Annotated in this window: 62 protein-coding genes and 2 pseudogenes (1 of these 64 running past the window's edge); 23 read left to right on the top strand and 41 right to left on the bottom strand. The window is 67.2% G+C overall.

What is annotated here, in order from left to right; all coding sequences use genetic code 11:
• Positions 1-138, top strand: a 138-nt coding sequence (locus AB0E63_RS34325; protein WP_360375564.1) for a peptide-methionine (S)-S-oxide reductase, incomplete at its 5' end; no start/stop codon positions are given.
• Between the two features lie 183 nt (positions 139-321).
• Here the strand turns inward: AB0E63_RS34325 and AB0E63_RS34330 are convergent.
• Entirely contained in the window at positions 322-708 is a 387-nt protein-coding gene (locus AB0E63_RS34330; RefSeq protein WP_360375430.1) for a uracil-DNA glycosylase family protein, read from the bottom strand.
• Between the two features lie 320 nt (positions 709-1,028).
• Between AB0E63_RS34330 and AB0E63_RS34335 the strand changes: the two genes are divergently transcribed.
• Together AB0E63_RS34335 and AB0E63_RS34340 are read left to right on the top strand one after the other, a co-directional pair.
• The gene (locus tag AB0E63_RS34335; protein ID WP_360375432.1) at positions 1,029-1,697 is read left to right on the top strand and encodes a sigma-70 family RNA polymerase sigma factor; all 669 of its coding nucleotides are present in this window, start codon (positions 1,029-1,031) and stop codon (positions 1,695-1,697) included.
• 140 nt (positions 1,698-1,837) lie between these two features.
• Positions 1,838-1,993 carry a molybdopterin-dependent oxidoreductase gene (locus tag AB0E63_RS34340; protein ID WP_360375434.1) on the top strand — a complete coding sequence of 52 codons (156 nt, stop codon included), beginning with the start codon at positions 1,838-1,840 and terminating at the stop codon, positions 1,991-1,993.
• A 32-nt stretch (positions 1,994-2,025) separates the two neighbouring features.
• On the opposite strand, the gene AB0E63_RS34345 is transcribed toward AB0E63_RS34340, so the two are convergent.
• The 5 genes from AB0E63_RS34345 to AB0E63_RS34365 form a co-directional block, all read right to left on the bottom strand.
• A complete protein-coding gene (locus AB0E63_RS34345; RefSeq protein ID WP_360375436.1) occupies positions 2,026-2,328 on the bottom strand; it encodes a DUF427 domain-containing protein in 303 nt (100 codons plus the stop codon).
• A gap of 222 nt (positions 2,329-2,550) precedes the next feature.
• Positions 2,551-3,414 carry an alpha/beta hydrolase gene (locus AB0E63_RS34350; RefSeq protein WP_360375438.1) on the bottom strand — a complete coding sequence of 288 codons (864 nt, stop codon included), beginning with the start codon at positions 3,412-3,414 and terminating at the stop codon, positions 2,551-2,553.
• A gap of 260 nt (positions 3,415-3,674) precedes the next feature.
• Complete coding sequence (locus AB0E63_RS34355; protein WP_360375440.1) at positions 3,675-4,448, bottom strand: SDR family oxidoreductase; 774 nt, start codon at positions 4,446-4,448, stop codon at positions 3,675-3,677.
• Between the two features lie 74 nt (positions 4,449-4,522).
• Positions 4,523-5,572 (bottom strand): GNAT family N-acetyltransferase, encoded by a 1,050-nt coding sequence (locus AB0E63_RS34360; protein WP_360375442.1) that lies wholly within the window; start codon positions 5,570-5,572, stop codon positions 4,523-4,525.
• Complete coding sequence (locus AB0E63_RS34365) at positions 5,572-6,012, bottom strand: DUF5709 domain-containing protein (RefSeq protein WP_360375444.1); 441 nt, start codon at positions 6,010-6,012, stop codon at positions 5,572-5,574. Before AB0E63_RS34365 ends, AB0E63_RS34360 begins: the two co-directional genes overlap by 1 nt.
• A 182-nt stretch (positions 6,013-6,194) precedes the next feature.
• Here AB0E63_RS34365 and AB0E63_RS34370 point away from each other — a divergent pair, with 182 nt between their 5' ends.
• Complete coding sequence (locus tag AB0E63_RS34370) at positions 6,195-6,833, top strand: TetR/AcrR family transcriptional regulator (RefSeq protein ID WP_360375446.1); 639 nt, start codon at positions 6,195-6,197, stop codon at positions 6,831-6,833.
• A gap of 142 nt (positions 6,834-6,975) precedes the next feature.
• On the opposite strand, the gene AB0E63_RS34375 is transcribed toward AB0E63_RS34370, so the two are convergent.
• Positions 6,976-7,773, bottom strand: coding sequence for a GNAT family N-acetyltransferase (locus AB0E63_RS34375; RefSeq protein ID WP_360375448.1), 798 nt, complete (start codon positions 7,771-7,773; stop codon positions 6,976-6,978).
• 218 nt (positions 7,774-7,991) lie between these two features.
• Here AB0E63_RS34375 and AB0E63_RS34380 point away from each other — a divergent pair, with 218 nt between their 5' ends.
• Positions 7,992-8,525, top strand: coding sequence for a GNAT family N-acetyltransferase (locus AB0E63_RS34380; RefSeq protein ID WP_360375450.1), 534 nt, complete (start codon positions 7,992-7,994; stop codon positions 8,523-8,525).
• Positions 8,526-8,813: 288 nt separating this feature from the next.
• Here the strand turns inward: AB0E63_RS34380 and AB0E63_RS34385 are convergent, their stop codons facing one another.
• Both AB0E63_RS34385 and AB0E63_RS34390 read right to left on the bottom strand, forming a co-directional pair.
• Positions 8,814-9,188: a GNAT family N-acetyltransferase gene (locus AB0E63_RS34385; protein ID WP_360375452.1), complete on the bottom strand. Its 375-nt coding sequence runs from the start codon at positions 9,186-9,188 to the stop codon at positions 8,814-8,816.
• Between the two features lie 4 nt (positions 9,189-9,192).
• On the bottom strand, positions 9,193-10,416 hold the full coding sequence (locus AB0E63_RS34390; RefSeq protein ID WP_360375454.1) for an MFS transporter: 1,224 nt from the start codon (positions 10,414-10,416) through the stop codon (positions 9,193-9,195).
• A 219-nt stretch (positions 10,417-10,635) separates the two neighbouring features.
• Here AB0E63_RS34390 and AB0E63_RS34395 point away from each other — a divergent pair, with 219 nt between their 5' ends.
• On the top strand, positions 10,636-11,016 hold the full coding sequence (locus AB0E63_RS34395) for a nuclear transport factor 2 family protein (protein WP_360375456.1): 381 nt from the start codon (positions 10,636-10,638) through the stop codon (positions 11,014-11,016).
• 125 nt (positions 11,017-11,141) lie between these two features.
• On the opposite strand, the gene AB0E63_RS34400 is transcribed toward AB0E63_RS34395, so the two are convergent.
• The 4 genes from AB0E63_RS34400 to AB0E63_RS34415 form a co-directional block, all read right to left on the bottom strand.
• The gene (locus tag AB0E63_RS34400) at positions 11,142-11,927 is read right to left on the bottom strand and encodes a phytanoyl-CoA dioxygenase family protein (RefSeq protein WP_360375458.1); all 786 of its coding nucleotides are present in this window, start codon (positions 11,925-11,927) and stop codon (positions 11,142-11,144) included.
• A gap of 127 nt (positions 11,928-12,054) precedes the next feature.
• Complete coding sequence (locus AB0E63_RS34405) at positions 12,055-12,720, bottom strand: GNAT family N-acetyltransferase (protein ID WP_360375460.1); 666 nt, start codon at positions 12,718-12,720, stop codon at positions 12,055-12,057.
• 16 nt (positions 12,721-12,736) lie between these two features.
• A complete protein-coding gene (locus tag AB0E63_RS34410) occupies positions 12,737-13,072 on the bottom strand; it encodes a VOC family protein (protein WP_360375462.1) in 336 nt (111 codons plus the stop codon).
• 79 nt (positions 13,073-13,151) lie between these two features.
• Entirely contained in the window at positions 13,152-13,328 is a 177-nt protein-coding gene (locus AB0E63_RS34415) for a hypothetical protein (RefSeq protein ID WP_360375464.1), read from the bottom strand.
• Positions 13,329-13,517: 189 nt separating this feature from the next.
• Here AB0E63_RS34415 and AB0E63_RS34420 point away from each other — a divergent pair, with 189 nt between their 5' ends.
• Positions 13,518-14,159 carry a class I SAM-dependent methyltransferase gene (locus tag AB0E63_RS34420; RefSeq protein WP_360375466.1) on the top strand — a complete coding sequence of 214 codons (642 nt, stop codon included), beginning with the start codon at positions 13,518-13,520 and terminating at the stop codon, positions 14,157-14,159.
• Between the two features lie 507 nt (positions 14,160-14,666).
• Here the strand turns inward: AB0E63_RS34420 and AB0E63_RS34425 are convergent.
• Positions 14,667-14,939, bottom strand: coding sequence for a hypothetical protein (locus AB0E63_RS34425; RefSeq protein ID WP_360375468.1), 273 nt, complete (start codon positions 14,937-14,939; stop codon positions 14,667-14,669).
• A 376-nt stretch (positions 14,940-15,315) separates the two neighbouring features.
• Here AB0E63_RS34425 and AB0E63_RS34430 point away from each other — a divergent pair, with 376 nt between their 5' ends.
• Positions 15,316-15,747 (top strand): hypothetical protein, encoded by a 432-nt coding sequence (locus tag AB0E63_RS34430; protein WP_360375470.1) that lies wholly within the window; start codon positions 15,316-15,318, stop codon positions 15,745-15,747.
• Positions 15,748-16,118: 371 nt separating this feature from the next.
• Here AB0E63_RS34430 and AB0E63_RS34435 read toward each other — a convergent pair whose 3' ends face one another.
• The 5 genes from AB0E63_RS34435 to AB0E63_RS34455 all read right to left on the bottom strand — a co-directional run bounded on the left by AB0E63_RS34435 (position 16,119) and on the right by AB0E63_RS34455 (position 21,184).
• Positions 16,119-16,760: an antibiotic biosynthesis monooxygenase gene (locus AB0E63_RS34435; protein WP_360375472.1), complete on the bottom strand. Its 642-nt coding sequence runs from the start codon at positions 16,758-16,760 to the stop codon at positions 16,119-16,121.
• Positions 16,757-17,149, bottom strand: a complete 393-nt coding sequence (locus AB0E63_RS34440; protein WP_360375474.1) for a VOC family protein — start codon at positions 17,147-17,149, stop codon at positions 16,757-16,759. Before AB0E63_RS34440 ends, AB0E63_RS34435 begins: the two co-directional genes overlap by 4 nt.
• A 352-nt stretch (positions 17,150-17,501) precedes the next feature.
• Complete coding sequence (locus AB0E63_RS34445) at positions 17,502-18,404, bottom strand: AraC family transcriptional regulator (protein ID WP_360375476.1); 903 nt, start codon at positions 18,402-18,404, stop codon at positions 17,502-17,504.
• A gap of 241 nt (positions 18,405-18,645) precedes the next feature.
• Entirely contained in the window at positions 18,646-20,778 is a 2,133-nt protein-coding gene (locus AB0E63_RS34450) for a Xaa-Pro dipeptidyl-peptidase (RefSeq protein WP_360375478.1), read from the bottom strand.
• A 193-nt stretch (positions 20,779-20,971) separates the two neighbouring features.
• Positions 20,972-21,184, bottom strand: coding sequence for a hypothetical protein (locus tag AB0E63_RS34455; protein ID WP_360375480.1), 213 nt, complete (start codon positions 21,182-21,184; stop codon positions 20,972-20,974).
• A 176-nt stretch (positions 21,185-21,360) separates the two neighbouring features.
• Between AB0E63_RS34455 and AB0E63_RS34460 the strand changes: the two genes are divergently transcribed.
• Positions 21,361-21,489 (top strand): hypothetical protein, encoded by a 129-nt coding sequence (locus AB0E63_RS34460; protein ID WP_360375482.1) that lies wholly within the window; start codon positions 21,361-21,363, stop codon positions 21,487-21,489.
• A 202-nt stretch (positions 21,490-21,691) separates the two neighbouring features.
• On the opposite strand, the gene AB0E63_RS34465 is transcribed toward AB0E63_RS34460, so the two are convergent.
• The gene (locus tag AB0E63_RS34465) at positions 21,692-22,534 is read right to left on the bottom strand and encodes a LysR family transcriptional regulator (RefSeq protein ID WP_360375484.1); all 843 of its coding nucleotides are present in this window, start codon (positions 22,532-22,534) and stop codon (positions 21,692-21,694) included.
• Between the two features lie 108 nt (positions 22,535-22,642).
• On the opposite strand from AB0E63_RS34465, the gene AB0E63_RS34470 reads away from it, so the two are divergent.
• Positions 22,643-23,845 carry an MFS transporter gene (locus AB0E63_RS34470; protein ID WP_360375486.1) on the top strand — a complete coding sequence of 401 codons (1,203 nt, stop codon included), beginning with the start codon at positions 22,643-22,645 and terminating at the stop codon, positions 23,843-23,845.
• Positions 23,846-23,964: 119 nt separating this feature from the next.
• Here the strand turns inward: AB0E63_RS34470 and AB0E63_RS34475 are convergent, their stop codons facing one another.
• Entirely contained in the window at positions 23,965-24,615 is a 651-nt protein-coding gene (locus AB0E63_RS34475) for a hypothetical protein (RefSeq protein ID WP_360375488.1), read from the bottom strand.
• Positions 24,616-24,875: 260 nt separating this feature from the next.
• On the opposite strand from AB0E63_RS34475, the gene AB0E63_RS34480 reads away from it, so the two are divergent.
• The 9 genes and pseudogenes from AB0E63_RS34480 (at position 24,876) to AB0E63_RS34520 (ending at position 31,507) form a co-directional block, all read left to right on the top strand.
• Positions 24,876-25,268 carry a glyoxalase superfamily protein gene (locus AB0E63_RS34480; RefSeq protein ID WP_360375490.1) on the top strand — a complete coding sequence of 131 codons (393 nt, stop codon included), beginning with the start codon at positions 24,876-24,878 and terminating at the stop codon, positions 25,266-25,268.
• A gap of 209 nt (positions 25,269-25,477) precedes the next feature.
• Entirely contained in the window at positions 25,478-26,329 is an 852-nt protein-coding gene (locus AB0E63_RS34485) for a histidine kinase dimerization/phosphoacceptor domain-containing protein (RefSeq protein WP_360375492.1), read from the top strand.
• A 41-nt stretch (positions 26,330-26,370) separates the two neighbouring features.
• Positions 26,371-26,577 (top strand): hypothetical protein, encoded by a 207-nt coding sequence (locus AB0E63_RS34490; RefSeq protein WP_360375493.1) that lies wholly within the window; start codon positions 26,371-26,373, stop codon positions 26,575-26,577.
• Positions 26,574-26,906, top strand: a complete 333-nt coding sequence (locus tag AB0E63_RS34495; RefSeq protein WP_360375494.1) for a response regulator transcription factor — start codon at positions 26,574-26,576, stop codon at positions 26,904-26,906. Before AB0E63_RS34490 ends, AB0E63_RS34495 begins: the two co-directional genes overlap by 4 nt.
• A complete protein-coding gene (locus tag AB0E63_RS34500) occupies positions 26,810-27,235 on the top strand; it encodes a response regulator transcription factor (protein ID WP_360375496.1) in 426 nt (141 codons plus the stop codon). Before AB0E63_RS34495 ends, AB0E63_RS34500 begins: the two co-directional genes overlap by 97 nt.
• An 81-nt stretch (positions 27,236-27,316) precedes the next feature.
• Positions 27,317-27,544, top strand: coding sequence for a hypothetical protein (locus tag AB0E63_RS34505; protein WP_360375498.1), 228 nt, complete (start codon positions 27,317-27,319; stop codon positions 27,542-27,544).
• Positions 27,545-27,553: 9 nt separating this feature from the next.
• Positions 27,554-28,266 (top strand): annotated as a pseudogene (locus AB0E63_RS34510) (MMPL family transporter).
• Positions 28,263-29,513 (top strand): MMPL family transporter, encoded by a 1,251-nt coding sequence (locus tag AB0E63_RS34515; RefSeq protein ID WP_360375500.1) that lies wholly within the window; start codon positions 28,263-28,265, stop codon positions 29,511-29,513. The pseudogene AB0E63_RS34510 and the gene AB0E63_RS34515 overlap by 4 nt, the downstream one beginning before the upstream one ends.
• A gap of 1,784 nt (positions 29,514-31,297) precedes the next feature.
• A complete protein-coding gene (locus AB0E63_RS34520; protein ID WP_360375502.1) occupies positions 31,298-31,507 on the top strand; it encodes a hypothetical protein in 210 nt (69 codons plus the stop codon).
• 86 nt (positions 31,508-31,593) lie between these two features.
• Here AB0E63_RS34520 and AB0E63_RS34525 read toward each other — a convergent pair whose 3' ends face one another.
• Positions 31,594-31,833, bottom strand: coding sequence for a hypothetical protein (locus tag AB0E63_RS34525; protein ID WP_360375504.1), 240 nt, complete (start codon positions 31,831-31,833; stop codon positions 31,594-31,596).
• 69 nt (positions 31,834-31,902) lie between these two features.
• On the opposite strand from AB0E63_RS34525, the gene AB0E63_RS34530 reads away from it, so the two are divergent.
• The gene (locus tag AB0E63_RS34530; RefSeq protein ID WP_360375506.1) at positions 31,903-32,127 is read left to right on the top strand and encodes a hypothetical protein; all 225 of its coding nucleotides are present in this window, start codon (positions 31,903-31,905) and stop codon (positions 32,125-32,127) included.
• Positions 32,128-32,163: 36 nt separating this feature from the next.
• Here the strand turns inward: AB0E63_RS34530 and AB0E63_RS34535 are convergent, their stop codons facing one another.
• From AB0E63_RS34535 to AB0E63_RS34615, 17 genes are all read right to left on the bottom strand, one after another.
• Entirely contained in the window at positions 32,164-32,529 is a 366-nt protein-coding gene (locus AB0E63_RS34535) for a DUF488 family protein (RefSeq protein ID WP_360375508.1), read from the bottom strand.
• 159 nt (positions 32,530-32,688) lie between these two features.
• On the bottom strand, positions 32,689-33,333 hold the full coding sequence (locus AB0E63_RS34540) for a hypothetical protein (protein WP_360375510.1): 645 nt from the start codon (positions 33,331-33,333) through the stop codon (positions 32,689-32,691).
• Positions 33,334-33,366: 33 nt separating this feature from the next.
• A complete protein-coding gene (locus AB0E63_RS34545) occupies positions 33,367-34,770 on the bottom strand; it encodes a V-type ATP synthase subunit B (RefSeq protein ID WP_360375512.1) in 1,404 nt (467 codons plus the stop codon).
• Complete coding sequence (locus AB0E63_RS34550) at positions 34,767-36,566, bottom strand: V-type ATP synthase subunit A (RefSeq protein ID WP_360375514.1); 1,800 nt, start codon at positions 36,564-36,566, stop codon at positions 34,767-34,769. Before AB0E63_RS34550 ends, AB0E63_RS34545 begins: the two co-directional genes overlap by 4 nt.
• Positions 36,563-36,904, bottom strand: a complete 342-nt coding sequence (locus AB0E63_RS34555; protein ID WP_360375516.1) for a V-type ATP synthase subunit F — start codon at positions 36,902-36,904, stop codon at positions 36,563-36,565. The genes AB0E63_RS34550 and AB0E63_RS34555 overlap by 4 nt, the downstream gene beginning before the upstream one ends.
• Positions 36,905-36,933: 29 nt before the next feature.
• Positions 36,934-37,941, bottom strand: coding sequence for a V-type ATPase subunit (locus tag AB0E63_RS34560; RefSeq protein ID WP_360375518.1), 1,008 nt, complete (start codon positions 37,939-37,941; stop codon positions 36,934-36,936).
• Positions 37,938-38,501 carry a hypothetical protein gene (locus AB0E63_RS34565; RefSeq protein ID WP_360375520.1) on the bottom strand — a complete coding sequence of 188 codons (564 nt, stop codon included), beginning with the start codon at positions 38,499-38,501 and terminating at the stop codon, positions 37,938-37,940. Before AB0E63_RS34565 ends, AB0E63_RS34560 begins: the two co-directional genes overlap by 4 nt.
• Positions 38,501-38,728 carry a hypothetical protein gene (locus tag AB0E63_RS34570; protein WP_360375522.1) on the bottom strand — a complete coding sequence of 76 codons (228 nt, stop codon included), beginning with the start codon at positions 38,726-38,728 and terminating at the stop codon, positions 38,501-38,503. The genes AB0E63_RS34565 and AB0E63_RS34570 overlap by 1 nt, the downstream gene beginning before the upstream one ends.
• 13 nt (positions 38,729-38,741) lie before the next feature.
• Positions 38,742-40,682: a hypothetical protein gene (locus AB0E63_RS34575; RefSeq protein ID WP_360375524.1), complete on the bottom strand. Its 1,941-nt coding sequence runs from the start codon at positions 40,680-40,682 to the stop codon at positions 38,742-38,744.
• 2 nt (positions 40,683-40,684) lie between these two features.
• Positions 40,685-41,059, bottom strand: coding sequence for a hypothetical protein (locus AB0E63_RS34580; RefSeq protein WP_360375526.1), 375 nt, complete (start codon positions 41,057-41,059; stop codon positions 40,685-40,687).
• Entirely contained in the window at positions 41,056-41,724 is a 669-nt protein-coding gene (locus AB0E63_RS34585) for a V-type ATP synthase subunit D (protein ID WP_360375528.1), read from the bottom strand. The genes AB0E63_RS34580 and AB0E63_RS34585 overlap by 4 nt, the downstream gene beginning before the upstream one ends.
• A gap of 203 nt (positions 41,725-41,927) precedes the next feature.
• Positions 41,928-43,712, bottom strand: a complete 1,785-nt coding sequence (locus AB0E63_RS34590; RefSeq protein ID WP_360375530.1) for a glycoside hydrolase family 15 protein — start codon at positions 43,710-43,712, stop codon at positions 41,928-41,930.
• A 1-nt stretch (position 43,713) separates the two neighbouring features.
• Positions 43,714-44,130, bottom strand: a complete 417-nt coding sequence (locus AB0E63_RS34595; RefSeq protein ID WP_360375532.1) for a hypothetical protein — start codon at positions 44,128-44,130, stop codon at positions 43,714-43,716.
• 342 nt (positions 44,131-44,472) lie between these two features.
• Positions 44,473-44,904, bottom strand: a complete 432-nt coding sequence (locus AB0E63_RS34600) for a hypothetical protein (protein WP_360375534.1) — start codon at positions 44,902-44,904, stop codon at positions 44,473-44,475.
• Positions 44,905-45,067: 163 nt separating this feature from the next.
• Entirely contained in the window at positions 45,068-46,012 is a 945-nt protein-coding gene (locus AB0E63_RS34605) for an NAD(P)-dependent oxidoreductase (RefSeq protein WP_360375536.1), read from the bottom strand.
• Between the two features lie 45 nt (positions 46,013-46,057).
• Entirely contained in the window at positions 46,058-48,814 is a 2,757-nt protein-coding gene (gene aceE, locus AB0E63_RS34610) for a pyruvate dehydrogenase (acetyl-transferring), homodimeric type (RefSeq protein WP_360375538.1), read from the bottom strand.
• A complete protein-coding gene (locus AB0E63_RS34615; RefSeq protein WP_360375540.1) occupies positions 48,811-49,803 on the bottom strand; it encodes a universal stress protein in 993 nt (330 codons plus the stop codon). The genes aceE and AB0E63_RS34615 overlap by 4 nt, the downstream gene beginning before the upstream one ends.
• A gap of 139 nt (positions 49,804-49,942) precedes the next feature.
• Here AB0E63_RS34615 and AB0E63_RS34620 point away from each other — a divergent pair, with 139 nt between their 5' ends.
• On the top strand, positions 49,943-51,136 hold the full coding sequence (locus tag AB0E63_RS34620; protein WP_360375566.1) for a slipin family protein: 1,194 nt from the start codon (positions 49,943-49,945) through the stop codon (positions 51,134-51,136).
• A gap of 145 nt (positions 51,137-51,281) precedes the next feature.
• Positions 51,282-52,361 (top strand): sn-glycerol-3-phosphate ABC transporter ATP-binding protein UgpC, encoded by a 1,080-nt coding sequence (gene ugpC, locus AB0E63_RS34625; RefSeq protein ID WP_360375542.1) that lies wholly within the window; start codon positions 51,282-51,284, stop codon positions 52,359-52,361.
• Positions 52,362-52,485: 124 nt separating this feature from the next.
• Here ugpC and AB0E63_RS34630 read toward each other — a convergent pair whose 3' ends face one another.
• The gene (locus tag AB0E63_RS34630) at positions 52,486-52,977 is read right to left on the bottom strand and encodes a universal stress protein (RefSeq protein WP_360375544.1); all 492 of its coding nucleotides are present in this window, start codon (positions 52,975-52,977) and stop codon (positions 52,486-52,488) included.
• Positions 52,978-53,009: 32 nt separating this feature from the next.
• Positions 53,010-53,285, bottom strand: a pseudogene (locus tag AB0E63_RS34635) (universal stress protein); the annotation flags it as partial.
• Between the two features lie 55 nt (positions 53,286-53,340).
• Here AB0E63_RS34635 and AB0E63_RS34640 point away from each other — a divergent pair.
• Positions 53,341-54,050: the 5' portion of a helix-turn-helix domain-containing protein gene (locus AB0E63_RS34640; RefSeq protein WP_360375546.1), read on the top strand. 532 nt of this gene lie beyond the right edge of the window; the window shows 710 of its 1,242 coding nt (coding positions 1-710); it begins with the start codon at positions 53,341-53,343; its stop codon lies off the right edge, out of view.

Here is a 54,050-nt window from a genome sequence, read left to right on the forward strand (position 1 = left end):
ACGACGATCGAGCCTGCGGGTCCGTTCTGGGAGGCCGAGCCGGAGCACCAGGACTACCTGATCAAGTACCCGGCCGGTTACACGTGCCACTTCGTCCGCCCGGACTGGGCGCTGCCGCGGCGCGCCACCACCGCCTGATCCGACCCCGAGGGTGTGCCCATCGCCGACGCGACGGGCACACCCTCGCTTGTTCCGAGGTGTCTGCCGACATCCCGAAGGCGGTGACGGCGGGGGCTGTTGGGGTACGCCGACGGTGCGACTCAGGTCTTCGCGATCGACGGGCGGAGGACAGGCGGATCGTCGGACTCGGATTCACCGGGCTCAGCGATGGCGTGAGGTTCGGAGGCCGCTACGAATAGCGTCCGCGACCAGGGTCTGCAGAGCGGGAATCACGTCCGTTTCGAACCAGGGGTTCTTCGCCTGCCACCGGAAGTTCAGGGGTGAGGGGTGCACCAACGGGAGCAGCGCGATCGTGTCCGGGGCGTAGAACTGGGCGTCGGTGACGCCCAGCCATTGCCGAAGTTTGATGCCGCTGGCGTCGTTCCACGGGATCTGGCTGTCCTGAGCCTGCTTGCCGGGCGCCTGGCCGATGACAACGATCCTCGAGCCCGGCGATGCGGAGTAGACCGGCTCGTAGCCGCGTTCCCTGGCCCACGCGTTCGAGGCGTGGTTCCTGATCTCCTGGCGTATCGCAGTGAGTTCGTCCATCCGGATCTCCCGTCCGGTCGGGTCTCGCGCCCGACGCGTATTCGTGTCAGCTGACCTGACCCCTTGGCACGGCCGGATCCTGGTTCCCGGCCGAGCCCGTCGTCGGCTGTGGCAACAAACAGGACTGGATCGACCAGTTGTTGACTAATCACCAGGGCTGATCTGTGAGTGATTGGGCTTGTTTCGGCGTGAGTTGCGTCGCTCGACACTGAGTGGACGGAGCTGTGAATGGACTGTATCGTCCATGTTGTTGTTCCACCGTTCGACACACCGAGGTGCCGGACCTTTGATCACTACGTTCCGCTGATCGCCGGAGATCCATGAAGAGCGAAGGTTCCGAGTCGTTGTCGCAGGTACGGGTCGTTTCCGCAGAGGTGGCCCGGGAGAACCGTGCCTGGGTTCGCGACCTGAGCAGCTGTGGGGATCGGCGTGAGCTTGCGAGCCGGCGCTTGTACGAGGTTCTCCTGCGAGCCGCGAGAGCGGAGGCCGGCCGACGGGCGGCCAGGCTGCGACTCGTCGGCCCGGAGCTGGACGACATTGCCCACCAGGCTGCCGCCGATGCACTACTGGCGATCTGCGGCAAGGTCGAGACGTTCCGCGGTGATTGCAAGTTCACCACCTGGGCGTACAAGTTCGTGGTCTTCGACGTGGCGGCCAAGGTCAACCGGCACTTCTGGCAACGTGGCGGTGTCGCGTTCGACGAGGAGGACTGGGACCGCCTTCCCGCACGGCTGGGGATCGAACCGGAGTCGCATGCCGAGAGCCGGGACCTGATGACCGCCGTACATCGCGCCGTCGACGAGAATCTGACGGCGAAGCAACGGATGGTTTTCGTCGCGCTGGCGCTGAACGGTATGCCCACTGATGTGCTCGCCGATCAGCTCGGCGCGACACACAATGCGATCTACAAGATGATGTTCGACGCCCGCCGGAAGCTGCGCGCCGCGTTGGTCGACGCCGGCTACCTGCCGGAGCAGCAGATCGCGTGAGCAGTGTCGGCGGACGAATGGGAGTTCACGGTCAGCTCCGAGACCGGCGCACAGCGAACCTGGCGGTGGCAGGACCTGCTCGCTCTTCCGTCCGAGTCGGTGGTCACCGACATCCACTCGGGGCGTTGCACGGAGGTCCTGTGCGTCTGCTCGTCCCGCATCTGTACCTCTGGAAGTCGGCCAAGTGGCTCAACGGACTGCACCTGCTGTTGCGGGACGAGCCAGGATTCTGGGAACGGGCCGGATACCACAATCATGGTGACCCCTGGCGCGAGCAACGCTACGAGTTCGACTGACATTACGGCGAGTACGTGCGGGCGGCCGCCGTCTACCCGACGATCACTCGCGTGGTATCGAACGCGACGTACCCGGTGAAGTCGTGTCCGACCGTTTCGATCGCCGACCGCTTGGGATGCGGGTAGCACCATGCAGCGTCGAGGTACTGATGGTGCGGCGTCTCCACACTGTAGTAGCGAGCCTGCCCCTTCCAAGGGCAGACATAGGGAGTTGCGCTCTCCTTCAAGGTACCGATCGTCAGCGAGTCCGGAGGAAAATACCGACTCCCTTCGATCGAGATGATGTGTTCACCGTCTGCGTCGGCGAGTAGAACGCCGTCGATCGTCGCACGCACTGTCGTCCTTCCGGTAAAGGTGTTCGCAGACTCTGTGTCCTGTCGAGGCATCGGCCTTACCGGCCGCTACCAGGGTCGGGTGCGTTGCGGTCAACCGCAGCCGGCAGCCCGAGCTCCAGCAATGCCGCTCGATCTCGTCGACGACCGCCGGCCCGTCCTCGACCGTCAGACGGACCCGCGCAAGCCGTATCGGATCGTGGTTCGCTGGAAGGGTGCCGGACACTACTTGACGATCTCGTCGTAGAAACTGTTGATGCCGTCAACGATCTCCTGCAGGCAGTCCTCGGTCGCGAAGTGTCCGGAGTCGAGGCGGACCAGCTGCGCGTCAGGGAGATCGCGCAGGTAGGCCTCGCCGCCGGCCGGGGTGAAGAAGATGTCGCCCTGACCCCAGAAGATCAGCGTTCTGGGCTGGTCACGGCGCAGCCGCCGTTGCCAGGCAGGGTACTGCGCGGCGTTCGTCCGGTAGTCGTAGAAGAGATCCAGTTGTACCCGGCGCGCGTTCGGCCGGGCCAGGAAGTGCAGATCCAGATTCCAATTGTCCGGGCTGATCTTCGTCGGATCGGGATGGCCGGTGAGGTAGATCGCTTTGACGGTTTCCGGTTCGAGCAAGGCGTCGAGCGGCGCTTCGTTCTCAGCGTTCCGGTCGGTCCAGAAGGCGTGACGCATCTCGTCCCAGACCTCGGTGAACCCCTCTTCGTAGATGTTGGAGTTCTGGATGACCTGCCACTGCAGCCAGTCCGGATGAAGCGAAATCAGCCGGTTCCCGATCGGTCCCCCGTGGTCCTGCATGTACAGCCCCATCGGTCCGGTGAAGTCGATGGCGAGCAATGCCTCGTCGACGATCTCGGCGAGGTGGTCGAAGGTGTACTCCCACTCCGCTGGATCTGGCATCTCGGTGTTCCCGGAGCCGGGATAGTCGATCGAGACCAGGTGGAACCTGTCGGCAAGTGCCGCCATCAGGTTCCGGAACTGGTGGGACGAGGAGGGGAATCCGCCCAGTAGCAGGAGTTTCGGCGCTCCCGGCTTCCCCGCTTCGCGGTAGAAGACCTCCAACCCACCGGCAGACACGGTCTGAAAACTCGTCATCGGGACTCCACACTCATTCCACAGGGGGTCGTGATCGGGCGCTCGCTCGTCAGCGGCATCGTTCGGGATCACCTGATCGGTGCGGCCACCCGCGCTCGTACGAATTGGCCACGGCGACAGATCGGTTTCTTACCTGAGATTTCGGAGCGGAGCCCTGCTCGGTAGACAAGCCGTTGGTCGTCGACCGTCTCTGGCCGGGCCCCGCGAGTGCTTCTGCATACCTCAGTAGCAACCACCGGCCAGGTTCGCGTACTCCGCCGTCAGTTGCGCCCGGCCATCACGCCGCCGTCGACGTTCAGAATTGCCCCCGTGATCCAACTGGCCTCGGATGAGAGGAGGAAGACGATCGACGAGGCGATGTCCTGGGCTGTTCCGACCCGCCCCAGGGGGTGGAAGCCGTCGAATCCCTTCACCGCCACCTCGAGCTGGTCGGCGGGGATGAAGCCCTCGTACAACGGCGTGGCCACCACTGCGGGCGCCACCGCGTTGACGCGAATGCCGTCGGCCGCCAGTTCCATGGCCAGGTTGTGGGTCAGGGCATGCAGGCCGGCTTTCGCCATCGAGTACCCAGTCGCCGGCGTCGCCGCCACCGCCTGATGGGCCCACATGCTGCCGATGTTGACGATCGCACCACCAGAGCCCGCAGCCTTCATACCTTGCACCACCGTCTGGGTCAGGAAGAACGTAGCCCGACTCAGCTCCAGATACGCGTCGTAGTTCTCCTGGCTGTAGTCGAGGAATTCCCTGGGGATGAAGAATCCGGCCGCATTGACCAGCAGGGTCGCATCGGCATGCTCAGCGGCGAGTTGCTCCTGGACGTCTTCTACCTGCTTGCGATCCGCGAGGTCGGCAGTGATCCCCCACGCCTCGCCCTTCGCACCGAGCTCGCCGACCGTCTGGTCGACCTTGGCCTGCTGACGCCCGACGATGACGACCTTGCCCCCTTGCCCGACAACATCCGCCGCGGTCTGTCGCCCCATGCCGCTGCTCCCACCGATCACGATGAGTTTGCGGCCTTCGAAGTATCCACTCATGAGTTTCCCCTCGATCCGTACCGGGCCGGAGTGACCCGGATGTCCCTATCTGTGTGCCGATCGGGGGTCCGGCCTTACTGGTTCCCGGGATCTTGATGAGTGTGAGGTGTATCGGGTCCGGCCGTGGGGTCGGTGTCGTCGGTGGTTCCGAACAGGTAATGAGAGAAGGTCGAATGCTGATTCGCGTGCTCCATCGACTCGGTCGGAAGCCCGCGTCCCTCCAGCTCGTCCCAGGTCGAGTCGGCGATGCGCCACAGCTGGCGCGCTATTCGTCCGGCGACTCCGGCATGCGGCGAGTTGGGATGCGGTCGCGTCGGCGAACTCCATTGCCGTTTCGCCAAGGCTCGGGCCAGCTCTGTGGTGCCCTCGGCACCATGAATTCGCTCCAGTCCGGACACGACCCTCCTCTCCCATGATTCGTGCTCGGCCAGTAGGCGTTCGGCTTCTCGCCAGGTCTCGGTTGCGCTGAGGTCCAGGAAGCGCGCGTCGCCGTACGCCCGACCTTTGAGTACCCGCAGCGCCTGCTCGAACTGTCTGAGATTCTCGAGCAGGACCGCGGCGTCCTCACCGGACGACGTCCTGGCCGCGGTCAGCAAGACGTCAGCGACGGCCGCGGCATGCTGTGCGGCAACGGCCGCGAACTGGTCCGTGATGCGACGCCTCTCGAATCCGTCGATGCTCGGATCCTGAGAACGCGCGGCCAGCTCTCTGAGCCTGGAGTGCTGGGCATGCACGACCTGCTGCAGGGGGCCGGAACGATCCATCTGCTGTCTCCCGCCTGCCCGAGGCCCGGAGCGGGGCTGGATCGGCGGGTGCAACGGATCGAGTACCCCGACGTACTCCGGATGGCGCTGAAGGAATCGCTCGACAGCAGTGCAGTAATTCGTGATCGGGACTCCCTCGGCGATGAGATCGTCGAGGACTGCCTTGATCAGGGCTGTGGCGAGTCCACGTCCCCGCTGATCGGCCGCGATCTCGGTGTGCCCCAGAACACGCCGCCGGCTGAGGACACGGAAGTCGAGGGTTCCTACCGTCGTGCCTGCGACGAGTAACTCGTACCTCCGCAACTCCCCGTCCTCGACCACGGTCAGCTCGCGCTGGGCGTCGTTCACCAGGGTTCTCATCAGCTGACCTCGTCGAGTTCCAGCGGCTCGTCTTCGACCACGTGGATCGCGGCTTCTTCGGCGCTCGCGGCGCCTCCGTCGATGCCGACCTCGGCCGCGACGAGCTCTTCTTCGAGATCGAAGTGCGACCCCTCGTCCGGAGCTACCAGACGTCCGGCGCGTTCCCGGCCGACCTCCGGACCGTCGACAAACTCCGGCAGTACGGCGTACGGGTCGATGTCAGGCTCCTCCTGGGCAAGCCGCTGCTCGAAGGTCTCACCCCGCAACGCCTCCGCCGCGGTGGTACCGAAGCCCTCGCCGGCAGACCACTTCTCCGGCGGCGAGTAACCCTCGTCGAGAAGGTCGGATACACCGCGCCCGTCGAGCGTGTCGGAGAGCTGGAGCTGGTCCTCGTCGTCCACGCTGTAACTGCCGTAATACTCCCGACTGACCTCGCTCATCTGTCCTCCTGCCGACCGGCCGGCGGCGTGCCGGCTCCTCACGGGTTTCGTGTCGGCCACGGCACGCGTACTTACCCATCGAGCAGGACCACGGACGGTACGGTGGGTATCCTGCCCTGATGGTGGACCGTTCAGCTCCAGAAGCGGCAGCAATCGTTGCTCGGCCCCGATAAGCTCGTTTCGTGCCCGAGACAGTGAACGAGCTCGATCGCCGCCTGACCGCCCGCGGCGCGGCCACGCGAGCCCGGATCGTCGCCGCTGCCGACGAGTTGATGTCTCTCAAGGGTGCCGCAGCGACCACGCTCGACGAGGTGACCGCGGCGAGCGGGACGAGCAAGTCACAGTTCTACCGGCACTTCAGCGACAAGAGTGCCCTGGTCCAGGCAGTGATCGCACTGCGGGGCGGCCGGGTACTCGAGCGTGAGGAGCAGTATCTCCGCAGGGTCGACTCGTTCAGCGGACTCGATCGCTGGTGCCGGGCCATCCTCCAGCGAGTCACGGCGCGCCGTGGGGCGCTCGGCTGTGAACTGGGCTCACTCTCGACCGAGCTCTCCGACCAGGATGAGGCAGCACGCATCGATCTCGAGGCGCACCTGACATCCTGGATCTCGCTGCTGGCCGGAGCGCTCGAGCGGATGAAGTCGAACGGCACGCTGTCCGAGGCCGCTGATCCACAAGCGCTGGCGACGGGAATCATGGCTGCTCTCCAGGGTGGGTACGTTCTCGCCCAGGCCGCCCGTGACCCCGAACCGATGCAGGTCGCCCTCGACCTGGCGATGAACTCGGTCCGGGCGTATGCAAAGCCGGCCGGCAAGAAGTAGCCGTCCACACGCTTCCTTCACCCGTCCTGATGATAAGCCGCCCGCGCCGGCGCAGAGCAGAGACCACCTGGACCGTTCCGGGCAGGATCCCGACGGTGCCGATGCGTTGCGACTCCGCCGTCACGGTCGCTCGTTCCTTCGGTTACGAGGTCGGAGCAGGCCGCGGCGCGCCGAGGACATCGGCGTACTCCGGGTGCTTCTCGATGAAGCGGCTGACGACGGCGCAGTAGTTCGACACCGTCACGGACCGCGTGCGGATGTCGTCGAGAGCGCGGCCGACCAACACCCACGAAAGTCCTCGCCCGCGGTATGTCTGTTCGATGACGGTGTGCGTGATGGACAGGTGCGAGCCGATCAGGTGGTAGACGAGGAGCCCGGCCTGTTGACCGTCGACGACGAGTTCGTAGTACTCGTCGTCTGCGTGGTGGACCACAGTGATCGTCGGGGAAGCCGGCGTGCTGGTAGGCGTCTGCGCAACGGCCCCCGCGTCGTCGATGGTCAGCAGGTCGGCCAACGGAGCCAGCCAACCTGTACCGAACGCCTCGGTGGGAAGATTGGCGTGCCAGGTCAGGCTCGATCCCGCGTGGTTGCGGAAGTGAAGGACGAGCTGCCAGGCGCCCTCGGTTTCGTGGAGGCCTGCTCCGGTACGCAGCTGCACCCGCACCTTGCTCGGAAGCGAGTTGAGCATCACCGGCTGTGTCCGCAGCGGCAGGACCAGGCGTCTTTCTTCCGACCGCACGCTGTCTGGCTCGTCCGTCCGCGTGCTGCTCCAGTTGGCCACCAACAAGTCCATCTCGGCGTTGCCGAACAAGCCCGCGGTGACGCTGAAGTCGACCGGCGGGGTGCCGGTCATCGTCTGCTCGTCCGGGCCGGTCACGGACAGCTCGCCACCGGCGAGGTAGAAGCCCGTTCCATCCGGCCGAAGAACCTGATCAGTCATTGCTACTTCCTTTGTGCTGCGCTCTGAACAGACTGCGAGGGTGCTCGCGTCCATGAAAGGACTATATAGTCCTCTGATGGATGACGAATCGCGGCCATCTTCCTCGACTGCAGGGGTCGTGCGAGGCTGGTTGGCTCTGAAATGGACTGATCAGACCCCTTTGCGGCGTCGGCGGGGGCCGGTGGCCTGGGGTACATCTCGATCGACAGGACGGCGAAATGACAGTGATCATCGAAAGCGACCGGCTCGTGATTCGGGAATGGACCGAGGCTGACGCGGACGCCGCCTTGCGGATCTACGGGTCTGCCGAGGTGGCACGGTGGCTGTCGCCCGCGATGGACCAGGTCCCGAACAAGGCGACCATGCGCCTGCTGCTTCGCGCGTGGATCCCGGCCGGCAAGAGTCTCGTCGTACCCGCCGGGCGAAGGGCGATCGTCACCAAAGCCGACGGTGCAGTGGTCGGCGGCCTGATGATCGGCTTGTTACCGCCGTACGAGGAAGACTTCGAGATCGGCTGGCAACTCGAACCAGCGGCCTGGGGCCGGGGGTTCGCGACCGAGGCGAGCCAGGCCTTGATGCGCTGGGCATTCGCAACCGGGACGATCGACGAGTTGTACACGGTCGCCCGACCGCAGAACCGTCGTGCCTGCGCGACCGCACGGCGTCTCGGGATGGCGTGGGTCGGCGAGACCGACAAGTACTACGGCCTGCCGATGCAGATCTACCGCATCCGTGCGGCCGAACTCGAGTGAGTGGACGGAGGGTGAATCGATGCCCAGGATCTTGGTGATCGGCGGTGGGTACGCCGGGTTCCGACGTCCTTGTGGTCACCGCCGGCGCGGTGACCCGGACGTTCGACGTACCTGGAACCTCGCGTCGCCGACGCCTGGAGCGTTCACGGTGCCGAACGCGCAGAACGCCGTCCGGCAGGGCAAACAGCTGGCGAAGAACCTCGTCAGGGCGCTCCGCCAGAGCGAACACGATCAGTTCGACCCGCTCGGCCTGACGTGGGATTGCCCGGGCGTGGATCGCCGTCGGCGTCAGCTTTTGCCGGCGGCTTTCGCCTGCGCTGCCTCGGCGGTGGCGCGGTCGGGGTAGCCCGGGTGCCTCGGGTCGAGCAGATCGGCGTACGTCGTAGTACGCGAGAGGTAGCCGGCCACGAAGGGGCAGATTGCGGTGATCGTGCCCTCGCGGGTGCGGACCTCGTCGAGCACTCGCCGTACCATGGCGCCAGCCACGCCCTGGTGCTGATGACTCCGCTCGACTTCGGTGTGCCGGAGGGCGTACCGGTTGGGCCTCAGACAGGTGTAGTAGAGCCATCCGACCAGATCGCCACCGCGGTAGAGCTCGAAGCGGCCTTGCTCGGTGTTGTCGATCAGCTCCTCGGCCAGCGACGCCTGTTCTTCGTTGCTCATCAACTCAGCCTTTCACACGATGGGTCTGCGGATTACGTGCGGCGAAGACGGTGAACAGCGTTGCGATGAGGGCGAGTCCACCGTACCCGAGGGAAATATGTGGCACGGAGAAGATGCCGGAGAGTCGGGCGGAGATGAGGCTGGGAACGGTCGCGCCGCTGTAGCTGAGCAGATACACCACCGCAAAGATTGGTGCCCGGTCAGACAGGGTGCTGCCGTACAGCAGACCCCGGGTGGCCGCGCTGATGGCGATGCCTTGACTGGCGCCTCCGACGACGGTTGCGGCGATGAACAGCACCAGCGTTCCGGTGGCGATCGCCGTGATGATGCCGATCCACCCGACCAGGAAGGTGATCATGCCGAGGCGTTGCGCTGCTGCCGGTGAGAACCGGCCGCCGAAGGGAGCGCCCAGAGCGCTGGGGCCCATGTACGCGGCGAACACCAGGCCGAGGATGAGTGAGTTGTCGGTGTGCAGTTGATCCTCGACCACTGCGGGCACGAAGGCTTGGTAGAAGGCGCCGGTCGCCCAGGTGGCCAGGAACACGGCGGCCGCGACGGGCAGCAGATGCCTGACTCGGACCGGTAGGCGAACGCTCGGGCGCAGTGATCGCCAACCACCCGGCGTTGAGATCACGGTCTCCGGGCTGATCGCGACGAGTGCGGCGGACAGCAGAAGCAGGCCGATGACAACCAGGTAGATGAGGTCACGTGGCCACGGCCCGAACTGGACCAAGGCACCGGACGCGATGGCCCCGCCGGCCAGGCCGAGCATGACTGTCTGGCTGGAAGCAACGGAGGCCAGCCAGGCCGGCCGGGTCGGCGCAGCGTCGACGATGTAGGCGGTGAGGGTGCTGCTTCCCAGCCCGGCGCCGAGGCCCATCAGGAGCCGGCCGGCAACCAGGATGCCGATGTCGTGCACGTTCAAGAGCAGTAGGCAAGCCAGTACAAGCAGTCCGAGGCCGGCGATCGCGACCGGCCGTCGGCCCACGTAATTGGACAGTCGTCCCAGGACCAACAGTGTGCTGAGAGTCGCGGCGGAGTAGGCGACGACGGTCAGCGAGATATCGGCGTTGGTGAACCCTTCCTCGGCGCGGTAGATGTTGAAAAGCGGGATCGTCGACCCCACCGCGGAGAACATCGCCACCAGGGCGATCACCGCGGAGACGAACGCCGGCGTGAGCGTCCTGTCCCGGCGGTGCAGATTGATCACCGGTGCCACATCGTGCATCGAGTCGTGCCTCTCTCCAGGTCGATTGCCCCGCGCCACGTAATACCGCCATGGCGTCCTGGTACCTCTGATCAGCGTCGATCGCGTCGTGCTGTCTTACCGGCAGTGGCGGAGGAACGAGTTGTGCGTGTCGGTAAGACGTCCGGGCGGACCGACACTCATCACTTGCACGACACACCTATGACCACCAGCGGACCGGACTCACAAAGGGGCCAGGAAATGAGCGACACCATGCAGCCGGCCGAGGACCTGGCGATCCTCGAACGACTGAACCTCGACTACGTCGAGGCCGATCAGGCCAGCGATGCCGAGCGCTTCAGCGAGTTGCTCGCCGAAGACTTCGTCGTACAAACTCCGGGCGTCACCCGCAACCGCGAGGAGTTCCTCGAGTACATCGCCAAGCCGCGGCCCTTCAAGGATCTCGCCGTCCATGACGTCAAGGTCCGCATCCTCAGCGATGTCGCGTTGATCCACGGTCGCAGCACGTACACGATGCTTGCCGACGGCACGGAACAGGAAGCGCTGTACACGGACGCGTATCAGAAGCGCGAGGGCACCTGGGTCTGCGTGTCAGCTTGTGCGATCGCTCCGGGCACCTGACCACGAATGCCCGCCTGAGCGCCTGACACAGACATACCGGACGCTGTTGACGGCGGCTGCGCGAACTCACGCATAGTTCAGGCTGCGCCCGCACGACGGGAATGGGTGCGGACCGCGCCCGCTGGCTATCCGGAGATTGCGGTGAGGATGGTGGCTTCTACGGGGTGGGCGGTGGTTCGGTCGGTCAGTGCGAAGGGTTCCAGGAGAGCGACTCCGGGCTGGGTGATGATCCGTGGGCTGGTACCGCGGTGTGGCCACGAGGCGGCGTGGACGAGGAAGGGATGGCATAAGTAGACGTCACCTGCGGTGCCCGTGGCCTCGATGACGGGGCGGTCGGCGCTTGCCTCGACGATCGGCGGACCTGACTCAGCCGGAGTGAGTCCGGCGTCGCCTGCTGGAGCCAGGACGCGCGCAGCGTCGGTGTGTGAGCCGACCCGGATTCGTGTCGGCGCGTCGTTTGGGCCGACATCGGTGAGGAGGAACAGCGAGAGCAAACCGCGTTCGCGGCTGCGGACGTTTGCCCGCCAATCGGTGCCGTCGGAGTAGCTGGCCTCGATGTGCCAGCCTGCGTCTCCCGGATCGGCGGGATGAGGGAAGCGAACGGGAATCGTGCCGCCCATTCCGTCGCGCTTCCACCACATGTCCGGGCCGATCAGTTGGTCGTACGCCTCCCACAGCACGCCGGCCGTGCCTGCCTCGGCGAACGGCCGTGCCTTGTCGCCTTCCTCGGGACAGATGATCCGCTCGGCAGGTGCCTTCCAGGACCCGGCATCAGTCCTCCTGATGCCGCGCTCCTCCAGCTCCTCCCAGATCACATCCACACACGCATCCACCACCGCACGCGGCACGGCTCCGCGAACGACGACAAACCCGTCCCGCAGGAACGACGCAACTTCGGCATCTGTCAGCATGCTGAGCACCCTTCGCCATCCCCCTCTCGCGGTCAACCGCGTTTTGCCGAGGCTCCTTGCGGGGCTTGGCCTTGGATGACGATCGCCCGCGTCGGACAAAGCATCCTCAGCCGCTTTCATGATTCGCCTAGTTGGTCAAGTCCCGTGGCGGTCGTGGAGAGTGCGATCGGTTGGAGTTGAACGTCAGGCGCATCACGGTTCTGGCACCGGCGTCGCGGATGGTGACGAACCCGCGCGCCTCATACGAGGCGCGGCGTCCCATCCAACTGTCGTTCTCCTCGGCCCTGCGGCTGGCTAGCGCGTGCGGCGCGAGGTTCGTCGTCGGGAACGCGTCAAGAGCGACGGCGCCCGAATCTCGCGCATAGTCGATCGCTGCGTCTAGCAACGCGCTGGCAACCCCGGTTCCCCGGACTTCGCGATCTACGTAGAAACAGGTGACAGCAAAGACATCATGGTCCCCAGGCATGGGCCCGTACTGCCGAGACCGTTCAAGCCTGCTGTGGTCCTCACGCGGCGCGACTGCGACCCAGCCAGCCGGACGGCCGTCCATGTAGGCGACCAGCCCTGGATATCGGCCTTGATCGACGGTGGCCTTCAGCGCCGCTCTGCGGAGGTCGGTCGGCCCCTGCTCGTCTCGCCAGAGCATGCACCAACAGTGGCCCGGAATCGGAACGCCGCCGCGTGGGCCCTGGCGTTCGAACAGTTGGACTAGATCGTTCCAGCGGTCGGGGGTGACCACGTGAACATCCACGTGGGGTGGGTGTCCCGTGGTGTCCTCACGGTGGACGGGCATCGGAGGGCTCCCAGTGTCAATCGGCGGACAGCCAGCAGATGCAGAAGGGGTGGCCTGCAGGGTCGGCGTAGGTCTGAACTCCTCGCGCGGCCGTACGATCGTTGGCAGCTTTCAACAGCCGGCCTCCCAGCCCGATGACCTCGTCGTGGGCGGCATCGAGCCCTTCGGTGCCGACAACGTAGAAGTCGAAGTGGACTTGCTGTGGCGTGCCGTCGGGCCATTCTGGCTGGACGTGGTCTGGAGCCAGTTGGACGCCTATTTGCCACTCGCCGTCGACCCAGATGTTGCGCCAGCGTGTGCCGTCTTCAACCACTGTTCCGCCGAGCAGCGCTGTCGCCAGGAACAGCAGCACCCCGATAACCGGGAGCGCAGCCACGACAGGGCGGCGCATCACGCCGGCAGCCACGCGGCCCCAGAACGGCGCTTCGACGCTACGCGCGGATCCCGCGGATCCCGCAGATCCCGCGGATCCGACCGGAATTCACTCGCCGGCCGAGGAGCGCGAGCAATGCCGGCAACACGAGCAGTGCGCTGGCTGCGGAGAAGATCGTGACGCCGACCCCGGCGTAGGCGTACGACTTCAGGAAGTAGACCGGGAACACCAGCATCGCCTACAACGAGGCAGCGACAGCGAGTGCCGAGAACGCGACCAGCTCGATTCCTGAGCCGAGAACAACGCGGCACTGTCTCGGATGGCCCACAACGGCGGGAACAACCGTCGACGGGCAGCCGTCCTCGCTCCGCTGCTGACGGCGAGCGACCTTCGCTACTGGCCGGACGGCGCTGATACTGGGGGCATGGACGACTGTTGTGATCCGAAGGGGTATCAGGCGGTGTTCTCGTCGCGGTTCGCGCGGCGGGTGGCGAAGCGGTACTCCAAGCGTGGGCTGAGTCCGGCGGCGTCGCGGATGGTCGGGTTCGTGAGCGAGCACGGCCTCGAGGGGGCCACGGTGCTGGAGATCGGCGGTGGCGTCGGGGAACTACAGATCGAATTGCTCCGCCGGGGCGCGGCACGGGTCACCAACCTGGAGATCTCCACCAGCTACGAGGCCGAGGCCAGGGCGCTGCTGGAGCGATCTGGTCTGACCGAGCGGGTCACGCGGGGCTTCGGCGACATCGCCACCTCACCGGAGCTGGCCGAACCGGCCGACGTGGTCGTCATGCATCGGGTGGTTTGTTGCTATCCGGACTACCAACTGCTGCTGTCGGTCGCGGCGAACCACGCGCGCCGGCTGCTCGTCTACAGCCACCCCGCGGACAACGTCGTGGCCAAGGCGATCATCGGGTCCGAGAACCTCGTCCGCCGGCTGCAGCGCAATCCGTTCCGCGCGTTCGTCCATCCACCCGACGCGATGGTCGCCGCCGCGGAAGGCGACGACCTGCGCACGGAGTACCGGCATCGGGGCAAAGACTGGCAGGTCGTCGGGCTTGTGCGCTGACGGTAGACCCGGAGTCGACGCGATGCTCGACATCGCACTAGAGGCCAACACCGGCGCCTTCGGCAACATCTTCGCCAGGTAAGAAGGGGCGACAGCGCCGTCCTGCCGGCCACCGACGACGATCTGATCAGGTGCGTCGCCGCCGAATCCAATCATGAATCCAACAGGCGCCGGGGTCAGGAACGCAGCGCGTGTGGAAGGAAGAGAGAGAGAAGAGCGCGCATGCTCTTGGTTGCCTTTGACGATCCTCCAGGCAGAGACCCGTTGGCCCGGGTCGGTGCTCCATTAGGTGCACTGATCGGCTTCTGCCTGGGGTGGTTCTCAGGAGACTCGATCGGAAGTTGCTACTGCAGGCGATCGGCTTCGCTATGTTCTTCACCTACGTGATATGCGGAGTCGTCCTCACCAGTTGGAGCGGGGGCGTTCGAGGACTCGGTCACCGTGGGCCGCGACGCCGTGAACAGTCCGGCCAGATCGGCGATCGTCCCCGCCCCCCAGTGCTACCCCTCACCGCTTGCCGCTGGCGACACTTTCCTTACCAGCATCCCAGGACGTCACAACGCCGTCCCTGATCTCGGGCAGCGGATCAGGGACGGCGTTCGGGTCCGTCACGGCGCGGCGGTGGGCCGGAAGGCCCGGCGAACCCGTCGCGGCTGGGGCCGGGCCGGCCTGCTCCGGGCGCTCCCGGCGGCGCGCGGACTGGAACGCACGCTTGGTCCGCTCCAGCCGGTACGCCGTCTCCGCCTTGATCGAGTCTGGCGTCAACGGTGTTCCGAACATGGTTTCATCTCCCGTGATTTGTGGCGCCCTCGCGCGCGGCCGCTCACCCCTTCTACGAACACTTTTGGCCGGATCCGACACCGCCTCCGGAATTCTTTCGAGGACTTCCTGGTCCGGACTCGGTAATCCACGTTGAGCGGGATGTACGGATGAGCTGGCCACTGCCCTCATGGCGGCGGCAGCCGCACGGGCGAGCCCGGCATGCCCCCGCTGGGCTTCGAGATCACATCGGATCAACTTGGACCAGAGGACGGCGGCCTGCCCACCCAAGGCCCAACCGTCAACTACTGGTTCCTGCTGGAGTTCCTGCCTAGCATCCAGTTGTGACGGCTGCAGACGACCCAAGGCGACCGGCGCGCAGGAGTGGTCGCGGCCGTTGGACGTGACGGGCGACGCCAGGTACTCGGAGGAGCGGGATCGGGTTCGCGCCACGCTGAAGCATTTGCAGGCGTACGGCGGGGGCATGCTGTGGGATGCATCGACGTCAACACTGACGATCCAGATGACAACAACGGAGGACGCCCTTCAGCAAGCACGACTCCTCCTGCTGGTCACGAGCCCGACGTGGTTGCGCGTGATGTTCGTGCAGGTTCAGTACTCCGCCCTGGAACTGAGGGAACTCGCCGCCCGACTCCTCGAGCTTCAGACCGCCTGGGGCCGGCGCCTCGGGCATCGGCGAAGCGAGTTCGGGCTTTCGCTGGTCTTGACGCTCTCCCAGGTGAGACGTTTCCGGCCAAGTGACACGCCGATCTTGTCCACCACGAGGACCGGCCGGCTAAAGAGCGCCATCCGGATCGCCCCGATCTGATTCGCCAACAGGAACCCGTAGAGCAGCGTCTTCAGTGCGGTGACCCTTCGCCGTGGTGGGGCGCGCACCTCGCCTGTCTTCGCGAACTCTGCCGTCCAGTGGGCCGCTTCGGTTTCACTCACCACGCCCACTCCAGCCCCCAGATGCCGTGAAAAGTCTGGATCATCCGGCTTTCTGTGCTGATGGTAGAGGAGCCGCATCGTTCGAACGGCCAGCTGCTCCACGACCGCCGGCGCATCCAGTTGGCAGAGGTCAGACCGTCAGATCTGACTGCGGAGACGGCCCGGACGCCACGGCTTCCGCCTGTAGACAACACTGCGTCCATGCAGGACCTGTGTGACGTCCCATCCGGCGAGTAACCGCCCTCGCGGTCAGCTGTGGGGGTGCAGCCAGCCGCGGAGCAGTCGAGTCACTCGGGGCATGACGACCCAGGTCATGAGCGGGACGGTGACGGCGGTCGTGACCGCCAGCCTGAGAACGAGGGGGAGCCCGTTGAGCAACGGATTGAGGATGACGACCACGAGCGTGATCAAGGGAAAGATGGTGATCCAGGTGACGAGGGCCATCTTGTAGGGCGGGGGAGGGGCGGTGCCGGGCCGAGCCGGATCGGTGAACCAGGTCTCGAGTCCGGTCAGGTACTGGCGGCGAATCGGGCCGGTCACGTGCGGCTCGGCGCGCTCCAGCCAGGAGGCGTGCTCAGCGGAGTCGAGCCAGGCGCGTAGGTGGTCGGCGGTGTCGAAGCGGTAGACGACGCGGTATTCGCCCGCGGACGCGCTTTCGGGGCGGAACACCTCGACGCCCAGGTGGCCCGGGAACCGGGTTGCCGCCGTGATGATGCCCTCGAGGAACAGTTCGTAGAACTGCTCGTGGCCGGGCTTCACCCGGCGGGTCACCACGGTCGTGACCGGACCGCGGGTGCCGTCCGCTGAGGCGCCGGAGCCGCCGTCTCGGCCGGCGGGTTCCGGTCTGTCTCGATCTGGCCCGTCCTGACCTTTGGCATCCTGGTGGCTCACGCCAATCCCTGGTCCTTGAACTGGAGCAGCCCGATGGTGTTTCCGGCCGGGTCGACGAACCATGCCGCCAGCGCAAAGCCGACATCGGCGACGCCGTCTACCGTCCGGAGACCGGGCTCGTCGTACTCGGCGACTTCGACGCCGCGAGCGCGTAACTCGGTGATCTCGGCGGCGATGTCGGCGACCCGCCAGCTCGCCTTCGTCTGCTGCTCGTCGGTCCGCACGGTGCTGCGGGTAAGCACCAGCCGGCTGTCCCCGCCGCACCGGAACGTGACGAACTCCTCGGTCTCGATCAAGATCTCGAGCCCGATCATGTCGCCGTAGAACCCCTTCGCGGCCGCGAGATCAGTGGCGGTAAGCATCACGTCGATCGGGGCCTTCGCGAGCATGAGATCTCCTTTCGCCGGTCATCGACCGGTGGACTGCGGTGCGGACCGGGTCATTGCCCCAGGGCCTCGATGACCAGCCGTGCTGCGCCGGCTCCGGAGTACTGCTGCTGCCCGGTAATCAGCAGGCCGTCCCGCACCGCGTGCGGCCGGAAACGGCCATGCACGATGAGGTTGCTCTCGGCGATGTCCCGTGCCTGGTCCTCGATGCACCCGTGTTCGGTGAACTCCTAGTACGGGTGGCTTAGCTCGGCCCACCAAAACCCGATCATCCATCCGGTCTGGCCGGATTGGAGGCCAGCAGAAGGACCCGGCGGCTTGTCAGTAGATCAACGGTGCCTGTCACGTAGAGACGCTATACGGCATCAAGCGTCCTCGTAATGTACGTTCTTGCGGTCGACGCGTAGGCGCCTGGGGAGACGCCGACATGCCGCTTGAAATGCCGGCTGAAATGGCTCAGGTCGAAAAAACCGGTCTCGCCGGCGACGCGGCTCACGGGCAGGCCTTGCACGAGCAGTCGCTTGGCGCGTGCGATGCGGACCTGGAGTTGGTATGCGTGCGGAGGCATGCCCACCTCCGTGTGGAACAGCCGCGCCAGATGGAACGGGCTCAAGCCCACCAGCTCAGCCAATCCGTCCAGCGTCACGTCCTCGGCGTAGTTGTCGTCCAGATATGCCCGCGCGAGCAGCGCGGCCCGGCTCGGCCCCGTCTGCGACTCGCGATCGGTTCGTCCGTGAGCGTGACGGCCCACCAGGGCGACCAGCGTCGCCAGCAGATCGACGTCCCGGCCGAGTTGCGACGACCCACCAGCGAACCCGGTGTGCAGTCGCTGGTACCGCACGGCGAGTTCGGGATCGCGAAGTACCGCTTCGGCGAAGAACGGCAGTCCTCCTCGCCTGTCACCACCGATCGCCGCCGCTACGTCTCGGAGCCGGTCCGGACCGACGTACAGCACCTGGTACCTCGTCGTCTGCCGACGGTCGTCGGGTTCCTCGGTCGCATGCACCTCGTCCGGCATCAAGACACTGAGGCTGCCAGGCGGCACGACAATCCGTCCGCCCCGATACCTATATCTGCTCGCCGACCCGGAGGCGAGGCAGAGCTGGTACTCCGCGTGGGAGTGGCTGGGAGTCACACCCGCAGGACCGGGAGGGTAGCGGTACCACTCCACGAGGACGTTGCCATGCTGGTGAGCTCGGACATCGTACGTGGCGCCAGCGGTGGGTGGCCGACGCCGACCTCCTGTGGGGTCGACCATGGACCAATGCTACCGGCGCCCCGCCACCGCCCGCCCACCTCGTACGTCGGTCGATCGCGTCCGGTTCGATCAGAGCCGCGTCAAACACCTCGTCCGCGGACGGTTGGCACTCGTGCATCCACCGTGGTTCGACGACGAGGTCAACGAGTTGGGCGCGTCGTATTTCGCGAGCCAGGATGTCACGGTGATCATGTCGGCCTCGGCCCCGCCGTGCTCGCGCAGGACGGTAGGCCTCGCCTTTTCAGCCGATGGCGTCGGCTAGCGCTTTCGAGCCGCCGACTACCGGGACCGTGAGCGAGGTGTGGACCAGGTCGAGGGTCAGCTTCGTCCCGGCCGGCGGCCGGATCGTGAAGTCGCGGTCGCTGGAGATGACCATCAGCGCGAGGCGATTCCCGGCCGGTACGACAGTGTCCTTCGGCTGCAGGTCGAAGTCGATCCCGTACATCCGGCCCGGCTTGGTCGGCGCGTCGGCCCTATCGGAATTGCGGTTGGCCGGGTCGATCCAGCCCCGCGTGAGGATCGTGCCGTTGCCTGCTGGTGAATAACTCACCAGCGCCGCGGTCAGATTCGCTCTCGACTCGCTGAACGCCACTTGCAGCGAGACTGTCGGCGTTCCGCTGATGCGGACTGGCTGCGTGAGTGGCGGCGTCTGGTAGATCAGTCGCACGTTCGAGGAGGCCGTGTTGGCTGAGGTGAGCGCGGCGATCGACGCGTCATCCGTCAGCGTCTCCGTGGGGCTCCCCGGGACCGATGGTGCGATTGTCAGGCCGCCGCGCGACGGAGCCCCTGGTGTGAGGTGCAGTGCGACCTCGCTCGAGGTGGGATCTGGCCATTCCGCGTACGGGGTCGGGTTCGCATTGCCACAGACGAGGCTCACGACTGTGCCGTCAGCGACCTTCTGGCCGGTCCCGGTGGCCACCGCTGACGCCAGTACCAGGTGCGTTGCGTCCGGGATGTCCGTGATCAGGCGCGTCGTGTTCGTGAGCGTGCCATTGGCGTTCGTTTGCGGGACCGTCAGCACGAAGCCGATCCCGAATGGGCTGGTGTCCGCGACCGTCAGCGTCGCGGTGTTCGACTGATCGCCGGCAACCGTCGTCTGGCGAGGCGGGCAGGACGCGGCCTCGCGGACAACCCACGAGCGCGGCAGCGACTCGACACCGTTCTGTACGCCGTAGAGGTAGCGAGTGAACCAGTAGTTGATCAGCACATCGGGCGGCATTCCGCCGTGACCGCCCTGGTGGAAGTAGAACATGTGCGGCACGTCGCGCTTCTTGAGCGCGGCGTAGAACTGCGCCGCGTTCTTCGTCATGACGTTGAAGTCGTTGTTGCCATGGGCAAGCAGGGTCGCGGCGTGGACGTTGTCGACGTCCTTCATGTAGTTGCGCTCCTGCCAGAACCCACTGCGGTTGCCGGTGGCTCGATCGATGTGCGCCTTGAGGTAGTCGATCTCGGGCTGACAGATCGTGCGCGGCCCGGCCTCGTCGAGACGTGAGTACACGACGTCCGCCAGTACGTCGAGATCCTCACCCTGGAACGCGTTGTTGTTGCCAGTCGGGTTGGACGAGGAGTGTGGCGCCCGCACCATACCGTTGGCGCGGTAGTAGTCGTACCAGTCGGAGATGGCCGAGATCGGCACGATGGCATCGAGCCCCTCGACACCGGTCGTCGCCACGGCCTCCGGGATCGTCCCGTTGTAGGAAGTGCCGATCATGCCGACCTTGCCGGTCGTCCAGGACGCGGCCGCAGGAGTGTCGCCGGTGCGCGTCGTATACGCGGCGACCCGGCCGTTGAGCCAGTCGATCACAGCCTTGGCGGCCAGTGTCTCGTTCGTGCTACCCGAGGTCGGGCAACCGTCGGAGTGGCCGGTACCCGGTGACTCAGCGTGGACTACGGCGAAGCCGCGCGGCACCCAGGTCGACTCGTATCTGGTACTGATCGTGGGGCTGGTGTTGAAGGCCGGCCAGAGCGGTGTTGCCGGCCGCGTCGCCGGAGGTGCGCCGAGCTCGTGGTCGACGGCCCAGTTGCTGTACTCCGACGCCGTTCCCGCGTAGTACGGGCTGTCTTCGAAGACGACCGGCACCTTCAGTCCGTCGCTGAGAACCTCCTGCGGCGCGGTGAAGTCGGTGTGGATCCGGTCCAGCTTGCCGTCATGGTCACTGTCAAACGACGCCTGGACCCATACCTCACCGCTGTACCAGTCGGCGGGGTTGGTCGAGAAGACGGCCTGCGCGAGGCCATCGACGAACGTCGGGACCGCAGGCGCCGGGGCCTCGGTCCTGAGATTGCGCGTCCCCTGCGCCGACGCAGGGCTCGCCGCTACTGCGGCCACTAGGGCGGTCGCCGCCACGGCCGCCAGAAGAAGTCGAGCGTTCATCGCTGCTACCTCTCTGCGTTCCCCAGGACGTCGAACCTCTGCATCATGCGGCGCCAGAGTCGGAACCGCAACAGTCTGGCCCTGGATGGCTGCGCGCTGTCACTAGGCCCTGTCGGGAACCCGCAACGCTGCCTGTGGGACGGATGCGATGCGCAGGCACGTCGACTTCCCGCGGGACGCCGATTCCTGCCGTTCAGGGCATCCGGGCCGGTGCTGTCGCTGTCGTGAGCCGGTGAAGTGGTGTTGGCAGGTACCAGGTGCGGCGGCCGAGGATTGCGAGGGTGGCGGGGACGACGAGTAGCCGGACGAGAGTGACGTCGACCAGGATCGCGACCGCCATCCCGAACCCGATGATCTTGACCATGATGCTGGGAGCTGCGGCGAATCCTGCCGCTACCGCGATCATGATGGCGGCGGCGCATGTCGACGGTCCCGGCCGTCGGCCCGGTCAGTTCGGCGCCGGCGGGCAGCGCGTCGTGCAGCCGGTGCACCAGGTCGTAGGTCGCCTGGTCTTGCGGTCCGGTCACGGGTACGACGTCCAGCACCGCCGTCGTATCGTCATCCGACAGCGTGGGAGGCGAGATGGCTGCTACTCCCTGGATCGAGACGAGTTGCCTGGCCAAGGCGGTCTCGGAGGCTTGGGACCGGTCGATGACGACGGTGAGTGGCCCGTTCGCGCCGGCACCGAATCCGTCGGCGACCAGGTCGTAGGCCTGTCGGGTCGGGTTCGAGAGGGGCTCGCTGCCGGCGTCGTTCTGGCTCGCGCGTCGACGAGTTGGCCGAACTGGCCGCGCCGATGGCCGAGGGACCGTTGCGGAAGCCCGCGACCCGGCCAAGGTCTGGATGCCGGCGAGCGATCGAGCCCGGCTCTGACTCGCCGTCGCCAGGTACGCCGTGCGGCAAGCCGCGAACCTCAACTCATACGTCGCAGCACGGTCTCAACGGCGTCGATCAGCGGATCACCTTCGGTCCGCGGGTGCCGGGCGAGACCGAGCTCGACGTCCGGCAGGGTGGGCAGGGCGTCCGCGTCGTGGCAGGCCATGGCCGGTTCGAGGTTCGCGGGCATGACTGCCGCGACGCCGAGCCCGGCCCGTACCGCGGCGAGCACACCGACAAGGCTGTTGCTTTCGAACGCCACCCGCCAGCGCCGATCGGCACGTGCCAGCGTTTCCAGCACTGACGTGCGAAAGGCGCAGGGATTCGAGAACAACACCACCGGCAGCGGATCGATAGCCACGTCCACACCCTGGCCGATTGCCCAGACCAGCGGGCGGCGTACCGTCCAGCGCGGCGGCGCAGGTACGTCCGGGACCTGGTCGAGCACGAGTTGGACGCGGCCCGCGTCGTACGCCTCCCGCATCGCGGCGGTGGACAAGTTGAGCACCTCCAACGTCGCGCCGGGGTGCACCTGGGCGAGGTCGGCGAGTGCCTGCGGAAGCTGGGACACCGTGATGTCTTCGAGCAACCCGACGCTGCAGCGCCCGGTCAGCGCGCGCCCGGTTTCGGTGAGTGCTTGCGCGGAGAGCGAAAGAATTCTTTCGGCGTACGGCAGGAGCTCCTCACCAGCCCGGGTCAGCAAGACGCCAGACGGCGATCGGTAGAGCAGCGGACGGCCGGTGGCGCTCTCGAGCTTGCGTAACTGCTGACTGAGCGCGGGCTGGGTAAGTCCTAGCGCGGCCGCGGCGCGGCTGATGCTGCCGAGCCGTACGGCGGTGACGAACGACCGCAGTAACGAGGTCTGCAGATCTCTAGTCATAAGTAATTGTTATGTCATCGCCAACAAATTGGCCACTTCCTATGGATGTGATGAATCATCTAGCGTCACTAGGTGACCGGATACCGACAGGTACTCGCGGTGCCAGGGATGGCGTGGCTGTTGGCGGTCTCGCTGCTCGCCCGGGCCGCGATCACGGCTGACGTGATGGCACTGACGATGTATGTCGTGCTTGGCCTCAATAGGAGCTATGCGGCCGCGGGTGGCGTCGCGGCCGCCATGACCTTGGGGATGGCGCTGGGCGGGCCGCTGATTGGCCGCATGATCGACTCGCGGGGCGCACGTATCGTACTGCTCGTAACTGTCGTACTGCAGGTCGTGTTCTGGCTGAGCGTGCCGATCCTGCCGTATGCGATCCTCCTGGGCGCCGCTTTCGTGGCGGGTCTGCTGATGGTGCCGGCCCAGTCGGTGACCAGGCAGGCGATCGCCGCGATGACGACGGCCGCGCAGCGCCGGGCCGCATTCGCGCTGGAATCGGTGCAAGGCGAACTGTCGTACATGGTGGGCCCGCCGATCGTGATCCTCTTCGCGACGAAGGTGTCGCCTGTTGCGGTGGCATCGGGCGTCGGCGCCGCGATCGTGGCGGGTGGAGTGGGGATCGCCTTGCTCAACCCGCCGCTGCGTGCCGACGGCGAAGTGGATGCCGACACGGTCGGCCGCCCCCGTCGCCGGGAGTGGCTAGGCCCGGGCATGATCGCTGTGCTGGTGATGGGGTTCGGCACCACGATGCTGCTCAGCGGCACCGACCTGGCCATTGTCGCCACCCTCCAACAAGCCGGCCAGGTGTCTTGGGCCGCCATTGTCGTAGCGGTGTATGGCTTGGCCTCCATCATCGGCGGGCTGGTATACGGCGCGCTTTCTCGTCCGCTGCCGACGTGGCTGCTGCTCGGTCTGCTCGGGCTGGCGACCATCCCGGCCGGGCTGGCCCACGATTGGCGCTGGCTGTGCGTGGCCGGTGCCGGTGCAGGGCTGCTGACCGCGCCGACTCTTTCGGCGGTGGCCGACGCGATGAGCCGGCTCGCGCCCGCCAGCGTGCGTGGCGAGGCGACAGGCCTGCAATCCTCAGCGCTGAGCGCGGGTTTCGCGCTCGGATCCCCCATCGTCGGGATGTCGATCGACGTGTCCGTGCCAGCAGCGGGCTTCGCGGTGGCCGGGCTGGCCGGCCTTGCCGCCGCCCTGACTGGATGCCTGCTGTCCCCCCGCTCGCTCGCGCGAACGCGGTCCCCGCTCAGCGATCTCAGCCTCGCCGAGGCATCGGACCTTGATCCGCCGGGACCGGCGCCGCTGCGGTGACGAACAATGTACGAGCGCGGAAACGGAATTAGGCGGTAGCAAGTAGTCGCCAGCTCGGCTGACGGCTGAGCGAAGTGGTTCGGGAAACGGCCGCGACTCAACCCGGGGCAGACGAGCGGTCAGGACCGCGGTGCAGCGGCGAACGGGAACGGCTTGCGGGACCGGGCGTGCAGTTGGTAGCGCTGGTGGAGCACGATCGCGATCGCGAACACGACGGCGGCCACCAGGATCGACGGCCACAGGGGCCCGCTCGCTATCGCGGCGACCGCGAAGCCGCCGACGGCCCCCAGCAGGACGCTGTTGATCACGCCGATCATGCCGACGGCGCTCAGCGCGACCTGCCAACGCGACCGCAGGTAGCCGTCGAGCGCCAACACGGCGGCGATGTCGTCGGTGGGGGCGGCCACGCCGAGGTAGCCACTGAGGCCCGGGGCCGCTTCGTGGTAGAAGCGCCGGATCCGGTTGATGCGCTGCAGGTACAGCGTGTCCTCGATCGAGGACTGCAGCACACGCTCGAACGTGACCAGGCCGAGGAAGGACAGCACCGGGAACAGCACCAGGCCGAACGTCAGCAGCGTGCTGCGCGACGTCTGCCCGGCGAACGCGAGCGCGACCAGGCCGGCGGACACGGCCCCGAGGAAGATGCTGGTCCGCCCGTTGGACTCCGAGATGGTGGCCGACCGCGCCGTCTGCAGGTTGAAGTGCTCGGTAGTCATGATCGTGACGGCTGCCTGCGGGTTCTCGGGCAGCGACTCGTACGGATGTTTCATGGCGCCCATCCTCGCCGACGGCGGGCGCTCACCGTTCGTTCGCCGGTCACGGGCCTCTGCGTTGCCGGAGAGATCAGGATCCACATCCGCCGTACCTTCGCGCCTGATCGAGCCGGACCAGGTGAGCACGGCGGCGGCGCCCGCTCCACCTGGAGTCGGAGCGTAGCTCGGGCCCATGGGCTGATGCGGAACCGCTCCGGCGGTGGCAGCGTCTGCGCTATGGCGAGGCCCGAGGTAATGACTGCTGAAAGGGGTTCTCGATGATCACTCGAGTCGCCAAGGTCGTCGTCCCGGTCGACGATCAGGAGCGGGCAAAGCAGTTTTGGACTGGCGCCATCGGGTTCGACGTTGTCATGGACGAGGTCTATGGTGACGAGCGCTGGATTGAGGTCGAGGCGCCGGATCGCTCGGTGGTGCTCGTGCTGAGCCGCCGCACCAGCGACGAGCCGAGGCGTCAGGTGCCGGACGCGCTGCCGCACTCGAACGTGTTCTTGACGTGCGAGGACATCGAGCAGACCTACGCTGAACTGACTGGGCGAGGCGTACGCTTCCCCGCGCCGCCCGCCGAGATGCACTTCGGCATGTGGTCGATGTTCGAGGACTGGGAGGGCACGCGGTTCGCGCTCGGACAGTGGGGATCGCGGTCAGCATGAAGGGCGTTGTAGACACGATGCTTCGACGAATCTGCCGACGCAGTCCCCGGCCAAGGTCCTGAGCTCACTCCGCCCGCTGATCCACCATGATCGGGGCGGCCGCCTCCGCCTCGCGGATGATGTCGATGTCGAGAGTTGCGCAGTACAGTCTGCTTGTGGTAAAGGGTTCCGCTCGAGGTTGGTTCGAAGCTGACGACCTTCGCCGCGTTGTGCCGTTCTTCTCTCTGGCGTTCGGCCTCGTCGCGGCGATCACGCAGCCATCCTCGGCAACCGACACCGTGCTGACGGCGGTGCCGATCGCCGCCTTCGGCCTATGGGCTTTCGCGCCCGCTGTGCCGCTCGCCGCCGTTTCCGTCGGCATCGTCGTCCCGGTGGTCGTGGCACAGCGGTCCGGACAGCTCGAGCCGGTCATGTTCAATGTCGCTCTGCTCGCGTTCGCGGCCGCGCGTTGGTCTCCATCGCTCGGGATGGCGGCGTCGCTCGGTGTGCTCGCTGTGGCCACGCCGGTGCTGGTGGCCCTGGTCCAGGATCCGATGGAGGTCGCGGTCGGTATCTGGATCGTGGCCATCGTCTTCATCTGGGTCGTCGGTCGCGCGGTCGCGCGCCAGGAGCGACTCCTCGTCGAGCTCGAAGGCGTCCGGCGGCAGTTGGCCGAGCAGGCGCTGCTGGCCGAGCGGCGTCAGGTCGCTCGGGACGTCCACGACTTCGTGGGGCACGGGTTGGCTGCCGTGATGCTCCAGGTCACGAGTGCCCGGCACGTGCTGCGCCGCGACTTGGCGTCCGCCGAGGAAGCGCTGCGATCGGCCGAGGAGGCGGGCCGCCGCAGCATGGAGGAGCTGCGGCGTACGGTCACGTTGCTCCGTCACGACGACGAGGCAGCAGTGGCACCGCCGCCGTCGACCGCAGAGATTCCCGCACTCGTCGACCAGGCGCGGGTCTCGCCGTCGAGCTGCGAATGCGAGGAGACCTCGCCCGGATTTCGCCGGGGACGGGCGTCGCGCTCTACCGGATCGCCCAGGAGGCGCTGGCGAACGCTGCTCGGCACGCGCCGCGCGCGCTGACCGTACTCGGGCTCGAGTTGTCAGACGGCGACGTACGTCTCGTGGCCGAGACCTCGGGACCAGTCGCCACCGCCGGGGCGACTGATCCCGAGCGGCCTCGGTACGGCTTGATCGGGATGGGAGAGCGGGCGACCGCGCTCGGCGGCGAGCTCGCGGCCGGGCTGACGCCGGACGGTTGGCAGCTGACCTGCAGGCTTCCGCTGAAGGTCGACCGCGAGCTACCAGGGGGAGATCCGCGCCGGCCATGATCCATGTTGCTCTCGTCGACGACCAGGCGATCGTGCGCGCTGGGTTGGCGCGGATCCTCTCGCCTGCGGACGGGTTCGAGGTCGTGGCCGAGTGCGCCGACGGCAGGCAGGCGGTGGCGGAGTTGCCCGGCTTGCACCCGGACGTCGTCCTGATGGACATTCGGATGCCGGATCTCGACGGAATCGCCGCGACGAGGCGATTGCGTGCCGCCGAGATTCCCTCGTCGTCCTCGTGCTCACGACCTTCGGTGAAGACGAAGTGCTCTGGGGCGCGATCGAGGCCGGCGCGGCTGGGTTCGTGCTCAAGTCCTCGTCCGCCGAGGATCTGATCGCGGCAGTTCGTGCGGTCGCCGGCGGCGGGGCCTGGTTCGACCCGGCGGTCGCGCCGCGGCTGCTCGAGCGGTACCGGCGGGTCATTGCCCCGGCGGCACGGGACGCGGCGCGGCTCGAACTGCTCACCAACCGCGAGCACGACGTCCTGCGGTTGATGGCGCGCGGTGCCACCAATGCCGAAATCGCCGCGGACCTGCACATCGGTGAGGCGACGGTGAAGACGCGTGTCGGCGGCATCTTCGCCAAGCTTGGTGTACGCGACCGACCTGCCGCGATCGTGTTCGCGTACGACCACGGTGTGGTCACTCCGGGCCGGACACCGTAGGAGGCCTCCACCCGCAGTCGGAGCGCAGTTCGAGCCCGCGGTGCGAGGCGGAGACGCGTCGGCGTGCTTAGCGTCGACGGCATGACCGAGAAACTCGCGCGGGCGTGCAGCCGCCGACCGTGGCTCGTGGTCGGGCTGTGGCTCGTCGTCATTGTCAGCGCCTCCGGGTTGGTGGCGACGCTCCTCGCGTTCGAGGGCGAGACCGAGATACGAAAACGACCGAATCCAAGGAGGCCGACCGGGTCCTCGCCGAGGGCTTTCCCCGCGAGGTTGCGAGCGGGGAGGCGATCAGCGAGGTCGTCGTGGTGAGAGCCGAGGATGGCAAGGTCGAAGAGGCTGCTCCGCGCGCGAGTCGTCGCACTCGCGGATGAGCTGCGCGCGGCCGGAGCGAACCGCGTCGTCACCTACAACGAGGACCGGCGCCTCGTATCGCAGGACGGGGACTCGACGGTGCTCCAGGTCGCACTTGGCCGCGACGGGGAGGACGACGTGGACGATGTGGTGGATGCGGTTCAGCGGCTCGATGACGAGCCTGGCTACCGCGCGGCGGTGACCGGCAGCAGGACGGCGGACGCCGATGAGGACGCTGCCTCGCTGGAGGATCTGAAGAAGGGTGAACTCTTCTTCGGCGCTCCACTCGCGCTGGTTGTCCTGCTGCTCGTCTTCGGCGCGGTCGTCGCGGGCCTTGTTCCGGTCCTGATCGCGCTCGCCTCGATCGTGGTCGCCCTCGCGCTCGTCGCACTCCTGGCGCAGCGTGCGACGTCTCCGTCTTCACCCAGAACATGCTGATCGGCATGGGTCTTGCCCTCGGAATCGATTACTCGCTCTTCACCCTCTCTCGCTATCGCGAGGAGCGGCTGCGAGAGCGGGAGAAGCATGAGGCGATCGCCACTGCGGGCGCCACCGCCGGACGTGCCGTCCTCTTCAGCGGGATCGCCTTCGTGCTCGCGATGCTTGGGCTCCTGCTGGTTCCGAGCCGATCTTCCGCAGCCTCGCCGCCGGCGCGATCCTGGTCGGGTTCGTCTCCGTGATCGCCGCGCTGACGCTGCTCCCCGCGGTCCTCGCACTGCTCGGCGACCGAGTGAATGCGCTCCGCATCCCCTTCTTCGGCCGCGCAACTGAGCAGGCGGGCCGGGAGGGCCGCTTCTGGGGCGCGATCGTCCACCGGGTTATGCGCCACCCTGCCGCCAGCCTGATGCTCGGCGCCGGCCTGTTGCTCGCGTTGGCGGCCCCGGTGCTGGCGCTCAACACAGGTACGTCGGGGGCGGCGACGCTTCCCGACACCTTCGAGTCGAAGCAGGGCTATCTCCTCCTCCGCGAGGAGTTTCCGAAGGAGTCGACAGAGCCGGTCGACATCGCGGTCGCCGGAGACGTCCGCGGGTCGGCCACCAAGCGCGCTGTGGCCCGGCTCGAGCAGGAACTCGCGCGCCGCCCGATCTTCGGGGAACCGGTCGTCGAAGCGAATGAGGCGGGCACAGTCGCCCGCGTCACGGTTCCGATCGCGGCCAATCCAGACAGCGAGCGTGCGATCGAGGCCGTCCGCGGGCTACGCGACGAGGTCGTCCCCCGTGCGTTCGCTGGTGTTGACGCCGAGGTGTACGTCGGCGGCGACACCGCCGAGGAACTCGACTACCAGGACACCGTCAACTTCTGGCTTCCGCTCGTGCTCCTCTTCGTGCTCGGACTCAGCTTCCTCCTGCTCACGCTCGCGTTCCGTTCGATCGTCGTTCCAGCGACCGCGATCGCCATGAACCTGCTCTCGGTCGGAGCGGCATACGGGCTGCTCGTGCTCGTCTTCCAGGAAGGCGTCGGCAACGAGCTCCTCGGGTTGAGCGCGGCCGAGACGATCGACGCCTGGGTTCCGCTCTTCTTGTTCGCCGTTCTCTTCGGACTCTCGATGGATTACCAAGTCTTTCTGCTCAGCCGCATCCGTGAGCGCTACACGGCGACAGGCGACACGGACGCCGCCATCTCCTTCGGCATCGGCTCGACGGCCCGCCTGATCACCGGCGCCGCGCTGATCATCATCGCCGTCTTCTGGGGCTTCGCGATGGGCGACACCATCGCCTTCCAGCAAATGGGCTTCGGCATCGCTGTCGCGCTGCTGATCGACGCGACCATCGTCCGCTCCGTGCTCGTCCCGGCAACGATGAAGCTGCTCGGCGAGCGCAACTGGTACCTGCCCTCCTGGCTCACCTGGCTCCCCGACGTGCGCGTCGAGGGCTCCAAGCCGCCCCCGAAGGCTGAACTTCGGCCGATGCCGGACGGAAGTCGTTGAACGGATGGTCACCGTCTCGCGGCTGGTAACGCTCGTCGATGTCGATGTCGACGATGGCGTTGGCGCTGCCGCGCCATGGTGGTCGCCGACGAGACGGGCAGACCAAGGCGAGTGGCCATCTGCCCCCGCTGCCAAGGGCGTTCCAGTAATTGACACCGCTCAGGCGGGCCGCATGTGGTTCTTGATGGCGCGCCGGTAGGTGTCGAGCGAGGTGGGTGAGTACTTCCCGTCGGCTAGCCCCTCGAACCTCTTCTCCCAGAGGTCAAGGAGATGGGTGATCCTTGTGCATCGCAGTGAGCTCGCCGGACTGGTTGGCCTTGGACCGGTCCTGGAGCTTTCGGAGCAGCGCACGCTCAGCCGTCGTCTTATTCTTGCCGAAGGCAGTCACCGGGCGGACATGACCGTCGTGGTCGCGGAACCTCGCCTTGGACCGGTAGCTGACAGGCTTACCCTTTGCATCGGTCCTCTCGATCGAGGTGGAGATCCGTCCCCAGGTTCCGATGGGCAGTGGGTGCCTCGGCATCTCAAGCCTCCAACATCTGTGGTCGGTGGCAGTTCAACGCCTGACAGGGCGGAGAATCCGAGAAGATCGCAACGACGCGAAGCCATGTGATGTGACGCACAGTCACGAGCAGATAGAGGTCGGAACGACGGACCGATCGCTCGGTGGCGAAGGCCGGGGTCTCACTGAGGCGCGTATTCGCCAAAGTGGTCCGTAAGTGGTCCGTCGGCGACATGAAGAAACCCAGGCCAACGCTGTGACCTGGGCTTTGGTGCGCCGCCAGGGACTCGAACCCCGAACCCGCTGATTTGCGGCCCAGGGCGATCATGGATTGTCGCTGATGCGCGAAAGCCCTTACTGGCGAAGGATTCGCTAGCTGTAGAGCGCACATAGGTTCTCATCGCTGACGATGTTCTCGCGCTGATTCAGGTGCGTAAAGAGGTGACTCCGGGGCCGGGCGGCAGATAATTGGACAAGGATCGGCACTCAATTTGAAGGCTAGAGGCAACGATTGATGGAGTGAGTCCCTGGCTTCGGAGCGGAATGCAGCCGCAGGCCTGCCACCGGGGTGGAAGGCCTGCGGTCGCCAGTGGATTGCAGGTCGGATTGGCGATCAGTCAGTGCGCCTTCGGTATCTGATCGCCGACGTTAATCGTGACTTCGCCCGGCGAACTTCACGGAGTTGAACTGGTTGATTGCCGACTGGGTCACGTCGTGGGAGGTGGAGAAGATTCCTGCGTCCTGCTGTGCTGCGGCCGAGAAGGCAGGGTTACCGGCGCGGCGATCGGGACATAGTTCTGACCGTTGCAGGAGTACGACGCGCTGAACGACGTTCCGGATCCGGCGAGCTTCACCCACACGGGACGGTAGTTGTCGACGCTCGCGCGAGCGTCGGTGTCCAGCTAGCCGTCGCCGTGGGCGTCCCACTCGAACACGACACCGTTGCGAGCGGTGGCCGCGACGACGCCGCAGCGACCGGTACCCCTCGCGCTTCTCGGGACACACACCGACCACGACAGCCCGGCGCTCCGGCTCGCGCGTCACGAGACCGGCCTCAGGGGTACAGGGGGAACATCGATCACGTCTGGCTCGGCCACCAGCCGCGGAGCAGCGCGCTCAGGCCAGACTGTGGTCAGTTGCTCCTCCCGCTTCAGGTCTTGAGCTCCTGACCGAGGCGGGCGGTCAGCGCCCGCGAGTCATGGAAGCTCGTGCCGATCAGTTTGCCGACGTTGTTGATCCCGGGCAGTTCCGCGAAGCGGCCCAGCTGTTCTCCTCAGTGCCTATGTCACCGGCTCGCACTTTCCAGCACGACGTGCACAAGCTCGCCGCGACCACTAGGGTCGACGCACCGGCCGACCGGCTCGGCCTCGAACGGCAGCGGACCCGGGCCTGGCTCTTCGCTCTGGCAATCCAAACGGCATCCTGGCAGCTGTCCGTCGGAGGCGGGCCTCAGTACGACGCATACAGCCGCGTCGCGTCCACCTTGCTGTGACGCCAGAGACCGGACCCGTTCCCGTTTCGGGCACCGTACGCGCGGCCGGCGTCGGCCGGCCGCGCCGACGGGTAGGGAGATTCGGGTCAGGCCTTGGTGAACGATCGGATCTCGACGCTGTATGGCGCCGCGGACAGGACGCTGTCGCGGGCGTCGAAGGCCAGCTCCGCGACCGTTACCTGGGGTGGCTGGCCGACCCTGTTGGTCGCGTCGAGGGTGGTGGCGGTGAGCCGCCACAGGTTGCCGTTCGGGCGGGCCTTGAAGCCGCTGAACGACAGGTCGATGTCCTGGGCATCGGCGGTTGCGTTGACAGTGGCGACGGTCAACGTGCGGCCGTCGGGGTGACCCGAACCTCTGCCGGTAGAGCTTGAACAGCACACCGGGAGGGCCAGCGTGTGGAAACCCACACCGAGCCGGAACTCGACGTCCTGCTCGTCGTCGTGGCGGGAAGCGGCACCGTCGATACCCCTGATGGTTCGAAGTCTCTTGCCGACGGCAACCTCGTGTGGTTGCCGCGCGGCTCGACGCGCAGCATCGCCGCCGGCAAGGACGGACTGTCCTATCTGACCGTTCACCGGCGCCGTCCCGGCCTGCAGATCAGACCTCGTCTTGGTCCGTAGGCGCCGCCCAGTCACGACCCGACCTGCGGGTGTGGCTCAGCGTGATTCTCGTAGGAGCTCCGCCAGCACGGCAGCCTGACTGTGACCCACGTCCCGGGTCGCGGTCACCAGCGTCAGTGTGGAGCCACGGGCCAATGTGCGCAGCTCGTCGAGTGCCTCCCGTTTGGGCGGTGTCGCGAGCTCCTCGCGATAGCGCGCCTCGAACTGTCCGAACTTCTCCGGGACGTGGCCGTACCACTTGCGCAGTTCCGTGGACGGCGCGACGTCTTTGGCCCACACGTCGATCGCGGCTGCCTCCTTGCGCATCCCACGCGGCCAGATCCGATCCACCAGGATCCGGATACCGTCATCGATCGCGGCCTGGTCGTAGACCCTGCGAACCCGCACGCCTCCGGCAGTCATGACTCACCGTCCTGCGTCAGGGGCTGTGTGACTTGATCGTTGTCCGACGCTTGGTCCTTCATTTGATCACATCCTCTTGGTTTCGCCGTTAGCCGGCGCTTGGCATTGACGCCTTCATCCGCAGGCGAATCGACCACCTTGGCTGACTCGGGTACGACGTCACAGTGACCTGGACCTGGCGCCGATCAGCGAGGCGATGACGGTGACGGTCAGGACTGCGGCGATGACGCTCAACGACAGGCCGGTGCTGATCTGGCCAATGCCGAGTGGCTCGCCGTTGTTGAGGAATGGCAGGTTGTTCTCGTCCAAGGCGTGCAGGATGAGCTTGATGCCGATGAAGCCGAGGATCGCCGCGAGGCCGTACGACAGCTGACGCAACCCCAGCAGGGAGAACGCGGTGGCGGTGAAGACGATGAACACGCTTTGGGTGAGACCGAAGATCGCCGGAATGGAGTCCAGAGCGAACAAGACGTCCGTTCCACCGATGGCCACCATGACCAGCAGCATCGGGGTCATCACCCGCCTGCCCCGCTCGACGGTGAACAGATTGTCGCCGTCGTAGGCCTCAGAGGTTCGGAAGAACCGTATGGCGAGGCGGACCATGATGTTGTCGGCCGAGCGGCCGTTCGTCCCGGCGGGCTCGAGCAGGTGTCCGGCGGTGACGAGGAGGATGAGTCCGAAGATGTAGAACACCCAGGCGTAGGAGTTCACCAGTGCGGCGCCCAGGAAGATGAAGCCGGTGCGCGCGATGAGTGAGAAGGTGATGCCGAACAGCAGCACTTTCTGCTGGTCAAGGCGCGGCACGTTGAAGCCGGGTCCATCAGTTGCTGACCACCGTCACTCCTCTTCGCGGTGGTAGCGGGCCAAGTGTTCGCCGCTGACGCGCTTGAGGTCGGCGGCGGGGAACGGGGCGAGTAGTTGCCACCCGAGCTCGAGGGTGGCGGTCAGGGTCCGCCGCGCTGCTGCCTGGTCGAGATAGGTGCTCTCGAAAGCCGCAGCGAAGGCCAGATAGCGCCGGTCCTCGGGCGGCAGTCCGCTCTCGCCGACGATGGACATCAGGCGGCGGACCTCGCGGCCCCGGGCGTAGCAGGCGTACAGCTGATCGGCCAGGCCCCGGTGGTCGTCGCGGGTCTTCCCGGCGCCGATGCCGGCGTTCATCAGGCGTGAGAGTGAAGGGAGCACGTCGATCGGTGGTTCGATGCCCTGGCGGTCGAGCTCACGCGACAGCACGATCTGTCCCTCTGTGATGTAGCCGGTGAGGTCGGGGATCGGGTGGGTGATGTCGTCGTCCGGCATGGTGAGGATCATTAGCTGGGTCAGCGATCCGCTGCCGCCGCGAACCCGGCCGGCCCGCTCGTAGAGCGAGGCCAGGTCGGTGTACATGTAGCCGGGGTAGCCGCGCCGGCCCGGCATCTCCTCCCGTGCGGCGGAGATCTCCCGGAGGGCTTCGCAGTACGCGGTCATATCGGTCATGACGACCAGGACGTGCCGGTGCTGCTCGAAGGCCAGGTATTCAGCCATGGTGAGCGCGACCCGCGGTGTCAGGAGGCGTTCGATGGTGGGGTCGTCGGCCAGGTTGAGCAGTAGGACGCTGCGGTCGGCGGCGCCACCGGTGAGGAACTCCGCGCGGAAGAACTCCGCCTCGCGACGGGTCACGCCCATGGCGGCGAAGATGACGACGACCTCGGCGTCATCGCCGGGCACCCGTGCCTGGGCCGCGATCCTCGCTGCGAGGCCGTTCGCGGGCAGCCCGGCGCCGGAGAAGATCGGGAGTTTCTGACCGCGGACCAGCGTGACGAGTCCGTCGATCGCCGAGACGCCGGTCTCGATGAACCGGTCGGGGTGGGCGCGAGTGATCGGGTTGAGTGGCAGTCCGTTGACGTGGCGGTAGTCGTCCGGTACGGGTTGCGGCCCGCCGTCGCGTGGTCTGCCGGCACCATCGAGGACTCGCCCGAAGTAGTCGGCGCCAACGCCGGTGCGCGCGGCGCGTCCGCGGGTGAGGACGGAGGTTTCGCGGCGTCCGATTCCGACGGTTCCGCCGAAGACCTGGACGACGGCCAGTGAGCCGTCGAGCTCCAGTACCTGGCCTTCGCGGATCGGGCCGTCGCCGGTCTCGACCTCGACCAGCTCGCCATAGCCGACACCGTCCATGCCGTCCACAATGATGAGTGGTCCGGCGACCCGGGTCACGGTGCGGTGCCCGACGGTGAAGGGGGAGGCCTGGGCTTCGACGGTGGTCACAGCGAGCTCATTTCTTCGGCTATCCGCTGGGTGAGGCGGGTGGCGGAGTCGTCGATGTGGTCGGTGGGCCAGCGACGCATCCGGCCGAGATCGGCCAGCACGCTCGCGGCGGTGATGTCGGTGATCGCGACCCCCCGCTGGAGCGCGGCGGTCATCGCGGCACCGGACTCGTGGATGACGCGCAGCATGGCTAGCAGTCGCTGGGGTGGACAGGATGCGTCGAGGTCATCGAACGAGGACTGCTGGAGCAGGTCTTCGCGCAACGCCTGCCCGATGCGCAGAGTGATCCGTTGCTCGGCGGCCAGCGCCTCGACACCGAGCAGCGACACCACCTCCTGCAAGGCGCCCTCGTCTTGCAGGGCTGCGGACGCCCAGCGGCGCAGCGACGACCACTCGGCTCCGACCTCCCGGTCGAACCATTCGTCCAAGCCGTACTGGGAGAAGCTCCGCAGCCAGTTCACGGCAGGGAAGTGACGCTGCCGCGACAGAGCGGTGTCGAGTGCCCAGAAGCACCCCGCGAGCCGCAGACTGTTCTGGGTGATGGGCTCGGAGAAGTCACCGCCGGCTGGTGAAACCGCGCCGACGATCGTCACCGAGCCGGTGCGCGGAGGTGTGCCGAGGCACTGGACGGCGCCGGCTCGTTCGTAGAACCCGGCCAGCCGCGTCGCTAGGTAGGCGGGGTAGCCGTCCTCTGCGGGCATCTCCTCCAGGCGACTGGACACCTCACGCAGCGCCTCGCCCCAGCGACTGGTCGAGTCGGCCATCATGGCGACGTCGTAACCCTGGTCCCGGTAGTACTCGGCGATCGTGATGCCGCTGTAGATGCTGGCTTCGCGGGCGGCGACCGGCATGTTGGAGGTGTTCGCGATCAGCACGGTGCGTTCCATCAGGGGCGCGCCGGTGCGCGGATCAGTCAGCTGAGGGAACTCCTCGAGCACCTCGGTCAGCTCGTTGCCGCGCTCGCCACAGCCGACGTAGACGACGATGTCGGCGGTCGAGAACTTCGCCAGGGCCTGTTCCAGTACGGTTTTGCCGGTCCCGAAGCCGCCCGGGATGATGGCGCTTCCGCCGCGGGCGACCGGGAAGAGCAGGTCGAGGACCCGCTGGCCGGTGATCAACGGCACGGTCAGCGGCAGCCGGTCCGCGACCGGACGGGCGCGGCGCAGTGGCCATCGGTGCATCATCGCCAGCGGATGCCCGTCGATGTCGACGACGGGGTCAAGCACGGTGGCCGGTCCAGGACGGCTCGCGGTGACGACGCCGGCCACGCCTGTCGGAACCAGGATCCGGTGCTCGATGGCGTGTCCCTCGGGGACGGATCCGAGCAGGTCACCAGGCCCGACGCGGTCACCGACCTCTACAGCAGGGCGGAACTCCCACCGATGGTCGCGATCGAGCCGGGGCGGGTCGGCGCCTCTGGCGATGTACAGGTTGACGTCGGTGCTCAGATTCTCCAGCGGTCGCTGGGTGCCGTCGAGGATGCCGCCGAGCAGCCCTGGCCCGAGCTCGGCGTACAGCGGTTCGCCGGTCGCTTCGACCGGTTCGCCGACCTGTAGTCCGGTGGTGTCTTCGAAGACCTGCATCACCACCAGGTCGCCGTCGATCTTGATGACCTCGCCCAGGAGCTGTTCGGTGCCGACCCGCACCACGTCGAACAGGCGGGTGTGAGGCAAGTCGGTGGCGCTGACGACAGGGCCGGAGACCTTGACTACCCGGCCGGTGTCGGTGGTTATCCGCCTGGTCACGCCCCGGCGATCTCGGGTCGCGAGCCCGGTGTCTTGTCTGGGCGTGGTCATGAGGTGCCTCCGTTGGGGGTGAAGGTGATTTGGTAGCCGATTGCGCGTGCGAGGAGGTCGCGCAGCGCCGCGTCCCTGGCCGCGGAGATGTCGCCGTCCTCATCAGGGAGGCTGAGGATGAGCGGGGAGGCCTGTTTGGTCCAGGTGGCGCGGATCGGCGGTGTGACAAGCGACCAGAGTGCTTCGTGGACAGCGATGACCGCGGCCTTGCCGTCGGCGATCTCCTGCGTGACCGCGGCGATGGTCTGGTCGGCGTCCGCCGCTGTGATGGTTCGTGCGCCGCCTAGACGGAAGCCGATGGCGGTGGCGGGTGTGGCGATGACAAGTGCGTCAGTCATGGGCTGCTCCTTTCTGGGCGGCGTCGTGGTCATCGGACGAGCAGGTCTCGGATGTCGTGTGTGAGGGCATTGCCGGCGAGTAGGAGCCGGATGGTGCGCGCCTCGCATTCGGCGGCGAGGACGTACCCGACGGGGATGTCCGCGCCGAGCGGGTCGCCGCGGCGCAGGCCGCGTACGGCCTGGCGCCACAGGGTGGTGTCCAAGTCCCATTCGAGCGCGGGGAGGTCTTGGTCGTGGAGGTGCCGTTCAAGGGCTTGTCGCCAGCTGGGACGGACGGCCCCCGTGGGCTGCGGATCGCCTCGCCGGGCGGCCAGCAACGCGGCCACGGAGACCAGCCCTGTGGGGAGAAGGCGCGGTGTCTCCAGTGCCGGGTCGCGCAGTACGGCGAGCAGATTGGCCCGGTCGCATTCGGCATGGATCACCTCGAGCACGGGCCGGGCGGCCCGACCGACCCACTCCAGCCGGTCGCTCCAGCCGTCGATCGCGGCTGCGGCGACGGTGGTCTCGAGTTCGTCAGGGTCGCCGCTCAGTTCGAAGCGTTCCCAAGCAGCGGGAAGCGCCCGGGCTGTCAGCGGGTCGGGCAGCCGGTGCGCGGCCAGTCGCAGGACAGCCGTGGCGCCGTCGGGTGCTGTGGCGATGTCCGCGGCGGTTCGCTGGTCGAGTGCACCGACACCCAGCACCGCGGCGAGCCGGTCCGCGGCGGGTTGGCCGGTTCGTGCACCGCGGATCAGCGCGAGGGCGTCTTGCAGGTCGTGCCGGGCCAGCAGCACCGCGACCGCAGTGCCGGCGATGCCGCCGTAGAGTCCGCGTACTCCGCCCAGCAGGTCCCGCAGCCGGCGGCCGATCGCGTCGAGGAGCCGATCGTCGCCTGTCCGGTCGCGGTTCAGGTAGGGACGGTACGTGGACGCGGCGAGTCGTTGGGCGGCCGCTTCCCGGGAGACGCCGGCGAGTTGGTCGTAGTCGAAGGGGCCGAGCAGGGCGGGCAGTCGCGCCCGGAGCCGGGTGTTGCCGGCGATGAAGTCTGCGCGGGGCGTCATGACTCGTGATCCCAGGAGCGGCTCAGTTCGGCGCGGATCTCCGGCCAGGTGTTCGCAAGCCTGGTGACATAGGTGTTGTCGATGTAGCGGGCTTGGTTGTCCTCGGCAATGGCTCCGCCGGTTCCGAGGTCGGCGACCAGTTTCGCCGCCAAGACCGGCCGCAGCGTCGCCGCGTCGGCCGGGTGGACTCGGACGACTGTGGCGGTTGGCATCGCGGCGAGGGCCTCGTGCGCCGATGCGATGGCGGCAGCCGCGCCGGCTGGGCTGCCCGGCAGCGCGAGCAACTGCTCGCGAACCTGTGCGAGGACCTCGTCCAGCGCGTCGTCGCGCGCGGTCCGGGCAGCCCGGCGGGCGCCGGAACGCGCTGCGATCAGCAGGGCTTCTGCCTGCTGGTGGGCGATGATCTCGGCCGCCGTCACGGTCTCCTGATGGGCCTGGGCGATGCGCTCGCGGGCCTCGGCGAGGATCTGAGCTGCCTGGCGGCGTCGGTCTTGCTGGGCCTTCTCGTGTTCTGCCGCACCTTCCTCCTCGAGTGCGGTGAGCAGATCGAGCAGCGCCATCAGACCTGCCCGCCGAGCAGCAGAATGATCATCGCTGCGACCGCGAACCCGAGGATGACCAGCGTCTCCGGGATGGCGACGAGCAGGATCGCGCGGCCGATCAGCTCAGGTTTCTCCGCTACCGCGCCCATGGCGGCGGCGCCGATCCGAGCCTGCGCGTAGCCGGTGGCCAGTGCGGCGAGCCCGACAGACAGGCCGGCGCCGATGGCGATCAGTCCGAGTACCATGATGTGGGTCCTTTCAGACGGGTGACCCGGCCGGGACCGGCTCGGGCGTCGTAGGGTCTGGCGCGGGGAGCGCCGTGGGGCGGTCGGATTCGTGGCCGGGGGCAACAGAGCCGCCGAGTGGTGCGAAGAACCGGCCGCCGCCGTCGTGGAACTGTCCGAAGAACTCGACGTAGTGCAGCCGGAGCGCCTGGATCATCGGGCTGAAGGCCGCTAAGGCGAGGTTCAGGGCGTGGAAAAGGGTGGCCACGACGACGCCGAGGAGCAGCGGTCCGCGGGCGCCGAGTTGGTTGGCGACCTCGGCCAGGTAGGTCGAGGCCAGTCCGACCGCGGCGAGCCGCAGGTAGGACAAGACGTTGCCGAGGATCCCGATCAGTTCAAGCGGGCCGAGCAGTAACCCCAGGGCACCTTGGGACACGCAGGCCACGACGACACCGACGATGAGCGCTGCCACCGCAGGGGTCAGCAGCCCGTGGGGGAATCCGGCGGCGGCGACGCCGGCCAGACCGAACAGGCCGGCCAGGACCAGAAGGTTTCCCGCTTTCGAGGCCAGGTGCCGGCGGTGGTGTCCCCGGGCGGCTGTCCATGCGCCGAGCAGCAGCCCAAGGACGACGTGGACGAGGCCGATGGCCAATGAGAACAGCAGAAGCGGTTGGAGTGCGGTCGGGCCGCCGCGGTAGAACCACAGCGCCGGCATGCCGATGCTATGTCCGAGGCTGCCAAGCGCTTCGCCGTACAGGAGGCCGAACAGGACAGTCCACCCGCCGCCGAGCGCCAGCACCCGGCCGACCTCACTGATCGTGCTGTTCGTCGGCCAATGCGATCTGAGCCACAACGCGGCGGCGAGTAGGAGGGCGCCGTACACGACGTCGCCGACCATGACACCGAAGAAGACCGGGAGCACCAGCGCCATCAGCCCGGTGGGGTCCAGGCCACCGCGCGCCGGCCACGACAGGAAGCCGACCAGTTGCTGGAACGGCCGCCAGCCTGGCCGGTTCCACAGCAGGACCGGCTCGTCCTCGGCGGGCGCGTCGGAAGACGCCACGCGCTCGATGGCGACAGCCTGGCCGAGCCGGTCGGCCAGAGCCTGCTCGACCACCGCGGTGCGCTTGGCCGGGACCCAGAGTCTGAGGACGAATGTCCGCGAGGACACGTCCGCCTGGTCGGCGGCGGCTGCCCGTTCGGCGCGGGCCCGCAGCGATGCGGCGGTCGCGTCCAGCGATCCGGCGACGGGCTTGATCGTGGCGGCCAACTGTTGCTGGACGCGCTCCCGTTCGCCGGGCAGGACGGACAATCGTTCGCGCATCGCCTCGACGGTCGCGCGCAACGACTTGCCGGCGTAGGCGGCGGGGACGCCGACCTCGACGATGCGTTCGGTGCCGAGGAGAGTGTCGACCTCTGGGAGGTCGCCGCGGCGAAGGACCAGCAGGCAGCCGACGGGGCTGCCAGGCGTCGCAGCCGAGGTGACCAGTAGGTGCCCGCGGCCGAGCAGCTCGGCGAGTTGCCTGGTCAGCTCGGGGACGACCCGCAGGTCCGGATCGTCGAGGACCAGCGCCATGCTCGCCAGGCCCAGGTTCGCCAGCTGACGGTCGTTCAACCGGCCCAGTTCGGGCACGAGGGGCTGCAACGCATCGAGGGCGTCGATGGACCGGGGCAGCGCGTCGGCCTCGCCGCGTAACTCTTCGTCTTCTTCCTGCAGCCTCGCCACCTCAGGTTCAAGATGGTCGAGGGCGGCCTGGAGTGCGGTGTCACCCAGCACGGGGCCGGTCGCCGGCTGGGTGGAGAGGGCGCGCAGGGCGTCGGTACGGGCGATGAGTTCAGTCAGGTCGGCCGGGGGCTCGCCTGGGTCGACGATCGTGACGACTTCGGCCAGTCGCAGTTCCTGCAGGGCGGCCAGGGCGTCGTCGAGTCGTGGTCTGAGCCCGGCGACTTCGAGTTGTGTGAGCGGGACCATCATGGTCAGCTCGCCTCTTCCCGCGATGATCGTTCCCGTTGTGGCAAGACCGACGAGATGACGGTGGCGACGTCCTGGTCGCGGCGCCGGGCGGCGATCGTGGTCAGGGCGGCCGCGCGGCGGATGCCGGCGTCGGTCAAACGGGTAGCCTCGGCGCGGGCGGTGGACAGGATCGCGGCCGCTCGTTGCCGCGCCGCCTCCGCCGCCTGCGCTTCGGCCTCGGCGACGAGGTGATCCGCCTGCACGTGAGCTAGTGCCACCTCATCGCGGGATTGGTCCGCCGCGGCCAGCCGGGCGGCGATCGAATTCTCGAGTTCGCGCACCAGTTCGTGCGGCGTCGGGTGGTCAACCGTGTCGCTGTCATCGCGCGCGCGGTTCATGCCGCGCTCCGAGTGCGACCGGACCTGTCAATCGTCGCGTCGCGGGCGGCCCGGCGGGTACGCGCGCGCCTGAGCCGGGCGTGTTCCTCGCGTTCGCGCTCGTCCAGCGTCAGCGCGATCCGGCGTGCCTCGTCGTGCAGCTGGGGGAGCACGATGTTGTCCAGTGCGTTGACCTGCTTGGTGGTCCGCGCGATCTCCGTGGCCAGCCGGCGCACGCTCAACTCCACCGCGCACAGGTCCAGCAGCCACTCGAGTTGCTCTTCGTAGGCCAGCGCGACAGTGTCGAGGTGGGCCGAGACTACGGCCGATGCCCAGCCACGGGTACCTGTGTTGCGGCGTACCGGATCATGACGCAGGTCGACGACGTGAACTCCGGCCACGGTCCGGGATCGCAGGTCTGCGCCGATCCCGGTCGCGGCGGCCAGGGCGCCCGATGCGAGGGGCTCGGGTCCGCAGACCGCGGTGGCCTCGTCAAGACGCTGCCGGGCTTGGACCGCGAGACGTCGCAACTGTTCCAGTCCGTTCAGGAGCTCGGTCTGATGGTGGCGGAACTCCCGCACCAGCGCCGTTCTCTTGTCTTTGAGCAGATCGCGGCCTTGAGCGACGAAGACTGCTCGCCGGCGGCGGTCGAGCAGCTCACTTCGGGTGGCGATAAGGGATTGCATGGCACACTCCCGGATGCTTGATCGGGTATCTCCGACTCTGCCGCTACGCCGCCTCGCCGGGTATTGGCACCTTCGGCGAAGGTCGAACCGCGCAGATTGCCGGGAACCGGCAATGGTGCAAGCGGATTGACAGACGTCACACACCCGCGGACGTTCGTGTTGCGCGAAGCAACAGTCGTCTCGGCCCAGTCCGGGCCGGAACGTCATGAGACAGGCGGGAGATCTCGGAGCGTGAGTGCGGCCTGGATGAGGGCGGCGTGGGTCAGCGCCTGCGGGTAGTTGCCGAGCTGCTCGCCCGTCTTGGGATCCATCTCTTCGGCGTACAGGCCCAATGGGCCGGCGCGGCCCAGCAGTTCAGTGAACAGGTCGAAGGCCTCGCCCCGGCGGTCGTCAAGCGCGAGCGCTTCAGCCAGCCAGAAGGAACAGGGCAGGAACGCGCCTTCGGTGCCCGGCAGGCCGTCACGCCCCGGTGGGTAGCGGTACAGCAAGGGACCATCGGCGCTCAGTTGGCTGCGGATGGCGTCGATCGTGCCGCGGATACGCGGTGATCCGCGCTCCTCGAGTCCGATCCGGGGCAGGATGAGGAGGGCGGCGTCGAGCTCTCGCGAGCCGTAGCTTCTGGTGTAGCTGCCCATACTGGTGTCGAAACCCAGCCGCCTGACATCGACGCGAACCGCCTCGCGGGCGGCCAGCCAGCGTCGACGCCGGCGGGCGGAGAGCCGGTGTGTCTCGGCGATCCGCAGGGCACTGTCGAGCGCCAGCCATGCCATCAGCTTGGAATGCACGTGGTGCACCTGGTCTCCACGGACTTCCCAGATGCCCGCGTCCGGCTCGCTCCACCGTCGCGTGACCAGATCGGCGAACCCTCGCATCGCGCGCCACGTTTCGGAGTAGAGCGGATGCCCTGTCTGCACGAGGGTCCAGGCAGCGTTGAGCACCCATCCGTAGCCGTCGAGTTGGTGTTGTTGAGCCGCATCGTTGCCCACGCGGACCGGGACGCTGCCGGCGTAGCCGGGCCAGTCTCGCAAGCCACGTTCTGGTGGCGCTCGGCGACCGTCCAGGGTGAGGAGAACCGGCAGGCGGGGACGTTGTAGGCGGCTGGCATGCAGGAGCCACCACAGGAACCCTCGGGCTTCCTCGACCATGCCGACACCGAGGAACGCCGCGATCCCTATGCTGGCGTCTCGGGGCCAAGCGAAGCGGTAGTCCCAGTTCCGGACCCCGCCGGGGTGCTCGGGTAGCGAGGTGGTCGGTGCGGCCACCGGCGCACCGGACGGCGAGTCCGTCAACAGGCGCAGCGTCAGCAGGCTGCGAACCACCTCCTCACGAAAGGGCAGCTCCTGGTCGACCCGAGCCGTCCAGTCGCGCCATCGCCCCTCGTCCTCGACGAGAAGCGCCCATGCGGTGGCAGCATCAACCTGGATCAGCGGTTCTCGATGGGCGACTGTGAGGACAAACGTGACTGGCCGCTCAGGGGTGACCGTGAACGACGTTGGTCTACCGGGCTCGATGGCTAAGCCCGCATCGCAGCTCAGCGAGACGGCCAGCGCGCCCCACTCGCACACGAGATCCTCGCCGCGGCGTCGGACGCGCGGCCGGCTGTGTTCCGCGCCGCGGCGAGGGTCGAACTCGACCCGAGCCTCGACTGCTCCGCTGTCTGCGGACAGTCGCCGCACCAGGATCGTCGCTGGTAACAGACGTCCGGTTACCTCCGCCACCATCGCCTCGGTCAGTGTCAACTTGCCGTCGGAGGTGGCCCAGGTGGTCTCCAGGGTCGCGCTGTGCCGACGGTATTTGCGCTCGACAACTATGGCGGCGGAAGCCGAGCCCAACCGGAACCTGCCTGCGGCCGGCCCGCCGACAAGCCTTCCGAAAATCGGGTCACCGTCGAACCGCGGCACGCACAGCCAGTCGAGCGCGCCATCACTGGAGACGAGTGCCGCGGTGCGAGTGTCACCGAGCAGCCCGTAGTCGGCGATCGGCTCCATCTCAACGGACCTGGAGAAGCAGGCCGAGCACGATCCCGTAGACAAGGTGGGCTGCGACGGCTACCGCCGGAGTCCGCACGCCATAGTTGAGGGCGAGCAGACCCGGCGGCTCGAGCACGGCCCTGCTCGCGGGCCCGGCGCGGTGTGAGGCCATCCGGGGATGCAAGCCGGGAAGGACCGGGAGCAACACCATCAGCGCAACTGCGACATGCAGGAGGCCAAGCAGCCCGCCCAGCCACCAGGTGGCTCGATGCAACAGTGCGAACACGGTCGCGTATCCAAGCGCGAACACCTGACCGACCACGAGATGGATGAGGAACCCTGCGACCCGGGCGCGATCCGGGTCCTCAGTGACCAGAGTGCCGAGTACAAGAGGAAGGTCCAGCCGGGTGAGGCCGCCCAATTGCGCGCTGATCATCACGGCAGTCAGCGCGGAGGTGGCCACCAACCCGAATAGCGCCCAGCCGAAGCAGTCCACGACGTCGCCGCTCAGGCTCGTCGGCTCCGGCGGGAGTAGAGGCTCCGCCGGTCGTCTGTGGTGTCGTTCGGCGACAGCGCGAGGTGCTCGCCGCAGACAACCAAATTCGGTGCGCGATCGCTGATCCGAAGGCCCTGCGTCGAAGCGACGATGCGCCGAAGCCCGTCACTCGTCGCGGCTCGCACCGCCCCGACCAGCCAACCCGGCGCAGGGCGCCGGCCAACTGGTCGGTGGGTGGATCCTTCAACGCTAGTGGGCGTCATGAGCTGTTCGTTGTGCTTGTCAGGAGCCGTGTCGGGTGGGTGCGTATTTGGTGGCGAGCCGGGCCAGTGCGAGGGCGGCGATGAGGAGGCCGAAGTCGCGTAGTGCGACGTCGTAGAAGCCTGAGAGGGTGAGCAGGTTGAGGATGATGCCGGCAAGCCAGGCCGCGACGATGAGTGCGCCGTAGCGCGGGATCAGGGCGACGGCCACGCCGGCGACGATCTCGATGATGCCGATGACGTACATCGCGTCTTGTCCGGAGCCGGGGACGATGTCGTTGATCCATGGGGCCAGGTAGGCGGGCCAGTCGGTCAGCAGGTTGGCGAACTTGTCGAGGCCGAACGCGATCGGCGCGATCGTGAAGACCGTTCGCAGTACCAGGAACGCCTGGTAGGCCGGGTCCAACAGCGCCTCCCGGCGCGTTGGGTGGGCGGTATGCCCCTCTGTGCTCATCATTTACTCCTTCTAGAGCGTCGATGTCCTTCTATGCTTGTCTGGCAGGCACGAACTAGCACCGCCGCTCATCGGCTGACTTCGCGGGCAGTTCGTTGCCTACGACCGGCAACACTCGGTCAGCCCGATCCGGCGATAATGCAGGTTCTTCGCGCAGGTCGGCTCAGGAATGCGTGGCGTGGGCCAACTCTGCCGCGAGTCCTTGTCGCCATGAGCTGTATCGCGGAGCCCAGTCGAGGGTGCGCCGGGCGAGTGTGTTGTCGGCGCCGCGCAACTGGGTCATGAAGGCGACCCCCCAGCCTCCGACAGTCAATCGGCCAAGAGCCGCGGGCACGTGCTTCGGTGGGGGAGCGTCGAGCAGCTGGGCGAGGATGGGCAGCCATTCGCGCACCGGTGCCGGCTCGTCGTCGACCACATTGAGCACGCCGTGCACGTGGCTGTCCAGTGCTGCGGTGATGGCCGCGGCGGCGTCGTGGACGTGGGTGAAGGAGAAGGTGCCGTCTCCCGAGCCGACGATCGGCATCTTCCCGGCCTGTACCTGGCGTACGAACGATCCGCTAGGGCCATAGATTGTGCCGTGGCCGTAGAGCTGTCCCAGCCGCAGTACCAGCCCATCTGCCTGCCTGGTGCGCTCTTCAAGCGACCGCAAGGCGGCGAGTACCGGGGCGAACTGCCGCGGTGGATCCCGCCATAGCGGTGCGATCTCGGTGGCCGGAACCCACTTGTTCGGCTCGTAGATGCAGGCCAGCCCCTCGGTGATGACACGCTTGGCGCCGGCCTGTTCGGCGGCGTACAGCAGGTTGCGGGTCCCCTCTGTCCGCAGTCGGTTGGTCTGCGCGAAGTCGCGGCTCATCCGTCGCGGATTGATCTTGGCCGGAATCGCGGTGAGGAGGTGAACCACCGCGTCGGGTGCAGCATCCTTGACTACGCGGCTCAGCGCGTCGGAGTCCAGTGCATCGGCTTCGGCGACTACGGCTCCCAGCATCTCGACCTCGACGGCGGCGCCGTACGAGCGGGCCAATCCGACCACCTCATGGCCCCTGGAGGTGAGCAGTGGCAGTAGTCGGCGGCCGATGACGCCGGTTGCACCGGCTACAAAGACGCGCATGGTTCCTCCTGGAGAGAGTTGGTTCTCGTTGTCGAGCGCCGGGCGTCAGCGTGGTGCGTCATCACCGCCGTCGCGGGGTTGGTCCTGGGCTTCGTCAGCCAGGTGGTAGATCGTCATGGCCTGCCGCGGTGCTGAGTCGTCGACGTCGCCGTGTCCGGCCAGTTGCAGCAGCACCCGTACGACGATGGACTGCGCGTCGATTCCGAAGTGGCGACGCAGGGCGGCGCGGGTGTCGGAGCGGCCGAATCCGTCGGTGCCCAGCGAGGCCCAGGGGGCAGGCACGAAGGGCGCGATCTGGTCCGGTACGGCGCGCATCCAGTCCGACACAGCCAGGACTGGTCCGGGCGCGTCGTTCAACCGCCTGGTGACGTAGGGGATTCGGGGCGGCTCGCCGGAGTGCGACAGTGTCCATTCTTCGGCGGCGAGTGCGTCGCGGCGCAATTGAGTCCACGATGTCACCGACCACACGTCGGCCTGGACGCCCCAGTCGGTTTGCAGGAGGCGTTGCGCTTCCATTGCCCAGGGCATCGCGATGCCGGAGGCAAGGATCTGCGCCTTCGGGCCGTCGCCGTCCGGGGCAGGGGAGTAGCGGTGCATCCCGGCGAGGATCCCGTCGATGTCGACGCCATCGGGCTCGGCCGGTTGCGCGATCGGCTCGTTGTAGAGGGTGAGGTAGTAGAAGACGTTCTGGTCTTCGCCGGGTCGCGGATCGCCGTACATGCGCCGGAGTGCGTCGGCGGTGATGTGGCCGAGCTCGAAGGCATAGGCGGCGTCATAGGCGACGCAGGTAGGGTTGGTAGATGCCAACAGCAACGAATGGCCGTCCTGATGCTGCAGGCCTTCGCCGTTGAGGGTGGTGCGGCCGGCGGTGGCGCCCAGGAGGAATCCCCGGGTCATCTGGTCGGCCGCGGCCCAGAGTTGGTCGCCGGTGCGCTGGAACCCGAACATCGAGTAGAAGATGTAGAGCGGGATCATCGCTTCGCCGTGGGTGGCGTACGACGTACCGGCGGCTGTCCAGGACGCGGCAGAGCCGGCCTCGGTGATGCCCTCGTGGAGGAGGACACCGTGGATGTCCTCCTGATAGCTCAGCATCAGGTCCCGGTCGACCGAAAGGTAAGTCTGTCCGTGGGGGGAGTAGATCTTCTTGGACGGGAACAGCGAATCCAGCCCGAAGGTGCGGGCCTCGTCGGGGATGATCGGCACGAACCGGTGACCGATCTTCGGGTCTTTCATGAGGTCCTTGAGTAGCCGGACGAACGCCATCGTGGTGGCGACCTCCTGCCGGCCCGAGCCACCCCGTGCGATCGCGTACGCCGCCTGAGCCGGCAGCCGGAGCGGTTTGCTGGTGACTCTGCGGGCGGGCAGGTAGCCGCCGAGGGCCAGACGGCGCTCGTGGAGGTATTCCAGTTCGGGCGCGTCCTCCGCTGGCCGATAGTAGGGCGGCTTGACGGCGTCGATGGCGGTGTCGGGGATATCCAGGAACAGCCGGTCGCGGAAGGCTTTGAGGTCGTCGATGGTGAGTTTCTTCATCTGGTGGGTCGAGTTGCGGCCCTCGAAGTGGGAACCGAGAGTCCACCCCTTGATCGTCTTGGCCAGGATGACCGTCGGCTGGCCGGTGTGCTCGGTGGCCGCTCGGTAGGCGGCGTACAGCTTGCGGTAGTCGTGTCCGCCGCGTTTGAGGTTCCAGATCTCGGTGTCGGACAGGTGCTCGACCATGGCGGCGGTGCGGGGGTCGCGGCCGAAGAAGTGCTCCCGGACGAACGCGCCGGACTCGGCCTTGTAGGTCTGGAAGTCGCCGTCGGGTGTGGTATTCATCAGGTTCAGCAGCGCGCCGTCGGTGTCGGCGGCGAGCAGCGGGTCCCATTCGCGGCCCCAGATCACCTTGATGACGTTCCAGCCGGCGCCGCGGAAGTACGACTCCAGTTCCTGGATGATCTTGCCGTTGCCACGGACCGGGCCGTCGAGGCGCTGCAGGTTGCAGTTGACGACGAAGGTCAGGTTGTCGAGCTCTTCACGGGCCGCGACGCCGATCGCGCCGAGTGACTCGGGCTCGTCCATCTCGCCGTCGCCGAGGAACGCCCACACGCGCTGCCGGCTGGTGTCTTTGAGGCCACGGTTGTGCAGATAGCGGTTGAAGCGGGCCTGATAGATCGCGTTGATCGGCCCGAGTCCCATCGAGACCGTCGGAAACTCCCAGAAGTCCGGCATCAGCCGCGGGTGCGGGTACGACGGCAACCCGCCGCCTCTTCCGGCGTGGGAGAGTTCCTGTCGGAAGCCGTCGAGTTGGTCGCTGGTCAGTCGGCCTTCCAGGAACGCGCGCGCGTAGATGCCTGGTGAGGCGTGTCCTTGGAAGTAGATCTGGTCGCCGCCGCCGGGTGCGTCGTGGCCGCGGAAGAAGTGGTTGAAGCCGACCTCGAACAGCGCCGCGGCGGAGGCATAGGTGGAGATGTGTCCGCCGACGCCGATGCCGGGCCGTTGCGCACGGTGGACCATGACTGCGGCGTTCCAGCGGTTGTAGGCCCGGATCCGCCGCTCGACGTACTCGTCGCCGGGGAATGTCGGCTCAGCATCGGGTGCGATCGTGTTGAGGTAGTCGGTACTGCGCAGATTCGCGACACCGACGCGCCGGTCACGGGCCCGTTGCAGGATGCTGAGCAGCAGGTATCGCGCCCTGTTCTGCCCGGCATGATCGACCACCTGGTCGAGCGATTCCAGCCACTCCTGGGTCTCTGAGGGATCCAGGTCGAGCAGTTGGCTGTGCAAACCAAGGCTTTCTGGCAGGCCTTGCGGTGTCGGTGTCATGACCGCTCCTTCAGGTCCGAGCCCTTGCCCAGTGACGTGGTCGCACAACGGAGCGGGCCTGCGGACGAGGTTTTGACGGACGGGGTTCGGTGCGGGCGGATCACGGCGACGGGGCAGCCGGCGTGCTGCAGTACCGCCTGACTGACTGATCCGAGCAACATGCCGGCGAAGCCTCCGCGGCCGCGGGACCCGACGACGACCAATTCGGCACCCGCCGACGAATCGATCAGCGCCTGGGCCGGGTGACCGTGCACAAGCTTTGTCCGTACGTCGATGCCCGGGAAGAGCACGCGCTTGCTCTCCATCGCCTCGGCGAGTAGTAGCCGGTCGATCTGGTCGACGATCTCCGCGGGAACACGAAGAGACGGGTGCTGTCGAGTCGTCATCGCGGCGTGCACGGCGGTGATGCCGATATGCCGGCGTGCCGCTTGCTGATAGGCGAATCGGATCGCCTCGGACGAGATCTCCGAGCCGTCGACGCCGACCACGATCCGCCCGGTCGGCACCGCGGGGAACGCCGTACCGTCGCCGTGGGGGTGGACGACGATCACTGGGCACGGGGCATGTGCGGCGACCGTCGCGCTGACGGACCCCACCAGCAGGCCGCGGAAACCACCGACGCCACGGCTGCCCACGACCAGCAGGTCGGCGTCGTGCGACTGGCTCAGCAAGGTCGCCGCAGGCGGGCCGACGAACAGGTCAGTGGTGACTTTGATGTTGGGGGCAACTTCTCGCGCATGGGCTGCCGCCTCGGTGAGGATCCACTCGGCGGCCGATTGGAGGCCGAGGTCCGTGTCACCGACGAAGGCCATGTCCAGGGCGTTGCCGATCATCGGCCAACTGAAAGCGTGAACGATGCGCAGGGGGCAGCGCCTCGACGATGCCTCCGCGACGGCCCAGGCCAGCGCGCCCTGCGCGGACACCGATCCGTCGACCCCGACCAGAACTGGCCGGCGACCCCGGTTGTTCACAGCAGTTGCCTTCGTCATATCGCCGCTCCGCTTCAGCTCTGGATGCCCTGCGGCTTCGACTGTGCCGTTCCGGTGGTGCGATGGGGTATTGCGTCGATCGGCGAACCTGTGACCGTCCTTATAGCCGACGCCCGGCAACGAACCCTAGGGGTTGTGGGTGGCCATCCAGTGTGAAGGCAGTGGCCTGGCGCTGCGGAAGCCCGTCGTTGCCGGGCACCGGCGATCAGGGCAGCCTCATCTCGCCGATCAGCGCCATACCGGTTGCGGGCCGGTCGCGGCAAAGTCGTCACTGCAGGACGGAGGAGGTTATGGAGGACAGATGATCATCGTCATTTACGTACTACTCGTAGCACTGGCCGTCGGGTTGATCGGTTCGGCGGTCTGTGTGCGTGTGGTGAGGCAGTTCGAGCGAGGTGTTGTGTTCCGGTTCGGTCGGGTGCTTCCAGTGGTCCGGGGACCGGGGCTTGCGTTGCTGGTGCCGGTTGCTGACCGGATGCAGAAGGTCAGCATGCAGATCATCACGATGCCGGTCCCGGCGCAGGACGGAATCACTCGTGACAACGTGACGGTTCGTGTCGATGCGGTCGTCTATTTCACCGTGATCGACCCGGTCCGTGCGGCTGTGGATGTCGAAGACTATGTGTCGGCGATTGGTCAGGTGGCGCAGACGTCGTTGCGGTCGATCATCGGTAAGAGTGATCTGGACGATTTGTTGTCGAACCGGGAACGCCTCAACCAGGGCATGGAACTCATGATCGACAGCCCCGCACTCGACTGGGGTGTGCATATCGAACGGGTCGAGATCAAGGATGTCGCGTTGCCGGAGACGATGAAGCGGTCGATGTCGCGGCAGGCTGAGGCGGAGCGGGAGCGCCGGGCGCGCATCATCACCGCCGACGGCGAACTGCAGGCCTCGGAGAAACTGGGCCAGGCCGCCGAAGTGATGACTGAGCATCCGGCCGCGTTGCAGTTGCGGTTGCTGCAGACTGTTGTCGAGGTCGCCGCTGAGAAGAACTCGACCTTGGTGCTGCCCTTCCCGGTCGAACTGCTCCGGTTTCTGGAACGATCGACACCGGCCGAGATCCCCAGGCCAGTCGCCGGCGCTGACCCGACGCCCGCGGTTGCACCGCCCGCACAAAACGGCGCACAGGTTCTCGCCGCGGCCGACCCTCAGAAGGTTCGCGAGCTCGAGGAGACCGAGCAGTCCGGTGGGCCACTCTCGTTGGGCGGATCGAAGTCGCCCACGGGACAGACCGTTACGGCACAGACCTCGGCCGGCGCAAGCATCACCGCGGCCCGCGAAACGGCCGGGCCGCCGGAACCTGATTGGACCTTCCGTTGGTTGTGCTGAGCCCGGCGTGGCATCTCCGAGGATTGCCGGGACCCTGATCCCCGTTCACGGGCAACCTCGTCACCGTGAGGAGGTCGCCGGCCGGGAGGTCGCGCATGTGGTAGTCGTCCGGATCGTCCGGCAGGCGAAGGAGAGGAAGCGTGACATGGCAACTGTTTCGTTCAAGGGAGCCACCCGGGTGTACCCGGGCAGCGAAACCCCGGCCGTGGACAGGCTGGATCTGGACATCGCCGACGGCGAGTTCATGGTTCTCGTCGGCCCGTCGGGTTGTGGAAAGTCCACCTCGCTCCGGATGCTCGCCGGCCTCGAAGAGGTCAACGAGGGTTCCATCTATATCGGCGACCGCGACGTCACCAACTTTCCGCCGAAGGAGCGGGACATCGCGATGGTGTTCCAGAATTACGCGCTCTACCCGCACATGTCGGTCGCCGACAACATGGGCTTCGCCCTGAAGATGCAAGGCCTGCCCAAGGACGAGCGGGCCAAACGCGTCGCCGACGCGGCGAAGCTGCTGGGCCTGGAGGAGTTCCTCGACCGCAAGCCGAAGGCACTCTCCGGTGGTCAGCGTCAGCGGGTGGCGATGGGGCGTGCGATCGTGCGTGACCCGCAGGTGTTCCTGATGGACGAGCCGCTGTCGAACCTCGATGCCAAGCTCCGGGTGCAGACCCGCACCCAGATCGCCGAGCTGCAGCACCGGCTGGACGTCACCACCGTCTACGTCACCCACGACCAGATCGAGGCCATGACGATGGGCGAGCGGGTCGCCGTACTGAAGGACGGTCGACTGCAGCAGGTCGACACGCCGCTGGGCCTCTACGACCGGCCGAAGAACGTGTTCGTGGCCGGCTTCATGGGCTCGCCCGCGATGAACCTGATCGAAGCCGAGATCACCGACGGTGGCGCGAAGATCGGCGACTACGTCGTACCGATCGAACGCAGCCTGCTGGCCAAGGCCGGCGGCGACAAGACCGTGACACTGGGGATCCGCCCGGAGGCGTTCCACATCGCCGACGAGGGGCTGCCGGTCAGGGTCGCGGTGATCGAGGAACTCGGCTCGGACGCATTCCTCTACGGTGCTGCGGAGCACACCACCTTGAATCAGCAGGTCATCGCCCGGATCGGCACCCGAACTCACAGCGAGAAAGGCGCCTTGGTCTACCTCGCCCCGCAGCCGGAGAAGGTCCACGTCTTCTCCACCTCCAGCGAGAAACGCCTCAGCGCCTAACTCTCAACCGCACCACGCATCGCCGGCCTCGGCTCGTGTCGCCAGGGCCGGCCGCCTGTCCGACTCGTCAACGGCGTGGTGCGCGGCAGCGAATCCTGTTCCAGCATGCCTTGCGGCTTGAACGTCACGACAGCTCTCTCTGGTCCGCGAAACGGCTCGGTACGGCGATCTGGAGGACGGACTGCTGCGCAGGCGAGGGTCTGTCGACCTTCGTCTGGCGGGGGTGGACGACCGCGACCGGGCAGGGAGCATGGCGCAGCACGGCCTGGCTGACTGAGCCCAGTACCATCCCGGTGAAGCCGCCTCGCCCACGTGAACCTACGACGATCAACTCGGCGCCGTCGGCCCCGTCGAGCAGCGCCTGGACGGGGTGGCTGTGGACGACTTTGGTCTTCACGTCGATGCCAGGGATGAGGATCCGCTTGCTGTCCATCGCTTCGGCGACCAATTGGCGGTCGACCTGCTCGACGATGTCCGCGGGCACGCGCACCGACGACTGCCGGCGGCTCGGCATCGCGGCATGCACGGCCGTGATTCCGACGTGGCGGCGCGCGGCCTCCCCGAAGGCGAACCGGATCGCTGCGGACGAGACTTCCGATCCATCGACGCCGACCACGATCCGGCCGGTCGGGGGTCTCCGATCATCGGCCAGGTGAAGGTGTGAACGATGTGCAGCGGGCAGCGTCTGTACGTCGCCTCGGCAACCGCCCAGGCGAGCGCGGCTTGCGCGGATATCGAGCCGTCGACGCCGACCAGGACCGGTCGGCGGCTGCGGTTGTCTACAACGGTTGTGTTCGTTATGTCGCCGCTCCGCTTCAGCTTTGGATGCCCCTGCGGTTCGACTGTGCCCTTCCGGCGGCGCCATAGGTACTGCCACGATCGGCGATCCTGTGACGGCCCTGATAGCCGACGCCCGGCAACGATGCTCTACTGGAACAGCGCCGCACAGTTGCGTCGATTCCACTGGGAGAGGAGTGAGATGAGCGAATTCGGTCGCCTGTCAGGTCTGAGCGACAGCGCCCCGAATACCGCGGACGAGGCCTGGCTGACAGCGATCGCGCAGGCGGCGGCCGGAGACTCGCAGGCGCCGCTGGAGCTGCTGGTCGAATACCTCACCCTCCTCGCGGACGCGGCCATCTCCGGGCGGCGTCCGCGCGAGCATGAGCTGGCGATCGTGCGTGAACTCGGCCGTCGCGCCGCCGAGCAGGGCATCCCCGCCGGGCGGGTCGTCGACCTGTACCTGTCCGCGGCCTGGCGGATGTGGCGGGACCTGCCCGACGTCGTGCCGTACCGCGACCGCGACACGGTCCGCGCCTCCGCCCAGGCGGTACTGCGGGCCGTAGGTGAAGCGATCGCCGTCCTCGTGGACAGCTACCAGGTCGCAACCAAGCAGCTGATCAGGCAAGAGGAATCGCTGCGCCGCGAACTGATCGACGACCTGCTCCGTGGCGACGCCGACGTCTCCCGGATGGTCGAGCGCGCCGAACCGTTCGGGCTCGACCTCGGCCGGCCCCACCAGGTAGTCCTGGCCGCCCCCGCTGACGGGCTGCGCGACGGCGACACCACAGCGAGCATGCTGGAACGGTTCATCCTCGACCAGTTCGGGGACCGCGAGGTGCTCGTCGCCACCAAAGAAGGCCTGTTGGTGATGCTGCTCCCGGCAACCGCCCCGACGCCGGCCTCCCGCAC

Source organism: Kribbella sp. NPDC026596, assembly GCF_040638415.1.
In the GTDB taxonomy this organism is placed as follows: domain Bacteria; phylum Actinomycetota; class Actinomycetes; order Propionibacteriales; family Kribbellaceae; genus Kribbella.

What these genes read in the sequence shown, in the direction of transcription:
- AB0E63_RS34470 (WP_360375486.1), top strand. Translation starts at nt 22,643, where the DNA reads ATGGCGTGGCTGTTGGCGGTCTCGCTGCTCGCCCGGGCCGCGATCACG.
- ugpC (WP_360375542.1), top strand. Translation starts at nt 51,282, where the DNA reads ATGGCAACTGTTTCGTTCAAGGGAGCCACCCGGGTGTACCCGGGCAGC.
- AB0E63_RS34335 (WP_360375432.1), top strand. Translation starts at nt 1,029, where the DNA reads ATGAAGAGCGAAGGTTCCGAGTCGTTGTCGCAGGTACGGGTCGTTTCC.
- AB0E63_RS34575 (WP_360375524.1), bottom strand. Translation starts at nt 40,682, where the DNA reads ATGATGGTCCCGCTCACACAACTCGAAGTCGCCGGGCTCAGACCACGA.
- AB0E63_RS34520 (WP_360375502.1), top strand. Translation starts at nt 31,298, where the DNA reads ATGTCACCGGCTCGCACTTTCCAGCACGACGTGCACAAGCTCGCCGCG.
- AB0E63_RS34365 (WP_360375444.1), bottom strand. Translation starts at nt 6,012, where the DNA reads ATGAGCGAGGTCAGTCGGGAGTATTACGGCAGTTACAGCGTGGACGAC.
- AB0E63_RS34535 (WP_360375508.1), bottom strand. Translation starts at nt 32,529, where the DNA reads ATGACTGCCGGAGGCGTGCGGGTTCGCAGGGTCTACGACCAGGCCGCG.
- AB0E63_RS34445 (WP_360375476.1), bottom strand. Translation starts at nt 18,404, where the DNA reads ATGGTCGACCCCACAGGAGGTCGGCGTCGGCCACCCACCGCTGGCGCC.
- AB0E63_RS34385 (WP_360375452.1), bottom strand. Translation starts at nt 9,188, where the DNA reads ATGAGCAACGAAGAACAGGCGTCGCTGGCCGAGGAGCTGATCGACAAC.
- AB0E63_RS34555 (WP_360375516.1), bottom strand. Translation starts at nt 36,904, where the DNA reads ATGACTGACGCACTTGTCATCGCCACACCCGCCACCGCCATCGGCTTC.
- AB0E63_RS34580 (WP_360375526.1), bottom strand. Translation starts at nt 41,059, where the DNA reads ATGAACCGCGCGCGCGATGACAGCGACACGGTTGACCACCCGACGCCG.
- AB0E63_RS34475 (WP_360375488.1), bottom strand. Translation starts at nt 24,615, where the DNA reads ATGAAACATCCGTACGAGTCGCTGCCCGAGAACCCGCAGGCAGCCGTC.
- AB0E63_RS34450 (WP_360375478.1), bottom strand. Translation starts at nt 20,778, where the DNA reads ATGAACGCTCGACTTCTTCTGGCGGCCGTGGCGGCGACCGCCCTAGTG.
- AB0E63_RS34460 (WP_360375482.1), top strand. Translation starts at nt 21,361, where the DNA reads ATGGCTGCTACTCCCTGGATCGAGACGAGTTGCCTGGCCAAGGCGGTC.
- AB0E63_RS34585 (WP_360375528.1), bottom strand. Translation starts at nt 41,724, where the DNA reads ATGCAATCCCTTATCGCCACCCGAAGTGAGCTGCTCGACCGCCGCCGG.
- AB0E63_RS34590 (WP_360375530.1), bottom strand. Translation starts at nt 43,712, where the DNA reads ATGGAGCCGATCGCCGACTACGGGCTGCTCGGTGACACTCGCACCGCG.
- AB0E63_RS34350 (WP_360375438.1), bottom strand. Translation starts at nt 3,414, where the DNA reads ATGACGAGTTTTCAGACCGTGTCTGCCGGTGGGTTGGAGGTCTTCTAC.
- AB0E63_RS34495 (WP_360375494.1), top strand. Translation starts at nt 26,574, where the DNA reads ATGATCCATGTTGCTCTCGTCGACGACCAGGCGATCGTGCGCGCTGGG.
- AB0E63_RS34615 (WP_360375540.1), bottom strand. Translation starts at nt 49,803, where the DNA reads ATGACGAAGGCAACTGCTGTGAACAACCGGGGTCGCCGGCCAGTTCTG.
- AB0E63_RS34405 (WP_360375460.1), bottom strand. Translation starts at nt 12,720, where the DNA reads ATGCCCGTCCACCGTGAGGACACCACGGGACACCCACCCCACGTGGAT.
- AB0E63_RS34560 (WP_360375518.1), bottom strand. Translation starts at nt 37,941, where the DNA reads ATGACGCCCCGCGCAGACTTCATCGCCGGCAACACCCGGCTCCGGGCG.
- AB0E63_RS34455 (WP_360375480.1), bottom strand. Translation starts at nt 21,184, where the DNA reads ATGATCGCGGTAGCGGCAGGATTCGCCGCAGCTCCCAGCATCATGGTC.
- AB0E63_RS34360 (WP_360375442.1), bottom strand. Translation starts at nt 5,572, where the DNA reads ATGAGAACCCTGGTGAACGACGCCCAGCGCGAGCTGACCGTGGTCGAG.
- AB0E63_RS34415 (WP_360375464.1), bottom strand. Translation starts at nt 13,328, where the DNA reads ATGCTGGTGTTCCCGGTCTACTTCCTGAAGTCGTACGCCTACGCCGGG.
- AB0E63_RS34355 (WP_360375440.1), bottom strand. Translation starts at nt 4,448, where the DNA reads ATGAGTGGATACTTCGAAGGCCGCAAACTCATCGTGATCGGTGGGAGC.
- aceE (WP_360375538.1), bottom strand. Translation starts at nt 48,814, where the DNA reads ATGACACCGACACCGCAAGGCCTGCCAGAAAGCCTTGGTTTGCACAGC.
- AB0E63_RS34375 (WP_360375448.1), bottom strand. Translation starts at nt 7,773, where the DNA reads ATGACTGATCAGGTTCTTCGGCCGGATGGAACGGGCTTCTACCTCGCC.
- AB0E63_RS34390 (WP_360375454.1), bottom strand. Translation starts at nt 10,416, where the DNA reads ATGCACGATGTGGCACCGGTGATCAATCTGCACCGCCGGGACAGGACG.
- AB0E63_RS34395 (WP_360375456.1), top strand. Translation starts at nt 10,636, where the DNA reads ATGAGCGACACCATGCAGCCGGCCGAGGACCTGGCGATCCTCGAACGA.
- AB0E63_RS34440 (WP_360375474.1), bottom strand. Translation starts at nt 17,149, where the DNA reads ATGCTCGCGAAGGCCCCGATCGACGTGATGCTTACCGCCACTGATCTC.
- AB0E63_RS34600 (WP_360375534.1), bottom strand. Translation starts at nt 44,904, where the DNA reads ATGAGCACAGAGGGGCATACCGCCCACCCAACGCGCCGGGAGGCGCTG.
- AB0E63_RS34550 (WP_360375514.1), bottom strand. Translation starts at nt 36,566, where the DNA reads ATGACCACGCCCAGACAAGACACCGGGCTCGCGACCCGAGATCGCCGG.
- AB0E63_RS34605 (WP_360375536.1), bottom strand. Translation starts at nt 46,012, where the DNA reads ATGCGCGTCTTTGTAGCCGGTGCAACCGGCGTCATCGGCCGCCGACTA.
- AB0E63_RS34420 (WP_360375466.1), top strand. Translation starts at nt 13,518, where the DNA reads ATGGACGACTGTTGTGATCCGAAGGGGTATCAGGCGGTGTTCTCGTCG.
- AB0E63_RS34505 (WP_360375498.1), top strand. Translation starts at nt 27,317, where the DNA reads ATGACCGAGAAACTCGCGCGGGCGTGCAGCCGCCGACCGTGGCTCGTG.
- AB0E63_RS34465 (WP_360375484.1), bottom strand. Translation starts at nt 22,534, where the DNA reads ATGACTAGAGATCTGCAGACCTCGTTACTGCGGTCGTTCGTCACCGCC.
- AB0E63_RS34400 (WP_360375458.1), bottom strand. Translation starts at nt 11,927, where the DNA reads ATGCTGACAGATGCCGAAGTTGCGTCGTTCCTGCGGGACGGGTTTGTC.
- AB0E63_RS34425 (WP_360375468.1), bottom strand. Translation starts at nt 14,939, where the DNA reads ATGTTCGGAACACCGTTGACGCCAGACTCGATCAAGGCGGAGACGGCG.
- AB0E63_RS34595 (WP_360375532.1), bottom strand. Translation starts at nt 44,130, where the DNA reads ATGATCAGCGCGCAATTGGGCGGCCTCACCCGGCTGGACCTTCCTCTT.
- AB0E63_RS34565 (WP_360375520.1), bottom strand. Translation starts at nt 38,501, where the DNA reads ATGGCGCTGCTCGATCTGCTCACCGCACTCGAGGAGGAAGGTGCGGCA.
- AB0E63_RS34570 (WP_360375522.1), bottom strand. Translation starts at nt 38,728, where the DNA reads ATGGTACTCGGACTGATCGCCATCGGCGCCGGCCTGTCTGTCGGGCTC.
- AB0E63_RS34380 (WP_360375450.1), top strand. Translation starts at nt 7,992, where the DNA reads ATGACAGTGATCATCGAAAGCGACCGGCTCGTGATTCGGGAATGGACC.
- AB0E63_RS34330 (WP_360375430.1), bottom strand. Translation starts at nt 708, where the DNA reads ATGGACGAACTCACTGCGATACGCCAGGAGATCAGGAACCACGCCTCG.
- AB0E63_RS34480 (WP_360375490.1), top strand. Translation starts at nt 24,876, where the DNA reads ATGATCACTCGAGTCGCCAAGGTCGTCGTCCCGGTCGACGATCAGGAG.